43 protein-coding genes (2 of these 43 cut by a window edge) are annotated in these 57,671 nt (G+C 50.5%); 26 read left to right on the top strand and 17 right to left on the bottom strand.

Going from position 1 to position 57,671, the window contains the following annotated elements; all coding sequences use genetic code 11:
- A protein-coding gene (locus EDF73_RS02445; RefSeq protein WP_132725340.1) for a carbonic anhydrase crosses the window boundary here: on the top strand, nucleotides 1–646 show its 3' portion. The gene continues 95 nt to the left of window position 1, outside the view; 646 of the gene's 741 nt are visible here — the last part of the coding sequence; its start codon lies off the left edge, out of view; it ends in the stop codon at nucleotides 644–646.
- Between the two features lie 118 nt (nucleotides 647–764).
- Here EDF73_RS02445 and EDF73_RS02440 read toward each other — a convergent pair whose 3' ends face one another.
- From EDF73_RS02440 to EDF73_RS02405, 8 genes are all read right to left on the bottom strand, one after another.
- Nucleotides 765–3,011: a TonB-dependent receptor gene (locus EDF73_RS02440; protein ID WP_132725337.1), complete on the bottom strand. Its 2,247-nt coding sequence runs from the start codon at nucleotides 3,009–3,011 to the stop codon at nucleotides 765–767.
- Nucleotides 3,012–3,564: 553 nt separating this feature from the next.
- The gene (yegQ, locus tag EDF73_RS02435; protein WP_132725335.1) at nucleotides 3,565–4,926 is read right to left on the bottom strand and encodes a tRNA 5-hydroxyuridine modification protein YegQ; all 1,362 of its coding nucleotides are present in this window, start codon (nucleotides 4,924–4,926) and stop codon (nucleotides 3,565–3,567) included.
- Between the two features lie 156 nt (nucleotides 4,927–5,082).
- Nucleotides 5,083–5,805 carry a two-component system response regulator BaeR gene (gene baeR / locus EDF73_RS02430; RefSeq protein ID WP_132725332.1) on the bottom strand — a complete coding sequence of 241 codons (723 nt, stop codon included), beginning with the start codon at nucleotides 5,803–5,805 and terminating at the stop codon, nucleotides 5,083–5,085.
- On the bottom strand, nucleotides 5,802–7,289 hold the full coding sequence (gene baeS, locus EDF73_RS02425) for a two-component system sensor histidine kinase BaeS (RefSeq protein WP_132725329.1): 1,488 nt from the start codon (nucleotides 7,287–7,289) through the stop codon (nucleotides 5,802–5,804). Before baeS ends, baeR begins: the two co-directional genes overlap by 4 nt.
- On the bottom strand, nucleotides 7,286–8,701 hold the full coding sequence (locus EDF73_RS02420; protein WP_132725326.1) for an MFS transporter: 1,416 nt from the start codon (nucleotides 8,699–8,701) through the stop codon (nucleotides 7,286–7,288). Before EDF73_RS02420 ends, baeS begins: the two co-directional genes overlap by 4 nt.
- A gap of 1 nt (nucleotide 8,702) precedes the next feature.
- Nucleotides 8,703–11,780, bottom strand: coding sequence for a multidrug efflux RND transporter permease subunit MdtC (gene mdtC / locus EDF73_RS02415; RefSeq protein WP_132725323.1), 3,078 nt, complete (start codon nucleotides 11,778–11,780; stop codon nucleotides 8,703–8,705).
- Entirely contained in the window at nucleotides 11,781–14,903 is a 3,123-nt protein-coding gene (locus tag EDF73_RS02410) for an MdtB/MuxB family multidrug efflux RND transporter permease subunit (protein WP_132725320.1), read from the bottom strand.
- Nucleotides 14,903–16,153, bottom strand: coding sequence for an MdtA/MuxA family multidrug efflux RND transporter periplasmic adaptor subunit (locus EDF73_RS02405; protein WP_132725317.1), 1,251 nt, complete (start codon nucleotides 16,151–16,153; stop codon nucleotides 14,903–14,905). The genes EDF73_RS02410 and EDF73_RS02405 overlap by 1 nt, the downstream gene beginning before the upstream one ends.
- 408 nt (nucleotides 16,154–16,561) lie before the next feature.
- On the opposite strand from EDF73_RS02405, the gene EDF73_RS02400 reads away from it, so the two are divergent.
- From EDF73_RS02400 to EDF73_RS02385, 4 genes are all read left to right on the top strand, one after another.
- Nucleotides 16,562–17,323 carry an amidinotransferase gene (locus EDF73_RS02400; protein WP_132725314.1) on the top strand — a complete coding sequence of 254 codons (762 nt, stop codon included), beginning with the start codon at nucleotides 16,562–16,564 and terminating at the stop codon, nucleotides 17,321–17,323.
- A gap of 29 nt (nucleotides 17,324–17,352) precedes the next feature.
- Nucleotides 17,353–18,126, top strand: coding sequence for an ABC transporter substrate-binding protein (locus EDF73_RS02395; RefSeq protein WP_132725311.1), 774 nt, complete (start codon nucleotides 17,353–17,355; stop codon nucleotides 18,124–18,126).
- A 64-nt stretch (nucleotides 18,127–18,190) separates the two neighbouring features.
- A complete protein-coding gene (locus tag EDF73_RS02390) occupies nucleotides 18,191–18,883 on the top strand; it encodes an ABC transporter permease subunit (RefSeq protein ID WP_132725308.1) in 693 nt (230 codons plus the stop codon).
- Complete coding sequence (locus EDF73_RS02385; protein ID WP_132725306.1) at nucleotides 18,880–19,605, top strand: ABC transporter permease subunit; 726 nt, start codon at nucleotides 18,880–18,882, stop codon at nucleotides 19,603–19,605. Before EDF73_RS02390 ends, EDF73_RS02385 begins: the two co-directional genes overlap by 4 nt.
- Here EDF73_RS02385 and EDF73_RS02380 read toward each other — a convergent pair whose 3' ends face one another.
- The gene (locus EDF73_RS02380) at nucleotides 19,606–20,061 is read right to left on the bottom strand and encodes an Lrp/AsnC family transcriptional regulator (protein ID WP_132725303.1); all 456 of its coding nucleotides are present in this window, start codon (nucleotides 20,059–20,061) and stop codon (nucleotides 19,606–19,608) included.
- Nucleotides 20,062–20,075: 14 nt separating this feature from the next.
- Between EDF73_RS02380 and EDF73_RS02375 the strand changes: the two genes are divergently transcribed.
- Together EDF73_RS02375 and EDF73_RS02370 are read left to right on the top strand one after the other, a co-directional pair.
- A complete protein-coding gene (locus tag EDF73_RS02375) occupies nucleotides 20,076–21,194 on the top strand; it encodes a succinylglutamate desuccinylase/aspartoacylase family protein (RefSeq protein ID WP_132725300.1) in 1,119 nt (372 codons plus the stop codon).
- Between the two features lie 415 nt (nucleotides 21,195–21,609).
- Nucleotides 21,610–22,878 (top strand): dicarboxylate/amino acid:cation symporter, encoded by a 1,269-nt coding sequence (locus EDF73_RS02370; RefSeq protein WP_132725297.1) that lies wholly within the window; start codon nucleotides 21,610–21,612, stop codon nucleotides 22,876–22,878.
- Nucleotides 22,879–23,174: 296 nt separating this feature from the next.
- Here the strand turns inward: EDF73_RS02370 and EDF73_RS02365 are convergent, their stop codons facing one another.
- From EDF73_RS02365 to yegD, 5 genes are all read right to left on the bottom strand, one after another.
- A complete protein-coding gene (locus EDF73_RS02365; RefSeq protein ID WP_132726267.1) occupies nucleotides 23,175–23,792 on the bottom strand; it encodes a transcriptional regulator in 618 nt (205 codons plus the stop codon).
- A 154-nt stretch (nucleotides 23,793–23,946) separates the two neighbouring features.
- A complete protein-coding gene (locus tag EDF73_RS27390; protein ID WP_165905625.1) occupies nucleotides 23,947–24,087 on the bottom strand; it encodes a small membrane protein in 141 nt (46 codons plus the stop codon).
- A 430-nt stretch (nucleotides 24,088–24,517) separates the two neighbouring features.
- Entirely contained in the window at nucleotides 24,518–25,213 is a 696-nt protein-coding gene (locus EDF73_RS02360) for a response regulator transcription factor (RefSeq protein ID WP_132725294.1), read from the bottom strand.
- Nucleotides 25,210–27,186, bottom strand: a complete 1,977-nt coding sequence (locus EDF73_RS02355; RefSeq protein ID WP_132725291.1) for an ATP-binding protein — start codon at nucleotides 27,184–27,186, stop codon at nucleotides 25,210–25,212. The genes EDF73_RS02360 and EDF73_RS02355 overlap by 4 nt, the downstream gene beginning before the upstream one ends.
- 497 nt (nucleotides 27,187–27,683) lie before the next feature.
- Nucleotides 27,684–29,036, bottom strand: a complete 1,353-nt coding sequence (gene yegD, locus EDF73_RS02350) for a molecular chaperone (RefSeq protein ID WP_132725288.1) — start codon at nucleotides 29,034–29,036, stop codon at nucleotides 27,684–27,686.
- 135 nt (nucleotides 29,037–29,171) lie between these two features.
- Between yegD and alkA the strand changes: the two genes are divergently transcribed.
- The 4 genes from alkA to asmA all read left to right on the top strand — a co-directional run bounded on the left by alkA (nucleotide 29,172) and on the right by asmA (nucleotide 33,324).
- The gene (alkA, locus tag EDF73_RS02345) at nucleotides 29,172–30,020 is read left to right on the top strand and encodes a DNA-3-methyladenine glycosylase 2 (protein WP_132725286.1); all 849 of its coding nucleotides are present in this window, start codon (nucleotides 29,172–29,174) and stop codon (nucleotides 30,018–30,020) included.
- 115 nt (nucleotides 30,021–30,135) lie between these two features.
- Nucleotides 30,136–30,777: a uridine kinase gene (gene udk / locus EDF73_RS02340; RefSeq protein WP_004864593.1), complete on the top strand. Its 642-nt coding sequence runs from the start codon at nucleotides 30,136–30,138 to the stop codon at nucleotides 30,775–30,777.
- 90 nt (nucleotides 30,778–30,867) lie between these two features.
- Entirely contained in the window at nucleotides 30,868–31,449 is a 582-nt protein-coding gene (dcd, locus tag EDF73_RS02335) for a dCTP deaminase (protein WP_045855745.1), read from the top strand.
- A gap of 27 nt (nucleotides 31,450–31,476) precedes the next feature.
- Entirely contained in the window at nucleotides 31,477–33,324 is a 1,848-nt protein-coding gene (gene asmA / locus EDF73_RS02330; RefSeq protein ID WP_132725283.1) for an outer membrane assembly protein AsmA, read from the top strand.
- A 320-nt stretch (nucleotides 33,325–33,644) separates the two neighbouring features.
- On the opposite strand, the gene EDF73_RS27385 is transcribed toward asmA, so the two are convergent.
- The 3 genes from EDF73_RS27385 to EDF73_RS02315 form a co-directional block, all read right to left on the bottom strand.
- Nucleotides 33,645–33,836 (bottom strand): hypothetical protein, encoded by a 192-nt coding sequence (locus tag EDF73_RS27385; RefSeq protein WP_165905624.1) that lies wholly within the window; start codon nucleotides 33,834–33,836, stop codon nucleotides 33,645–33,647.
- A gap of 133 nt (nucleotides 33,837–33,969) precedes the next feature.
- Nucleotides 33,970–34,458 carry a transposase gene (locus tag EDF73_RS02320; protein ID WP_087849480.1) on the bottom strand — a complete coding sequence of 163 codons (489 nt, stop codon included), beginning with the start codon at nucleotides 34,456–34,458 and terminating at the stop codon, nucleotides 33,970–33,972.
- Nucleotides 34,459–35,140: 682 nt separating this feature from the next.
- Nucleotides 35,141–36,727, bottom strand: a complete 1,587-nt coding sequence (locus EDF73_RS02315) for a TerC family protein (protein ID WP_132726264.1) — start codon at nucleotides 36,725–36,727, stop codon at nucleotides 35,141–35,143.
- A 1,077-nt stretch (nucleotides 36,728–37,804) separates the two neighbouring features.
- Here EDF73_RS02315 and galF point away from each other — a divergent pair.
- The 15 genes from galF to EDF73_RS02240 form a co-directional block, all read left to right on the top strand.
- Entirely contained in the window at nucleotides 37,805–38,695 is an 891-nt protein-coding gene (gene galF / locus EDF73_RS02310) for a GalU regulator GalF (RefSeq protein WP_132725280.1), read from the top strand.
- A 470-nt stretch (nucleotides 38,696–39,165) separates the two neighbouring features.
- Nucleotides 39,166–39,795 carry a phosphatase PAP2 family protein gene (locus tag EDF73_RS02305; RefSeq protein ID WP_132725277.1) on the top strand — a complete coding sequence of 210 codons (630 nt, stop codon included), beginning with the start codon at nucleotides 39,166–39,168 and terminating at the stop codon, nucleotides 39,793–39,795.
- A gap of 965 nt (nucleotides 39,796–40,760) precedes the next feature.
- The gene (locus tag EDF73_RS02300) at nucleotides 40,761–42,194 is read left to right on the top strand and encodes a capsule assembly Wzi family protein (RefSeq protein WP_132725274.1); all 1,434 of its coding nucleotides are present in this window, start codon (nucleotides 40,761–40,763) and stop codon (nucleotides 42,192–42,194) included.
- 135 nt (nucleotides 42,195–42,329) lie between these two features.
- The gene (locus tag EDF73_RS02295) at nucleotides 42,330–43,469 is read left to right on the top strand and encodes a polysaccharide export protein (RefSeq protein WP_132725271.1); all 1,140 of its coding nucleotides are present in this window, start codon (nucleotides 42,330–42,332) and stop codon (nucleotides 43,467–43,469) included.
- Complete coding sequence (locus EDF73_RS02290) at nucleotides 43,469–43,903, top strand: protein tyrosine phosphatase (protein ID WP_277629098.1); 435 nt, start codon at nucleotides 43,469–43,471, stop codon at nucleotides 43,901–43,903. The genes EDF73_RS02295 and EDF73_RS02290 overlap by 1 nt, the downstream gene beginning before the upstream one ends.
- Nucleotides 43,904–43,920: 17 nt before the next feature.
- A complete protein-coding gene (locus EDF73_RS02285; RefSeq protein ID WP_132725265.1) occupies nucleotides 43,921–46,077 on the top strand; it encodes a polysaccharide biosynthesis tyrosine autokinase in 2,157 nt (718 codons plus the stop codon).
- Nucleotides 46,078–46,141: 64 nt separating this feature from the next.
- Nucleotides 46,142–47,422, top strand: a complete 1,281-nt coding sequence (locus EDF73_RS27380; RefSeq protein WP_165905623.1) for a hypothetical protein — start codon at nucleotides 46,142–46,144, stop codon at nucleotides 47,420–47,422.
- A gap of 97 nt (nucleotides 47,423–47,519) precedes the next feature.
- Complete coding sequence (locus EDF73_RS02275) at nucleotides 47,520–48,593, top strand: glycosyltransferase (RefSeq protein ID WP_165905622.1); 1,074 nt, start codon at nucleotides 47,520–47,522, stop codon at nucleotides 48,591–48,593.
- A 148-nt stretch (nucleotides 48,594–48,741) separates the two neighbouring features.
- Nucleotides 48,742–50,202 carry a hypothetical protein gene (locus EDF73_RS02270; protein ID WP_132725256.1) on the top strand — a complete coding sequence of 487 codons (1,461 nt, stop codon included), beginning with the start codon at nucleotides 48,742–48,744 and terminating at the stop codon, nucleotides 50,200–50,202.
- A 19-nt stretch (nucleotides 50,203–50,221) separates the two neighbouring features.
- Entirely contained in the window at nucleotides 50,222–51,214 is a 993-nt protein-coding gene (locus EDF73_RS02265) for a polysaccharide pyruvyl transferase family protein (RefSeq protein ID WP_132725253.1), read from the top strand.
- A 72-nt stretch (nucleotides 51,215–51,286) separates the two neighbouring features.
- Nucleotides 51,287–52,702 carry a mannose-1-phosphate guanylyltransferase/mannose-6-phosphate isomerase gene (locus EDF73_RS02260; RefSeq protein ID WP_132725250.1) on the top strand — a complete coding sequence of 472 codons (1,416 nt, stop codon included), beginning with the start codon at nucleotides 51,287–51,289 and terminating at the stop codon, nucleotides 52,700–52,702.
- A 15-nt stretch (nucleotides 52,703–52,717) separates the two neighbouring features.
- Complete coding sequence (gene cpsG, locus EDF73_RS02255; protein WP_132725247.1) at nucleotides 52,718–54,094, top strand: phosphomannomutase CpsG; 1,377 nt, start codon at nucleotides 52,718–52,720, stop codon at nucleotides 54,092–54,094.
- A gap of 66 nt (nucleotides 54,095–54,160) precedes the next feature.
- Nucleotides 54,161–55,312: a glycosyltransferase family 4 protein gene (locus EDF73_RS02250; RefSeq protein WP_132725244.1), complete on the top strand. Its 1,152-nt coding sequence runs from the start codon at nucleotides 54,161–54,163 to the stop codon at nucleotides 55,310–55,312.
- Between the two features lie 103 nt (nucleotides 55,313–55,415).
- Nucleotides 55,416–56,843: an undecaprenyl-phosphate galactose phosphotransferase WbaP gene (gene wbaP, locus EDF73_RS02245; RefSeq protein WP_132725242.1), complete on the top strand. Its 1,428-nt coding sequence runs from the start codon at nucleotides 55,416–55,418 to the stop codon at nucleotides 56,841–56,843.
- Between the two features lie 156 nt (nucleotides 56,844–56,999).
- On the top strand, nucleotides 57,000–57,671 hold the 5' portion of the coding sequence (locus EDF73_RS02240) for a glycosyltransferase family 1 protein (protein WP_132725240.1). It continues 384 nt past the right edge of the window; 672 of the gene's 1,056 nt are visible here — the first part of the coding sequence; its start codon is at nucleotides 57,000–57,002; the stop codon falls past the right edge of the window.

Raw genomic sequence — 57,671 nt, 5'->3', positions numbered from 1 at the left:
ATCGGTACCGACGATCTCTTTTGCCGCCTCTTTGAGCAAAGAGGAACGCGACGGTATGACGCCGGATGCGGTAATTGAACATTTTAAACAGGGTAATCTGCGCTTCCGGGAAAACCGCCCGCTTAAGCACGATTATCTGCAGCAAAAGCGCAGCAGCCTGGCGGGGCAGTTCCCGGCGGCGGTGATCCTCAGCTGTATCGACTCGCGCGCGCCGGCAGAAATTATTCTGGATGCGGGGATCGGTGAAACCTTTAACTCTCGGGTAGCGGGTAATATCAGCAACCGCGATATGTTAGGTAGCATGGAGTTTGCCTGTGCCGTCGCCGGCGCGAAACTGGTGCTGGTGATGGGGCATACCCGCTGCGGCGCCGTCCGCGGGGCCATCGATAATGCCGAATTAGGTAACCTGACCGGCTTACTCGATGAAATTAAACCGGCCATCGCCAAAACCGAGTACAGCGGTGAACGTCAAGGCAGTAATGATGAATTTGTTGATGCCGTGGCGCGGAAAAACGTCGAGCTGACAATCGAAAATATTCGAAAAAATAGTCCGGTGCTGAGAAAGCTGGAAGAACAAAGGAAAATCAAAATTGTTGGCAGCATGTATCATCTTGCTGGCGGGGAGGTCGACTTCTTCGAGGTATGAGCCGGGTAACAAAGCCGGCGCGCATGCCACCTGAAGATAAATATTCATAGCGCATCATCGGCAGGCAAGAGGGCGCAAAATCGCCCTCTTGCCGAATAACGCCTCTGGCGGGGAACGATCAGAAGCGGAGATCAACGCCGAGCATCACTGTTCTGCCGGGATCTGGCATGCTGATAACCGCTCCGGGCTGGATATCATACCGATCTGTGACATTATTAACCGCGGCAAAAAAGGTCGCATTTTTATTTAAAATATATTCTCCATACAAATCAATCTGGTACCCGGAAGGTATTTCGATAACCGGGTTAGCTGCTGTTCCTTCAAGCCATCCTGCAGGGTTTGTTTTCGCGGAGTGATATCTGTATCTGATGCCAGCATCGACGGTTTCATTGCGGAATTTTTTCCCCAGATTCACAGAGATATTTTGTTTGGCGGGAATTCTTGTGGGCGTTAATCCCCAGGCGAAGCCCATGGTATTACAGTTGCTGGTGTTATATTTTTGCGCATAGTAGTTTGAGCACACCGCTGTTTTGCTATACAACGTTGCGGAAATGGCAGAGTAGAACAGTTCGCTGTTGTATTTAAGCGAAAAGTCAATTCCGGATAAATCGAGCTGATCATAATTCATAAACGTGAAGTTATCCTGCCATGCTGGCATTCCCGCGGTTTTATCCTTTAATCCGGGAGAGATAAAGTTATTGGTCGTGCTGTTAAACCAGGAGAGGGAGAGGTCAAGAGCATCCTCCGCGGATAATAAAGCCGGGTGATGGATCTTAACCCCAACTTCTTTTTGCAGGGAGACTTCTGGCGCGATCGGGTCCGCCGGGTTATAGCTGAAAATCTCATTTGATACCGTGGTTTCATACAGGCTCGGCATTCTGTAGTTTCTGGCTGCTTTCACAAACACGGTTGTGTCTGGAGTCAGCGCATAGCTTATTTCGGAGCTCAGGTCTGCTTTAGCCTGATATTTTACGCTTTGATGGGTCTGAAAATCGTGGGCTGCGGAATTATGATAATTAATACCCAGATTGACCTGGAGCGGACCACTCTCAATCATCCCGTTGACGAAAAGGGCATTTTCCCTTCTCTCACCATGCCGCGAGGTGGGGTAGGCGGTAAACCGGGTCAGACCGTCAGATTTTGGCGCCAGCTTTTCTTTTTGCGTTGACGACCCGTAGCGGAGCGTGAGCATGTTGAACTGGCTTTCATTGACAATGGCTATACCATTTTTATTGTTACTATAGGCGTGGAGATATTGTTGCGCATTGGTTCCCAATGCCCACAGGCCGTTATATTGCTTTAAGTTTGTATCGGTTATCCAGTAGTTCAGATTTAAGTTAATCAGCCTGTTGTCAACGGGGGTATAGGTATATCCGGCACTGTAGGCATTCACAATCGCGCTGCCAGGTTTCCATTGCGGCATGGATTCCACGCCCGCGGGCAGGGGCTCGAAATCACGGTCATTGGCATTTTTATACCAGTAGGCCGCCAACGTTTCACCGGCCTGCTGACGATGGTTGCGGTACGCAAGGTTGAAGTGATGATCATCATTCGCGTTGATCGCAAGCTTATAAATAAATGACTCGCTTTCAAAGTAAGTGTTGACGACCTCTTCATTTTTAAATACCAGCGGATCGTGGAATTTATTAAAGCCATTTTTCCCTGAAAAATAGTTCCCGGTGGATCTTTTACTATAGGCCAGCACGGTATCAACCGTATCATCTCTGAAGCCAAAGGCAAGCGTGGCGGAGCCATTTCTAAAATCATACCCGCGGGGCTTATCCGTCAGCCGATAATAGCTCTGCTCCGCGTAATCATCAGGGATATCAGGTTTTTTGTTATTGTTGAACGTTCTTAGCTTAAGAAGTAAGCCGTAGTTATTGCCGGGATTGATAATATCCTCCGTGGAGAGGGTTTTTATATTTATTACCCCACCGATGGCGCCGGATGAAAAGGCATTGTTATTCTGTGAGGCCCCTTTGCTGATGGTGATATTGCTGATTAAATCAGGATCGATATACGTTCTGTCGCTGGTTCCCTGATAGCCTCTTGACGTGTGGGTCGACTGCAGCGAGCCGTCAATAAACACAGGAACACGGCCTTCTCCCTGCAGTCCCCTGATTCCTGGGTCAATCGAACCCGCCTCATTTCTCATATTATTTGACTGGATATATGTTTCAGAGGAAAAAATATCTGCATTCGCAATCCCTCTGAATCGGTTTAACGCAGATCCGGAGAGAGTATTTTCAGCGGTCCCTGTAGATGACACAACCATAATTTCTTCATTGTCATTTTTTCCCTCTGCAAGCGTCGAACCGGTAAAAACCGACGTAGATAAGGTGAGGATTAAGGCGCGTTTTCCCATGAAATTTCCTTATTTTTTAAAAAGATATCGAAAATAAAACAATGTTAGTGATGAAAAACCAGTGGTTGGTTAATTACCGGTTTAAAACACTAAAAAAATAAAGAGTGGCAGTTTATGCCTCTAATTAAACAAATGCAAATGGTTATCATTATCATTTAATTGAGGTGATTATAATTATCTGTCTAATGAATGATGGATAAAAAGCATGTCATGCCGCGCCTGAACGGAGGTTTTGTCGCGCAGGAGGAAGCAAAAGCAGCGGGAAAGGCGGTTAATATCAGGGTAACGATCGCGGATGCGTCTCCGCTGTAAAGAGGGCGCCCGGTAAAGCAAAACCGGTATCCAGGCATGGACAGTAGGTGGACGTAGATAGGTTAATAATAAAAAAATAAGCCCGCGTAAGGGAGATTACGCAGGCTAAGGAGGTGGTTCCTGGTACAGCTAGCATTTATGGGTTATGTTTTTCAGCAGGATGGATGATACCCGCTCCAAACGAAGCGGTGTGTGATCCGTTTCTAATATCCGTGAATCCTGAAAAAATAACCCTGATAAACTAATTGCCGTGTGGGTTTCGCATGCTCTGACCGGCAAAGTTGCGCATCAGCAGGGCGTACTCCAGCGCCATCTCTTCCGGCACCGGCAGCCATACCGTGTAACCATCCCCGGGAGCCACCGGCATCACCTCGCCTTTGGCGTTTTCCATATGCTCAAGGGTGAAGTTGACGTTGCCCTGCGGAGTCATCAGCTCGAGGCTGTCGCCGAGGGAGAACTTATTTTTCACCGCGACCGCGGCCAGGGTGCCGTTGCGCTCGCCGGTGAACTCGCCGACAAACTGCTGGCGTTCGGACAGCGAGTAGCCGTACTCGTAGTTCTGGTAGTCATCGTGGGTATGACGGCGCAGGAAACCTTCGGTATAGCCGCGGTGGGCCAGGCCCTCCAGGGTTTGCAGCAGGCTTTCGTCAAACGGTTTGCCCGCCGCGGCGTCATCGATCGCTTTGCGGTAAACCTGGGCGGTGCGCGCGCAGTAGTAGAATGACTTGGTGCGGCCTTCGATTTTCAGGGAATGCACGCCCATCTGGGTCAACCGCTCGACGTGGGCAATGGCGCGCAGATCTTTGGAGTTCATGATGTAGGTGCCGTGCTCATCTTCGAAGGCGGTCATGTATTCGCCAGGCCGTTTGGCTTCTTCGAGCATAAACACCCGGTCGGTCGGCGCGCCGATACCCAGCGTGGGTTCGATGGTCCTGAGCGGAATCGGCTCATGCTGGTGGACGATATTGCCGACGTCATCTTCTTTGCCTTCCTGGACGTTATATTCCCAGCGGCAGGCGTTGGTGCAGGTCCCCTGGTTCGGGTCGCGTTTGTTGATATAGCCCGACAGCAGGCAGCGGCCGGAATAGGCCATGCACAGCGCGCCGTGGACGAAAATCTCGAGCTCCATCTCCGGGACCTGGCTGCGGATTTCGCCAATTTCGTCCAGCGACAGTTCGCGGGAGAGAATCACCCGGCTCAGGCCCATCTGCTGCCAGAATTTGACCGTTGCCCAGTTGACGGCGTTGGCCTGTACCGACAGGTGAATCTGCATCTCCGGGAAGTTTTCCCGCACCAGCATAATTAAACCCGGATCGGACATAATCAGCGCGTCCGGCCCCATATCCACCACCGGCTTGAGATCGCGAATGAAGGTTTTCAGCTTGGCGTTATGCGGCGCGATATTCACAACCACGTAGAACTTTTTCCCCAGCTGATGGGCTTCATTGATGCCCAGCTGCAGGTTTTCGTGGTTGAATTCATTGTTGCGCACGCGCAGAGAATAGCGCGGCTGGCCAGCATAAACGGCGTCTGCGCCATAGGCGAAAGCGTAACGCATATTTTTCAGCGTTCCCGCCGGGGAAAGGAGTTCCGGTTTAAACATGATGTTCTCGTTCTGATGACAGGTCAGATTCGCCACACCTGATGGGGCGAGTTGGGGGAGTGTCCCCACTTTAAGGGCGGGCATTGTAGCGCTGTGGCGAAGGGGAGTAAACCTTTCCCCTTCGGCCAGTTTGTTGCGCCTGGAGGCGCAGGAGGGTTAAGCCAGCCGGCAGGCGTCTGCTTCCCAGCGATAGCCGACGCCGTACACGGCGCGGATAAAGGACTGCTCGGCGTCCAGCGACTCCAGCTTGCGCCGCAGGTTTTTGATATGGCTATCGATAGTCCGGTCGGTGACCACACGGTAATCATCGTAGAGATGATTAAGCAGCTGTTCGCGCGAGAAAACCTTACCCGGCTCCTGCGAGAGGGTCTTCAGCAGGCGAAACTCGGCGGGGGTCAGATCCAACAGCTTATCGCGCCATGAGGCCTGAAAACGACCTTCATCGACGATCAGCGGGCTTTCCGCATCCAGCGCCAGCAGATCGCGGCGCGGCTTACAGCGGCGGAGGATCGTTTTCACCCGCGCGACGACTTCACGTGGGCTGTAGGGCTTGCAGATATAATCGTCGGCGCCAATCTCCAGCCCGAGCAGCCGGTCGATTTCCTCTATCTTCGCTGTCACCATCACCACCGGTACCTCGGAGAAACGACGGATCTCCCGGCACAGCGTCAGGCCATCGGTACCCGGCAGCATCAGATCCAACAGAATCAGATGCGGCGGAGTTTGCCGGACGTAAGGCAGGACCCGATCGCCGTGATCAATCAGCGTTGGCGCATAACCTGCCGCGGACAAATAATCGAGCAGCAGCTGACCCAGCTTGGGTTCATCTTCCACCACCAGAATGCGTGGCGTATTTTCATCAACAGGTAATTCACTCATACGTCTCTCGGTGTATCACGTTCCAGAGGTAACTCTACTTTAATGCTAACCCCGCCAAAAGGCGAATGGTCGGCCCGTAAGATGCCGCCGTGGGCGGCGACGATGTTGACGCAGATCGCCAGCCCCAGCCCGGAGCCGCCGCTGGCGCGGTTGCGCGAGCCTTCGGCGCGGTAAAAACGTTCACACAGGCGTGCCAGCTGCTCGTCGCTCACCCCCGGGCCGCTGTCGGCGAAATCGATGATTAAGCGGCGGGCGTTGTGGCTGGCGCTAATCAGCAGCCGGCCGCCGCTGTCGGTATAGCGCAGGCTGTTTTCCAGCAGATTGTTAAAGAGCTGCATCAGGCGATCGGCGTCGCCAAAAATAGTGGCGTTTTCCGGTAGCGAAACGCCGATCGTCAACCCGCGGTTGGCGAAGCGCTCGCGGAAGGCGCCCGCCGCCACTTCCAGCAGCGGGATGATATCCACCGAAGTTTTCTGATAGGCCAGCGCCCCTTCATCGGACATCGACAGCTGATGCAGATCGTCCACCAGCTTGGTCAGGGTCGCCACCTCCGCCTGTAGCGAGGTGATGGAGTCCGGGGTGAATTGACGTACGCCGTCCTGGATGGCTTCCAGCTCACCGCGCAGCACCGCCAGCGGCGTACGCAGCTCATGGGAAATATCGGCCATCAGATCGCGGCGCATCTGCTGGTTGCGTTCCAGGGTGCTGGCAAGCTGGTTAAAATCCTGTGCCAGGCGGCCTAGCTCATCGCTGCTGCTGGCGGTAACCCGGGTACTGAAGTCTCCCGCCGCCAGGCGATGGGTCCCTTCCACCAGCCGTTTCACCGGCGCCAGCAGGCCGCGGGCCAGCGGGAACGTGGCCAGCGCGGCGAGGAGGGTCGCGAGGGCGACAATCAGCCAGCTGGTACGCTTCTGCTGACGGTCGAAATTAATATCGGTATTGCGCGTCAGCCGCTCGACGGGCGAAGCGATAACCGCCCCGACCTGCACGCCGTTGACCACAATATTGCGCCGGCTACCGTCTTCAGGTACCCGCTCACGCGGCCCCACCAGCACGCGTCCTTTCTGGTCGACGACCCAGAACAACGTACGCCAGCCGTGCGGCGGCATATCCGGCCCCGGGCCACGCGGACCGTCCGGCGGAGGGCCATCGGGACCAGGCCCGCCGTTATACATGCCTCCGCCGGCGGTTCTATGTCCGGCGGGGGAGCGATCGTCGTTATCACGTTCGAAGGTTTTTAATAGCTGGAAGATAAAGCGGTCGTTGTTACGCAGGAATGTCCAGCTGCCGTGCAGGGCGTACTGTTCGCTCAGCGCATCGCCGAGCATGGTCAGCCGCTGTTCGTTGCCGCGTTTGATATAGTCGATAAACCCGCGTTCAAAACTGACGCGCACCGCCCAGTGCATGCTGATTAACAGCACGATGCAGGTGGCGAAAATCGCCAGGAACAGCTTGCCGGTAATACCGGGACGCCAAAACTTCACGGCTCACTCCTTTTATGCCGGGCGATCGCGGTATTGCTGTCGGTATCATCCGGAACGCGGGAAAAAATGAAGGCCGGCAGCGCAATAATCACCGCCATGCTCAGGTAGGTATAGAGGAACACCTGATGGGTGGCGGCGGCATCGGCGCTGATATGCTGCTGGCCAAACATGCCGAGCAGCATACCGGCAATAGTGACCCCGATACTCATCGACAGCTGCATGACCATCGACAGCATGCTGTTGCCGCTGCTGGCCAGATCGTCCGGCAAATCTTTCAGCGTCAGGGTATTCATCGACGAGAAGCGGCTGGAGTTGACCATACCCTGCAGAAACAGCACCACCGGCAGCAGCCAGTACCAGCCCGCCAGCGCGACGACCATAAACAGCAGACTGACCACCGCCAGGCCGAGCGTCGCCACAATCAGTACCCGGCGGTAGCCAAAGCGGTTCACCACCTGCACCACAATGCGCTTCATCCCCATGCTGCCGAGCACCATCGGGATCATCATCAGGCCGGCGTGAAACGGCGTGAAGCCGAGACCAATCTGCAGGAAGACCGGGGTCATAAAGGGCAGCATGCCGCTGCCGATGCGCCCGGCGAAGCTGCCGCCCAGCCCGAGGGAGAAGGTGCGGTTGCGGAACAGGTGCAGGCTGAACAGCGCGTTGTCATTATCCCGGGCGTACCACAGATACAGCAGAATGGAGGCGACGCCTGTCGCGACCAGAACCGCAAGCAGCGAGGGTGAAATACCCAGCCCTTTTTTGCCGTCGAGCGCGAGGGTTAACGTCGCCATCCCCGCCGCCAGCAGGATAAAACCCAGCATATCGAAGCGCCGGGTTTGCAGGGTGTAGTTCGGCATCAGCCACAGCGTGGCGATGGCGCCGACAATCCCCACCGGAATGTTGATCAAAAAGATCCAGTGCCACGAGGCGTATTCCACCAGCACGCCGCCAAGCGCCGGCCCCAGCAGCGGGCCGACCTGGCCGGGAAGGGTGACGAAAGTCATCGCCGCCATGTACTGCGAGCGCGGGACGATTTTCATCACCGTCAGACGGCCGACCGGCACCATCATCGCGCCGCCGACCCCTTGTAACACCCGGGAGAGGACCAGCTGATCGAGCGTGCTGGCCTGGGCACAAAACAGCGAGCCGAGGGTAAACAGGATGATGGCGCTAAAAAAGATATTGCGCACTCCCACCCGATCCGCCAGCCAGCCGCTGGCGGGCAGCATGATCGCAACCGTCAGCACATAGGAGACGATCACCATATGCATATGCAGAGGACTCTCCCCGAGGCTTTTGGCCATCGAGGGGAGGGCGGTATTGACGATGGTGGTATCCAGCGACTGCATAAAGAAGCCGAAAGCCACTATCCATAATTGCCAGCGGACGCTGGAGGGCAGTTCTGTCATTTTATTCGCTTACCGGTTGGTTGAGTTTTCGCGAAAAACGCAACCGCAGACGGTCGAAGAACAGATAGACCACCGGCGTGGTGTAGAGCGTCAACAGCTGACTCATCACCAGTCCACCGACGATGGTGATGCCCAGCGGCTGACGCAGTTCCGAGCCGTCGCCGCCGGATAACACCAGCGGCAGCGCGCCAAACAGCGCCGCGAGGGTGGTCATCATAATCGGCCGGAAACGCAGCAGGCAGGCCTGGAAGATCGCCTCTTCCGGCGGGAGGTTGCCGTTACGCTGCGCCTCAAGGGCAAAGTCGACCATCATGATGGCGTTTTTCTTCACTATGCCAATTAATAGCATGATTCCGATGAGCGCGATGAGGCTAAACGGGGCACCGAAGAGTTCCAGCGCCAGCAGCGCACCGACCCCTGCCGAGGGAAGGGTGGAGAGAATGGTCAGCGGATGGACGTAGCTTTCGTACAGGATCCCGAGCACGATATAGACCGTCGCAATAGCGGCGATAATCAGAATCACCTGCGAATTCATGGTCTGCTGGAAGACCTGAGCGGTTCCGGCAAACGAGCCCCGGACGCTGGACGGCACGCCGAGCTGGGTCATCGCGCGGTCGATCGCATCGCTGGCTTCCGACAGCGATTTACCGGTCGGCAGGTTAAAGGAGATCGTCGACGCCGCCGAAAGCCCCTGATGGTTGACCGACAGCGGCGCGTTGGCCGGCTGCCATTTGGCGAAATAGGCGAGCGGGATCGGTTTGCCTTCGCTGTTGATAACAAACATCTTATCCAGCGCGCTGACGTCCTGGGTATAAACCGGGTCGACCTCCATCACCACCTTATACTGGTTCAGCGGTTGATAAATCGTCGAGATCTGCCGCTGGCCGAAGGCGTTATTCAGCAGGTTGTTCGCATCCTGGATGCTGATCCCGAGGCGCGACATGGTATCGCGATCGTAGATAAGATCCATTTCCGCACCGTTATCCTGCTGGTCTGAGTTGACGTCAGCCAGCTCCGGCAGCGCGGCCAGCGCTTTACGAATCTTCGGTTCCCATTCGCGCAGCGCCGAAAGATCGTCTGATAGCAGGGTGTACTGATAGCTGGCGTTGGCCTGGCGGCCGCCGACGCGAATATCCTGCACCGCCATCAGGAACAGATTGGCGCCCGGCTCTTTCGCCAGCTTTTTACGCAGCCTGTCGATGATCTGCTGCGCCGTTTCATGCCGCTGGTCGCGGGACTTGAGGGTGATAAACATCATCCCGCTGTTCACCCGTGAGCCGCCGGTAAAGCCGGTGACATTATCCACCGCAGGATCTTCGCGGATGATTTGCATAAAATCCTGCAGTTTGCCGCGCATCGCCTGGAAGGAGATGCTCTGGTCAGCCTGAATGCCGCCCATCAGCACGCCGGTATCCTGCTCCGGGAAGAAGGTCTTCGGGATGGTGATATAGAGCCAGACGCTCAGCGCCATGGTCGCCAGCAGCACCAGGCCGGTGATGCGGCTATGTTTGAGCACCCACTTCAGCGACTTGCCATAGCCGCCCTGAATCGTCACCAGCAGGCGGCCAAAGCCGCGGTTGCGGGTCGGCGCATGCGGTTTGCCGCTCTTGAGCAGCCAGCCGCACATCATCGGCGTCAGGGTGAGCGAAACCGCCAGCGAGATGCCGATGGCCACCGATAAGGTGACGGCGAATTCACGCAGCAAGCGCCCCGGCAGCCCGCCCATCAGCAGCAGCGGTAAAAACACCGCCACCAGCGACAGGCTCATCGACAGGACGGTAAAACCGACTTCGCGGCTGCCCTGGAGCGCCGCCTGCAGCGGTTTCATCCCGGCCTCAAGGTGGCGGGAGATATTTTCCAGCACCACGATAGCGTCATCCACCACGAAACCGGTAGCGATCGTCAGCGCCATCAGCGACAGGTTGTTGAGGCTAAAGTCGCACAAATACATCGCCGCAAAGGTACCGATAAGCGACACCGGCACGGCAACCGCGGGAATCAGCGTGGCTCGGCCGGAGCGCAGGAACAGGAACACCACGAGGATCACCAGCGCCACGGCGATCGCCAGCGTTTGTTCCACCTCTTCCAGCGAGGCGCGGATCGTCGGCGAACGATCCTGGGCGATTTGCAGGTCGATAGAGGCCGGAATCGTCTTCTGCAGCTCCGGCAGGCGGGCGCGAATGCTGTCGACCGTCTGGATGATATTGGCTTCCGGCAGTTTGCGGATCATCAGCAGAATCGCCGGCCTGGCGTTGGTCATCCCGGCGTTGCGCACATCCTGTACCGAATCGCTGACGTTCGCCACGTCGCCAAGGCGCACCGCCGCGCTGTTGTTGTAGTGAATGATCAGCGGCTGATATTCGGCGGCGGTTTTTAACTCGTCGTTGGTTTGTACCTGCCAGCGCTTGCCTGGGTCTTCCAGCGCCCCCTGCGGCCTGCGCACGTTGGCGTTATCGATCGCCGTCCGTACGGCGTCCAGCGAGACGCCCTGGTTAAACAGCGCCTGCGGGTTGAGGTCGACCCGCACCGCGGGCAGCGAGCTGCCGCCGACGTCCACGTCCCCGACGCCGTCGATCTGGGCGATAGTTTGCGCCAGCTGGGTAGAAGCGAAATCATACAGCTCGCCCTGGGAATAGGTGTCCGAGGTGAGGGTGAGGATCATGATCGGCGAGTCGGACGGGTTGGCCTTACGGTAGGTTGGCCGGCCCGGCATGCCGCTCGGCAGCAGGCTTTGCGCCGCGTTGATCGCCGCCTGCACATCGCGGGCGGCGCCGTTGATATCGCGGTCGAAATCGAACTGCATAATAATGCGCGTGCTGCCAAGCGAACTGGAGGAGGTCATTTCAGAGACGCCGGCAATACGCCCCAGCGAACGCTCAAGCGGCGTAGCCACCGATGAAGCCATGGTTTCCGGCGAGGCGCCGGGCAACGAGGCGCTGATCATAATCACCGGAAAATCCACCTGCGGCAGCGGGGCCACCGGCAGCAGGCGGAAACCGAGAATGCCGCACAGGGTGATGGCGAGCGACAGTAAAATCGTCGCCACCGGGCGGTAAATGAAGAGGGCGAAAAACTTCATTTACGCCTCCTCCTCGTGCCGCGGGAAGCGGCTTCGGATGTACAGCGACAGGCGGTCGAAGAGCAGATAGATAACCGGGGTGGTAAACAGCGTCAGCACCTGGCTTAACATCAGACCGCCCACCATACCGATCCCCAGCGGACGGCGCAGCTCGGCGCCGACGCCGGTACTCAGCATCAGCGGCAGCGCGCCGAGCAGGGCGGCGAGGGTGGTCATCAGAATCGGGCGAAAACGCAGCAGACAGGCCTGATAAATCGCTTCACGCGGCGGCATGCCCTGTTCGCGTTCGGCGGCGAGGGCAAAGTCGATCATCATGATGGCGTTTTTCTTGACGATACCAATCAGCAGGATAATCCCGATGATGGCGATGACATCCAGCTCGCTGCCTGCCAGCCACAGGGCCAGCAGCGCCCCGACGCCGGCGGTCGGTAAGGTCGAGAGAATGGTGATCGGGTGAATGAAGCTTTCATACAGGATGCCAAGCACGATATACATCGCCACCACCGCCGCGATCACCAGCCAGACGGTATTGCCGAGCGCCGACTGGAAGGCGAGGGTGCTGCCCTGGAACTGGGTGCGGATATCGGTCGGTAAATCCAGCGCCTGTTCGGCGGCCTGAATCGCCGCTACCGCATCGCCCAGCGAATAGCTAGCCGGCACGTTAAACGAGATGGTGGTGACCGGGAACTGATCGAGATGGTTAATCGATAGCGGTGTGAAACGCTGCTCGACGCTGGCGATGGATTTCAGCGGCACAATGCCGCCATCGCTGCTGGTGAGACGAATATTGTCCAGCGCGGCCAGCCCCGGCGTGGCGCGGGTGTCATGCTCCAGCACCACGCGATACTGGTTGGCCTGAGTGTAAATGGTCGAGATCAGCCGTTGACCAAAGGCGTTGTACAACGCGTTATCGACATCCGCCATGCTGATGCCAAGGCGGCTGGCGCTGTCGCGATCGACGTTGATATACGCCGCCAGCCCCCGGTCCTGCCAGTCGCTGCTCACGTCTGAGAGCTGCGGTAATGCCTGAAGCCGGGTCAACAGCTGCGGTACCCAGTTACTGAGGGCATCCAGCGAGTTCGCCTGCAGGGTGAACTGGTACTGGGTGCGGCTGACGGTGGTATCGATGGTCAGGTCCTGCGTCGGCTGTAAATAGAGTTCGATGCCGGGAATACCGTCCACCGACTTTTGCAGGCGGGCGATAACGGTTTGTACCCGGTCGTCGCGTTCATCCAGCGGTTTGAGGTTGATCTGCAGCCGGGCGCTGTTCAGCGCCGGGTTGGTGCCGTCAACCCCGACGAACGAGGTCAGGCTTTCCACCGCCGGGTCTTTGAGGATCGCCGCGGAAACCTGCTGCTGGCGCTGCGCCATATTGACGAAAGAGGTCGACTGCGGCGCCTGGAGCGTGCCCTGAATAATGCCGTTGTCCTGGATCGGGAAGAAGCCTTTGGGGATAAACACCCACAGCATAATTGACAGCGCCAGCGTGCCTAAGGCGACGCTCAGAGTCAGCCACGGGTGGTTCAGCACCCGGCTGAGCATCCGCCCGTAAGCGGCGATCACCCGCTCGAAGAAGCGCTCGCTGGCCTGGGAAAAGCGGTTTTGTTTACGCAGCGATTCATGGCTGAGCATGCGGGCGCACATCATCGGCGTCAGGGTCAGCGACACCACGGCGGAAATCAGGATCGCCACCGCCAGGGTAATTGCAAATTCGCGGAACAGCCGGCCGACGATATCGCCCATAAACAGCAATGGGATCAGCACCGCAATCAGCGAGAAGGTTAATGAGATAATGGTAAAGCCGATCTCACCGGCGCCTTTGAGCGCGGCGGCGAGCGGTTTTTCGCCTTTTTCGATATAGCGCGAAATGTTTTCGATAACCACGATGGCGTCATCGACCACGAAGCCGGTGGCGATGGTGAGCGCCATTAGCGTCAGGTTGTTAATCGAGAAGTCGAGGAATACCATCACCGCGAAAGTGCCCACCAGCGAAAGCGGTACGGCGACGCCGGGGATAATGGTCGCCGGCACGTTGCGCAGGAACAGATAGATGATCATCACCACCAGCGCAATCGCCAGCATCAGCTCAAACTGGGTATCGCTGACCGAGGCGCGGATATTGGTGGTCCGGTCAGAGAGCACCTGCACCTTGACCGATTTCGGCAGGCTCTCCGTCAGCTGCGGCAGCATCTGGCGCACGCTGTCGGCGGTGGCGATGATGTTTGCGCCCGGCTGGCGCTGGACGTTCATCACGATCGCCTGCTGGTTATTGGCCCATGCGCCGAGCCAGCTGTTTTCCGCCCCCTGCTCAATGGTGGCCACATCGCCAAGACGGATCGGCGCACCGTTCTGCCAGGCGATAATCAGGCGGCGATAATCTTCCGCCGACTGCATCTGGTCGTTGGCGGAAAGGGTTACGGCGCGGGAAGGGCCGTCAAGGCTGCCTTTCGCCGAGTTGACGTTAGCGCTGGTGATGGCGGTACGAATCGTTTCGCTGGTCAGCCCGAGGGCGGCAATCGCCTGGGCATTGAGCTTCACCCGCACCGCCGGGCGCTGGCCGCCGGCGAGGGTCACCAGACCGACGCCGGAAACCTGGGAGATCTTCTGCGCCACGCGGGTTTCCACCATATCTTCCACCTGGGTCATCGGAATGGCGGAAGAGGTGACCGCGAGGGTCATGATCGGCGGATCCGCCGGGTTCACTTTGCTGTAAACCGGCGGGTTCGGCAGGTCGGAGGGCAGCAGGTTAGTGGCGGCGTTGATCGCCGCCTGCACTTCCTGCTCGGCCACGTCCAGCGGCAGCGTCAGCTGGAACTGCAGGGTCACCACCGACGCGCCGCCGGAGCTTTGCGACGACATCTGTTTCAGCCCGGACATCTGGCCGAACTGGCGTTCCAGCGGGGCGGTAATCGCCGAGGTGACCACGTCCGGGCTGGCGCCAGGGTAGAGGGTCACCACCTGAATCGTCGGGTAATCGACCTCCGGCAGGGCGGAAACCGGCAGGAAGCGATAGCCGATGATCCCGGCCAGCATAATCGCCATCATCAGCAGGGTGGTGGCGACCGGGCGCATAATAAACAGTCGGGAGGGGCCGCCCGTGCTGCTCGGGGGTAATACTTGCATCAGGAGCGCGCTCCTTTTTTCCCGTATTCACGACTGGTGGCCTTCTCCGCAGCGGCGGCTGGCGCGCTGTGCGGGTCCACTACTTCCACTTTTGCCCCTTCGGTCAGACGATCGATACCGTCGGTGACCACCCGATCGCCGGCCGACAACCCGGCGCTAATCACCACTTTCAGGCTGTCCTGAATCCCCGGGGTGACGGTATGTTTGCTGACTTTGTTATCGCTGTTGAGTACCCAGACGAAATGACCTTCGTTGCCCATTTGCAGCGCGGCGGTCGGAATGACCACGGCATTCTGCTGGGTATCCACCAGCATGCGGGCATTGACGAACTGATTCGGGAACAGCGCATCGTCCTGGTTAGTGAAGCGCGCTTTCAGTTTGATGGTCCCGGTCGTGACGTCTATCTGGTTATCGAGGCTCAGCAGGGTGCCTTCGCTGATTTTCTGTTTGTTGGTCCGGTCCCACGCCTCAACCTGCAGCGTTTTCCCGGCTTTCTGCGCCTGGACGACGGTGGCGATATCGTTTTCCGGCAGAGTGAAGACTAAATCAATCGGATGGGTTTGGGTTAATACCACGATGCCGGTGGTATCGCCGCTGGAGATCTGATTGCCGATATCCACCTGTTTTAAGCCGACTCGCCCGTCAATCGGCGCGGTGATGCGGCTCCAGTTCAGCTGCAGCTGCGCGCTGGCGACGGCGGCTTCATCGGCTTTAATGGTGCCTTCCGTTTCGCTGACCAGAGACTGCTGGGTGTCCAGCTCCTGGCGGGAAACCAGGTTCGTTTTGACCAGCTGCTGATAGCGGGCGAGGTCGCGGCGGGCGTTGGCGAGCGTGGCTTTGTCTTTCGCTAACTGGCCCTGGGCCTGCGCCAGCGCTACCTTAAACTGGCTGGGATCGATCTCGGCGAGCAGATCGCCCGCTTTGACCTGCTGACCTTCCTGGAAATGGATAGCCAGCAGTTGACCATCCACCCGGCTGCGCACGGTCACCGTATTGGCTGCGGTGACGGTACCAAGACCACTGAGATAGCGCGGCACCGACTCGCTGGTGGCCGTCGCCGCCTGAACCGGCGCCAGGGCGGCGCCGAAGCGGCCGTGACGACCGCCGCCGGAGGCCTGCTGATGCTGCCCGTTCGCCGCGGAAGGCGTATCGCTCGCGGCTTCACGACCCTGCCAGTACCAGTATGCGGCGCCGGCAACGATGATGACCGCCAGTGCGGTTCCCCAACGAAGTGTATTACTGCCTTTCATTAATTTGCTATCTCATCCTGAAACGTTTCGCCGAATGATACTAGTTTAGTGACCAAACGCCCCGCAAAAATGGAGGAATTATGAAAAGACTATTGAGATATGTCCGGATAAAAGGCTTTTCAGTGAGCACGTTAGGCTTGCACATCCCGGCTGAGAAAATTTCCGCGGCACTTCCCGGTATGGCAGAGGGCGCATTTTTATGCGTTTCAGCCCCCCGGGGCGGCGCTGACCCCCTCTCTTCCTCACAGCAGAATGCGTCGTTCTCGCCACAATATACAGCGTAAATTGACAACCTTCAGCGGCTATTCAGCCAGACTGGAAATAGCATCTGTTTGATAATCAAGAAAACACGTTGCTTTACCTGCGCTTCAGGAACAACGACCGCCACTTGTCACCAGAGGGTTCTCTATGCATTTTACCCAAGCTATCGCCCGTCTGCCGGCCGCCACCTGCGGCGCCGGTCAAACCACCGCCCGGCTCGGGGCGCCGGATATTGCAGGCACCACGCGCCAGTTCCTGGCCTATGTGGAAACCTTGCTGCAGCTGGGCCTGAAAGTGACCGTGTTGCCGGCGGCGACGGATTACCCGGATGCTCATTTTGTTGAAGATACCGCCGTGGTGATGCCTGAGCTGGCGGTTATGACTCATCCGGGGGCGCCGAGTCGCCAGGGCGAAGTGGAGACCATTGCGCCGGTGCTGGCCGGTTTTCGTTCGCTGGTGCGCATGAGCGATCGCGGTCACATGGACGGCGGCGACGTTCTGCTGGTGGATAAGCAGTTTTTTGTCGGCCAGACGGCACGCACCGACGAGCAGGGGATCCGCGAATTTGCTGCCGCCGTCGAACCCTATGGCTATCAGGTTACCGCCATTGAAGTGAGCGCGGGGCTGCATCTGAAATCCATCGTCAACTATGTCGGACGCAATACGCTGCTGCTGACGGAGGGCTATGTGAACCATCCTGCCTTTGGCAGTTTCCGGACCATTGTGATCCCGGAAGAGGAGTCGTATGCCGGTAACACGTTATGGATCAACGATACCTTAATCACGCCGCAGGGTTACCCCTATACCCTGGGCGAAATCAGCAAGCTGGGCATGCCCGTCGTCCAGCTCGATACCAGCGAATTTAAGAAAATGGATGGCGGCCTGACCTGCCTTTCCCTGCGTTTTTAACCGCGCCGTTGACATCAGGGGTAACAGCTATGAAAACACGTATTGCCGCCTTACTGGCCTGGATGGCGCTCAGCGCGCCGCTGGCCGCTCAGCAGTTTGACACCATCAGCTTCGGCGTTGACGGCGGCTATCCGCCATTTGACGTCCTTGCGCCCAGCGGTGAAATTACCGGCTTTGATATCGATATCGCCAACGCGCTGTGCACGCACCTGAAAGCGAAATGCGTCTTCGTCAAGCAGCCGTTTGAGAGCATGATCGCTGCGCTGAATGCGCGCAAATTCGATGCGATTATCGCTTCGTTGAATATTACCGATGAGCGTAAGAAGGAAGTGGATTTCACCGACCGCTACTACCGCAGCGCGGCGCAGCTGGTGGCGCGTAAAGGCAGCCCGCTGTTGCCGGACGCCGCGAGCCTCAAGGGCAAAACCGTCGGGGTACAAACCGGCTCGACCCATGAAGCCTACGCCAGGACCCACTGGGCCAATCACGGTGTGAAGGTGGTGGGGTATGCCAACCAGGACAACGTCTATCTGGATCTGCTCTCCGGGCGCATCGACGCCTCCTTGCAGGATAATATTCAGGCGTCCACCAGTTTTATCGACACTCCGCGCGGGCAGAAGTTTGCCTTTGCCGGCCCGGTCATTAGCGACGGCAGCATCTCGTCTGACGTTGGCATTGCGGTTAATAAAGACAATCCGGCCCTGCGCGACGCCCTCAACGAAGCGATTAAGGCGATCCGCGCCGACGGGACTTACGCTGCGATTGAGAAAAAGTACTTTAGTTTCGATATCTATGGCAATTAAGCCGTGAAGGAGAGGGCGCGATCGCCGATCTGCGCCCCTTTACGCCACGGGTGGAAGGCAGAACATGGTTGCAGACTATTTACCGTTACTGTTACGCGGCGCAGGGCTCTCGCTGTGCGTGATGCTGGTCTCGCTGCTGGTGGCGCTGTTGCTGGGGTTGGTCAATGCGCTGATGAAGCTGTTCGGGCCGCGCTGGCTACGCTGGGTTTCCACCGGCTACACCACGCTGGTACGCGGCATCCCGGAGCTGGTCATTATGCTGCTGCTGTTTTTCGGCGGCGAAATGCTGGTCAATGCCCTGCTGGGTCTGGTGGGCGTTGGCCCGGTGCGTTTTAATACCTTTATTTCCGGCGTGCTGGCGATTGGCTTCGTGTTTGGCGCCTATTACAGCGAAACTTTTCGCGGCGCCTTCCTGACCGTCGATCGCGGGCAAACCGAAGCGGCGGAAGCGTACGGCATGCGGCCCTGGTCGGTATTCCGACGGATTATGCTGCCGCAGATGCTGAGCTTTGCCATTCCAGGCATCAACAATAACTGGCTGGGGCTGATGAAGGCGTCGGCGCTGGTCTCGATCCTCGGCCTGGAAGATATGGTGTGGCTGGCGGAGCAGGCCGGGCGCGCCACGCAAAAACCCTTTTTGTTCTATTTCCTCGTGTCGCTGATTTATATGGTGATTACCGCGCTGTCCAGCTGGCTGTTTAGCCGCCTGGCGAAGCGCTATGCGCTGCGTTCATCCACGGCGGGGGCGACGTTATGAATCTCCAGACCTTTATCGATGCGGTGCCGGGCTATCTGTGGAGCGACGGCAACGGCGAGGCGAGCGGGCTGGCGATGACGGCGAAACTGTTCCTGCTGTCTATCGTTCCCGGGATGGTGCTGGCGGTGCTGATGGCGATAGGCCAGGTCTACGGCCCGCGCGTGCTGGCATGGCCGCTCCGCGGCTTCACTTACTTTTTTCGCAGTACGCCGCTCTATCTGCAGCTGATGCTGATTTACTACGGGCTGTCGCAGTTCGATATTGTCCAGCTGGGCTGGCAAAACGATCGCCCGTTCTGGCTGTTATTTCGCGATGCCACCTTCTGCGCCACCCTGGCGCTGGTGCTCAATACCGCCGCTTACGTTGCCGAACTGCTGGCGGGGATGATGGCGACCTTTCCACGCAATGAATGGGTAGCGGGCGAAGCCTATGGGATGAGCAAAGGGCAAATTATTCGCCGTCTGGTGCTGCCCGCCACGCTGCGGCGCGGGATCCCGGCGCTGAATAATGAGATGGTGTTTTTACTCCACGCCACCTCGCTTGCCAGTACCGTGACCCTGCTCGACATCACCGGCGTGGCGCGGGCCTTTTATGCCATCACCTATTCGCCGTTTATCCCGTTCCTGATGGCCGCCGCGCTGTATTTACTCTGTACCTTTATGCTCATTTTCGCCTTTTCACGCGCGGAACGGCGCTGGCTGGCCTTTATTCGCCGCGGCTGATCAGGAGCGTTTGATCGACTGGAGCTCCGTCAGGGTCACGATTTTATCGACGCGAAACTTTTTGCTGGTCAGCCAGCTATCCGCCAGCTGGCAGTAGTGCGCCATGCTGCGACAGCCGATCCGCACCAGAAAGTCAAAGCTGCCGCTGACCAGCCAGCAGTCCAGCACCTCAGGCGTTTGCCGCATCTCCTGCTCAAACACCGGCTGCGAGCGGCCGTGATCGGCGAGGGCAATCTGCGCCTGCACCACAAAAGCATGCTGCGGATCGGGAAGTTCAATAATGGCGCTGTAGCCGCGAATGATGCCGTCGCGCTCAAGGCCACGTACGCGTTCCAGGCAAGGACGGGCGGTGAGGTTTACCTGCTCCGAGAGCTTTTGATAAGAAATGCGGCCATCCCGGCGCAGGATTTCAAGGATCTTGTGATCGATACGGTCAAGCCGGGCTTTCTTTTCCACAGATAGGACGTCCAATGAAAATTAAACACTATACCTTACCCCAACATGCCCTGAGTGGGCAGCGGCAATTAACCCATTTTCACTTTGGCGAACCCGGCAGCGGGGAGAAAGTCTATCTGCAGGCCGGGCTGCACGCCGATGAAATTCCGGGCATGTTGGTACTGCATTATCTTAAAAGATTACTCAGCCAGGCGGAACGGCGCGCGGAGCTGCGCGGGGAAATCATTCTCGTCCCGGTGGCGAACCCGCCAGGGCTGGCCCAGGTGTTGCTGAACGGCGGGATCGGCCGCTTCGATCTGGCGAGCGGTCGCAACTTCAACCGCGACTTCCCCGATCTGGCCCGGCTCGCGCAGCCCTATTTAGCCGCCGACGTAGCGCTGGCGGGCGGCGACCATCGCCACGCCGTGCGCCGGGCCATGCGCGACGCGTTAGCCGCCGAACCGCTGGGCAGCGAAGTCCAGGCGTTACGTCACCATCTCTTGTCTCTCGCCTGCGATGCTGATGTGGTGCTGGATCTGCACTGCGATGACCAGGCGATATTGCATCTCTACGCCGACCCGGCGTGGCAGGCGGAAGCCGGCGTTGTGGCCGCCTTTTTGGGGATTGGTACGGTACTGCTGTCGCAGGAGAGCGGCGGCAACTCGTTTGACGAGGCCTGCGGGCTGCCGTGGCACCGTCTGGCCCGGCGCTATCCCGCCTGGCAGCAGCAGCGCCCCGGCTGCATGGCGGTGACCGTGGAACTGCGCGGCCAGCAGGATGTGAACCCTGCGCTGGCCCGGGAGGACGCCGGGCGTCTGTACCGGTACCTGCAATTTCGCGGCGTGGTGGCGGGGGAGGTCCCTGCGGTGCCGCAACAGCAGACGGTAATGCTGCCGTTTGCCGGCGGAGAAATTGTCACTGCCCCGGCGAGCGGGATCTTATTGCTGCTGAAACGGCCGGGAGAGTGGGTGAGCGCCGATGATGTGGTCGCCGAAATTGTCGATCCGTTGACCGATATGGTCCAGTCGGTCCGCCCGCAGGCCGGGGGGCTGATTTATGCCAGCCGCCGGGCGCCGTTCGTGACCTGCGGGGCCGAGGTGATGAAAATTGCCGGCGAGCGCGAGTTTGCCGGAGGCGGCGGTCTGGCGATGTGAGAAAGGTGGCGAGGGTAAAGGGCTCACCGCTTGCCAGCATCCCCGGCGGGACGTCGTCAGGCGTGGTAGCGGATGGCACCATCTACCACGACCGGGCATGGCTTGATGTATATCAACTGTTGTATCAACAGCTGCGGTAAGAAACTAAAAAAGAGTTGTAACCCCTGCGGCTTTTATTCAATTTATGCGGTGAATATTTAGAGCCTATCCAGTCGACGTTATTGTCGCAGACAGTTTGAACACGGACAGCGCGGAGAAACCGAAGCGTACACGTAGTACGTGAGGGTTTCGAGCACTGCCCCGCTTCAAAATGGCAAGTAACATAGCCCTATGGGATAGGCTCTTAATGCACGCCAATAAAAAGAATATATGTGCATTGCGATCAATATGTTAAATAAATCAGGGGTTCATTGTTGTGGCAAGTGCAAACAAACTCACGCTGTTCATCGTTATTTTCATGCTGCTGGGGATCCTCTCCGGCGCGGCAATCCATGCTTATGCCTCGTCAGCGGCGATTGCCGCCTGGTCTGACAATATTACGCTCTTTACCGATATGTTCTTACGGCTGATTAAGATGGTGATCGCGCCGCTAGTGTTCAGTACGTTAACGGTAGGGATTATGCGGCTCGGTGAAACCGCGACGATCGGTCGGGTCGGCGGTAAGGCGATGGTGTGGTTTATCACCTCTTCCGTGCTCTCCATTCTGGTGGGGCTGGTGATTGTGACCCTTCAGCATCCGGGGGCGGGCTTAAATCTGGCGATTCCGCAAGGATCCATTGATACCGGCCTGGCGGTCAGCGGGATGAGTTTAAAAGGGTTTTTATCGCATACGATCCCGACCAGCATTGCCGAGGCGATGGCCAATAACGAGATTCTGCAAATCGTGGTGTTCTCCATGTTTTTCGGTATTGCCGGCGCATCGCTGGGGGAAAAATTCAATGCGCCGCTGGTGGCCGCGCTGAACGTCGTCTCGCACATTATGCTGAAGGTGACGGGGTATGTGATGTACGTGGCTCCGCTGGCCATTTTCGCCGCCATCTCTTCGGTTATCGCCTCTCAGGGGCTGGGGATTTTGCTGAACTACGCTTCTTTTATCGGCGGCTACTACCTCGCCGTGCTGCTGACCAGCGTAGTGCTGCTGGCCGTAGGTTACATGGTGCTGAAAAAAGAGGTCTTCCGCCTGCTCAACATGCTGAAAGACCCGGTGCTGGTCGCCTTTACCACCAGCAGCTCGGAGGCCGCCTACCCGAAGACGCTGGAGCGCCTGGTCAGCTTTGGCTGCTCGCGGAGCATTGTTTCATTCGTGCTGCCGATCGGCTACTCCTTTAACCTGGTGGGCTCGATGGTTTACTGCTCCTTTGCGGCGCTGTTTATCGCTCAGGCCTATAACATCCACCTGAGCTTCAGCGAAATCACCGTCATGATGTTAACCCTGATGCTGGCGTCGAAAGGGATTGCCGGGGTGCCGCGTTCCGCGCTGGTGGTGCTGGCCGCCACCATCCCGGGCTTCAATATTCCGGTCGCCGGGATCCTGCTGCTGATGGGCATCGACCATTTCCTCGATATGGGCCGCTCGGCGATTAACGTGCTGGGCAACGGGATCGCCACCGCGATGCTGTCGAAGAATGAAGGCTTACTGCAGGAAGAGGCGCCAGAAGCTGAACCTCAGCAGGTGCAAGCCTGATTGCCATACGCCCCTTTTACAGGGGCGTATTTCCCTGCGGGTACGGAAAAAAAAGCCCCCGACAGGCACGCAAGGGGCAATGTGACGAAATAACCGCACCGGTGATAAAGGACGTTATTCTTATTGTATAAAAATACTCGCGGTATCTTCATACCCGGGGGAGGTGATAATGTTACCGGTGAGTGGTTGCCTGGATGTAGTTATTTTTCCGCAACCGGTTCTCTTTTCGGAATGCGATCCCTGCGCAACCCACGAAATTCCTAATTTTCAGCTATCCGTCAATGACGCCATTCCGCTTATCCGCGTTCTTTTAACAAATTGATGAACTGAAAGAAGTCATGATGGTTATTCAGCGCATATTTTTCCATAATCTGGTTTTTGTGATAGAGGATAGTTTTGGGGCTCACCTTGTTGAGGGCGGATATTTTACCAATATCAAACCCTTTAATCAGTCCGTGGGCGACAGTCACCTGCGAACGCGACAGGGTCCTGTGCGGGCAGTTTGCGCATATTAACCCGGAACCGGCGGCCTGTTTGACGGCCGGGTCTGCATGTTTTTTCAGTTCTTTGTCAATAATGGCGCGCATTTTATCAATCCTGACCGATTGTATTGCGACAAAGGTGACTTCTTTCAGGCAGTTGACGATGAGCTCCTTTTCCGGGAGCGGGTCATAACTATGCAGTATGATGACGGAACTGTTCTGCTTACGGTTTTTGATGCTGGTGTTGCACAGATGAATCTCACCCGGAAGGAGCTCAGCGATGATGATGTCCTGTTCGGATAACACACTGGTCGAACAGGAAAAGATGACCGTCACATTGTCGCTGAAGCGGGTGAGTTCATTGACCAGCGCCATCAGCGAAGCCCTGAGAAAAGTATTGCGGCTATTGATCGCGATGTTTATTTTTCTCATTTCGTTACTTTCCTGATAAATCAACATAACCGCCAGGCTGCGAGCCACCTTCCGGGTGTATACGGCAATAGCTTTGTCAGCGAGAAAATAATATTCATGAAAGGATTATCGTCCTTTTCATGGCAGATATCAGAAAGTTGCGCAGCTCTCAGGGTTATTTTCTGCGCGGCGCTTTCTTATAGGCAAAGGGGATCTTTTGTTTTCTTCGGTCTTTGATATAAGAAATAAGACTGTAAACGGAGATGCCGAGAAAAAATACGCAGAGCAACAAGGCTAACCACGTTTGCATGACCATGATAGGTTTCCCTTAACTGAATGATATGGTGTAAAAATGTACAGAAGTGCCGACGCGAATATCTTTATTCTGTTATTCCGCGTAATGCTTTAGTCGTCGTGGCTCCTGTAGCGCCAGACCGCCGGATCGTTAACCTGAAAGCTCTGTGTCGCTGCAGGCCAGGATATCCCACCGGGTAAAACAGTGGGTAAATGGCCCGTTCGGCGGGACTGAGCTCTTCAGATACTCCGTCAATATGCCAGAGAATTTTAGGTAGTACGTTCGCGGCGTCAGGTCAATGTAAGAAAATTCTTAATTTTCCGTCAGTCTCATTTCTCTCATTCCTCTCAAAAAATGAGAAAAAATTAACAATGATGGCAAAATACATAACCTGATGGTCATTAATCCGAACCGCGAGGAGGACTGCGGGTCGAAGCGGCTATGGGAAGCATCAGGGGACAAACGCCAGCCCTTTGCCAAAAATGGCGCGGATGGGTAAATGGATCCCGTGAAGACGTGCCTTGTGGCGCAGGCGACTGATGACCACGTCAATTCTGTGCAGCTCCGGCTCAGCTTCATCGGGAAAAAGAGAGGCGTGCAGATCCACCTTACGGCAGATCTCATTGTGGTTGCGCATCAGCTGCGCCATGAGCCGGTGCTCTTGCTGCGTGAGCGGCAAAATAAGCCCGGAAGGGGCAACCAGGCTCTCAGCCTGTAGTATCCAGTTGGAAGGAACGGGCAGAGAGGAAGCGGCTGTGGAAGTGGCGGGCAACGCCTGATGCTGGCCCTGACGGTTGCCCAGCGCATGAATGGTTTCTGCGAGGTCGGAAAAATTAACCGGTTTGATGAGATAGCAATCTGCCCCAAGGTTCAAGGCCCGCAGCTTGTCCTGTTCATGTCCTCTGGCCGTAATGACGATTAGTCCGTATTCGCCAAGCTCATGTAAGTACTCCAGCACGCTGAAGCCATCTTCTCCTGGCAGACCGATATCGATCAGCACCACATCCACCGGGGCGCGATGCAGCTGCCGCCAGAATGCCTCTGCGCTGTGCGCGCCCCATGCGTCGAAGCCGCGGTAGCGCAGAAAGGCTAAGAGTTCATCGAGCAGGTCGGCGCTGTCTTCAACGATCGCCACGCGTAATGTCATGATTTTTCTCTCTGCTGATGCGGATCAGGGCGGGGGAGCGTAAGTGCGAATTCGCATCCCGCCGGGCTGTTCTTCGCCAACCGCAGCTCTCCGCCGTGAGCCTGTACGATTTGCCGGGCGACGTACAGGCCAAGGCCGGTTCCTGCCGGGGTCGCGCCGTGGATTACGCCTCGCTGATAGCGCTCAAAAATAGGCTCAACCTGGTCAACGGCAATGCCAGGCCCCTGGTCACGGATCCGTATTTCACAGTGGTTCAGCTCCTGGCAAATATCGATAGCAATTTCCCCCGACGGAGAATACTTCACTGCATTATCAAGCAGGTTAGCAAGGGCAATACAGAGCAACCCGCTGTCTATAAAGAGAACCGGAGAGCGGGTTTCTGGCGTCACGCGGTGTCCTGCTAAAGTCACGGTAAGATAATGGTGCAAAGAGAGGTCGACCACCGTCGCGGCCATATTGATCAGCGATAACAGCTCCGAATCTTGCTTATCCACATGTAGCGCACGGGAAGAGAGGCGGGCATCGGCCAGGCAATTATCGGTTAACTGCACCAGGCGCGTCGTTGCCCGCTGCATGCGATCCAGGCGGGGCTCCTGCGCGGGGACCGGGGAACAGAGACGCAGATTTTCCAGCGCGGCCTGAATCACTGATAACGGCGTGCGGAATTCGTGCGCTACCATGCCCATAAACTGCCGTTGCTGAAAGTTTGCCTCGCGTTCAATTTGTAACTCTCGCGCCAACTGCTGTTTCTGTATCAACCTGCGGTTTTCGGCGCGGATGCGCAGAACCGCAATGATCAGCACGGTGATGATATGAATGATGAGCGCATACTGCCAGGTGGAGTAAATCGCGTTATGAAAGGGAATCACACCGTGGACGGACAGGAGCGCCAGCGCGGCGGAAATAACATACAGGGGAGGAAGCAACCCCAGCAGCAGGGTGTTCAGATCAATGGCTTTGCGTCGCCACAGCGCCCATGAGGTCACCAGTAGGATGGGGGCGACGACAAAGAATATCCCGGCCTCAATCTGCATGGACAACCCGTAAAAGCCCAGCGGAACGCTAGCGAGAAGCAGAATATTTAAACCAATAGCGGCGAGCAGCAGCTGATGTAATCGCGGCATATTGTTTTTGAGATCAAAAATTTCGCTATGCAGCCACAGCGCAGTGGCGTAACTGAGTAACGACAGGTAGCTGACCATCGCGTCCTGAACGGGGAGAGCGGCGTCGCCAAAAAACCATTCCGGGTAGCCGTGCAGAGCCGCCACCAGCGGATAGTTGAGGGAAAATAAGCAGATCCCCCACAGTAAGCGACGGCGCAACAAAACGGCAAGCCACAGGGCAATACCGCTGGCAATCACGGCCAGACCAAAGTAAAAGCTCCAGAATGCGCTATCCTGGGTTGCGGACTGCACAAATTCCTGCGGCGAAGAGAGCGTTGCCAGCAGGATCAGGGTGCTGCTGCTCTGGATGCGGAAAACCACCTCGTAACCTGCCGGATCCGGGGGCGGGGGCAAAATCAGCACGCTTTCACGGTAGTCGAGATCGCTCTCTCTGCTCGCTGAGCGATCGCCAAACTCCTTTTTAATCCACGGCCGGTCTTTACCCGCAGGGCGATAGAAAACGCTGAGATGATCGACAAAGGAGGGGCCAAGCTGTAGCCAGCGTGGTTCTCCGTTGAAGTAGGCTGCCGGCAACGAGGTCTTTAGCCAGTATGTTTTTGACGAATAGCCAAATGAGGGGATGTGCTGCCCCGAATTCAGGCTGTTCTCCGGTAGAGAGAGAAACGCATTCAGGGTCATTGTACCGTCGTTATCGGCGTACCACTGTACCGGAGTATCGATCCCGATCTGGCGGATTTCGGCTCCTGCGTGGGCAAGAAACTGAAGGCTAATAAGTACGGCGCAGCAGGCCCAGATCAGAAATCTGCTGCCCCAGACTGCGGGTTTCTCTGGATCAAGAATAGCGCGCATACGAGTTAAACACGCCCCCTGTGGCATGGATAAATAACGGCGAGATAAACAGGCAATAATGTCTGCTGCTGGCACGGACCATTCCCCGGAACCCGGGAAATAAATTCGTAGATTAAGACGACGAAGCATTCTGCGGGGAGCGCCGCGATTATTCCAGTATTATTTGCACCGGCCTGAACTGACCTGACCTGTCTGCCAGGTCCCGCCAGTCAAGGGGTGTAGCGACGAACGGCGGAAACAGGTTGTGATATGACTTTATGGCAGAGTTTCGGCGATATAAAAATCTGCTACCCAAGGGGTTATTACGGTGATAAAAACCGCGGCCGGGTAAACTGCATTTATTGCCTGCGCATGGCAATACCGCCGTTCCGACAGAACAGAGAGTGCGGTGATAACCGGCCCGGTGAATATTCATCGCTATTCCGGCTGTTTCTGGTTCAGCACCGTGTAGCGGTATTACCGGGCAGGACGACGGGGCAGGGGCAGCCCCGTCGTCATTATGCGAACACCACCTGCGCCCAGCGGGCCAGGCCAGCGGTGACCGAGCCAAAATCATCGCCGCCGGCAATCGGAATCCCCGGCAGGTGGGCCGCCAGCGCTTTCTTAATCAGCGGCGAGCGCGCGCTGCCGCCGGTGAGGTAGATCACATCCGGCGTTTCACGGCTGTTGTCCAGCGCCAGCTGGACCTGCTCCATGATGCGCGCCAGCGGCTGGTTTAGCGCCGTTTCCAGCCCCTGCTGGCTGATGGCGGTGGCCAGCTCGCTGCTGATAAACGGCAGCTCGGCGGTGACGCTTTCCTGTGCGGAGAGGGCGATTTTACTCTCTTCCGCGCTGCGTACCAGCCGATAGCCCAGACGCTGGCGCCAGACCTTCAGCAGCAGCGCGACTTTTTCGCTCTCGCGGGCATCGCGCAGCAAATCATTGAGCAGCCGCCCGTTGGCGCTGCTGTAGAAATCCGTTTGCGCCGGAACATCGTTGATCGCGACCGCGTTCCACCACGGCAGAACCGGTAAGGCGATCCCTTTTTCGGTTTCGCCGCCCATTCCCAGCAGCGGCATCAGGCATTTAAAGGCCAGGGCGATATCAAGGTCGTTACCGCCAACGCGGCAGCCGCTGTGGCCGAGTAAACTTTGCTGACGGTCGGCTTGCTCGCGCCACTGCGGCCCCATCAGCAGCAGCGAACAGTCGGTGGTCCCGCCGCCGATATCGACGACCAGCACGCGTTTTTCTTCGCTGAGGGTCGCTTCGAAATCCAGCCCGGCGGCCACCGGCTCAAACTGAAAGACCACGTCGCGAAAACCGGCGCGTTTTGCCGCGCGCTCGAGGATCCCTTGCGCCTGGGCGTTAGCCTCATCGCCGCCCAGTCCCTGGAAGTTAATCGGCCGGCCAATCACCGCCTGGTCGATGGTCTCCGTGAGCTGGGTTTGCGCCTGCTGTTTAATGTGCAGCATCATGGCGCAGACCAGATCCTCAAACAGCGCGACCTGCTGCGGCTTCAGGCCGCTGGCGCCGAGGAACGATTTGGGGGATTTAACGAAGTACACTTCTTCCGGGTCATCGACGTACTGATGCAACGAGGCGAGGCCAAACTGGACGCTGTTGCCGAGCACGTCGATGTCTTCCTCGCGGTTGAAGTTAATCGCGCGACGCAGCAGCGCCTGGTTTTCGTCGCCGTTGGTCGGCACGTCATGATGGCGGTAGAGCCATTCGCTGACCGCTTCGCGGGTGGGTGCCGACAACATTGATGGCAGCAGCTTGCTGCCGTTTTCCAACGTTAACAGCTGCGGACGATTATCCCGCATTACGGCAACCGAACAGTTGGCGGTTCCGTAGTCAAAACCAATAAACATGACCTGAAAAATCCCCATGCCAGTGAGAAGGGGGGCGACTTTAGCGGATTGCCGTCGCGGCGACAACTGGAATTTAAAAGCAAGGTACGGCGGACGCAGAACGTCTATCATTGAGGCAATTAATAAGGAGAAACGATGACGCTGTTACCCTGGCTTCCGCCCTTCGATCGGGAGTGGATATTTGCTTTTCTGCGTGCGCGTGCGGTTTCGGGCATCGAAACGTTCAGCGAAGATACCTACAGCCGCAGCTTTGCGCTGGCCGGCCACCGTGGGCTGATTACGGTCACGGCGGATGATGCGGCGCAAGGATTACGGGTGTCGTTATCCGACGGCCTGCTGCCGGTCGCCGATGAGTGTCTGAGGCGGGTCGCGCGGCTGTTTGATTTGTCCTGCGACCCGCGGCAGGTGGCGCAGGTTCTCGGGCCGCTAGCGCAGGCGCGGCCGGGATTGCGTCTGCCGGGCTCGCTTGATGCTTTTGAACAAGCGGTCCGGGCGGTGCTGGGGCAGTTGGTCAGCGTGGCGATGGCGGCGAAGCTGACGGCAAAGGTCGTGGCGGCTTTCGGCGAGCCGCTGGCGGCGGTGCCGGGGTATTCTCTGTTCCCGACCCCGGACAGGCTGGCGCTGGCTGACCCGGCAGCGCTGAAGGCGTGCGGTATGTCGCTGCGGCGCGCCGAGGCGCTTATCCACCTGGCGCAGGCGGCACTCAGTGGCGCTTTACCGCTGGCGGCGCCGGACGATATCGACGCCGGGATGAAGCAGCTGCAGACGCTGCCGGGGATTGGCCGCTGGACCGCGAGCTATTTTGCCCTGCGCGGCTGGCAGGCGCAGGATATTTTCCTCGCGGATGATTATCTGATTAAGCAGCGCTTCAGCGGAATGACGCCGGCGCGTATCGCCCATTACGCCAGGCGCTGGCAGCCGCTGCGTTCTTACGCATTGCTGCACATCTGGTATACCGAGGGATGGACGCCGACGGCGGAATAGCCTTTGAGGGTGCATATCACTGGTATCGCCGCGCTGAAATCCCTATAATTGCGGCGTTTGACGGTCAAACGTCACCCTTCCATATACATCCAGGTTAATCAGGTCGCAAAAATTTATGACTGATACGTCTCATCAGTGCGTCATTATAGGCATCGCCGGCGCATCGGCTTCGGGAAAAAGTCTTATCGCCAGCACGCTGTATCGCGAATTACGTGAACAGGTTGGCGATGAACATATTGGCGTTATTCCGGAAGACAGCTACTACAAAGATCAAAGTCATTTGTCGATGGAAGAGCGTGTTAAAACGAACTATGACCATCCCAGCTCGATGGACCACAGTTTACTGTTCCAGCATCTGCAGATGCTGAAAAGCGGCCAGCCGATTGAATTGCCGGTTTACAGCTACGTTGAACACACGCGCATGCCGGAAACCATCCACATTGAACCGAAGAAAGTGATTATCCTTGAAGGAATTTTATTGCTGACCGATGTTCGCCTGCGCAATGAACTGAGCTTCTCTATCTTCGTGGATACGCCGCTGGATATCTGCCTGATGCGCCGCATCAAGCGCGATGTTAATGAACGCGGGCGCTCGATGGACTCGGTGATGGCGCAGTATCAGAAAACGGTTCGCCCGATGTTCCTGCAGTTTATTGACCCCTCCAAACAGTATGCCGACATTATTGTGCCTCGCGGCGGTAAGAACCGCATCGCGATTGATATTCTGAAGGCAAAAATCAGTCAGTTCTTTGAATAACACTACCGAATTGTGTAACGTGCAAAGAGAACCCAAATTGCCCTTTGCCCCGGAAGGTGTAGGGGCGCCATGCCTTAAAGGAGAAAGCTCATGCGTCTGTGCGACCGAGATATAGAAGCCTGGTTGGATGAGGGGCGGCTATCCATCAGCCCGCGTCCACCCGTTGAGCGTATTAATGGTGCCACCGTCGATGTTCGACTGGGGAATAAATTCCGCACGTTTCGCGGCCACACCGCCCCCTTTATCGATCTGAGCGGGCCGAAGGCGGAAGTCACCGCGGCGCTGGATCGCGTGATGAGCGAAGAAATTGTGCTGCCGGAAGGCGAAGCGTTCTACCTGCATCCGGGCGAACTGGCGCTGGCGGTCACCTTTGAATCGGTGACGCTGCCTGCCGATCTCGTTGGCTGGCTCGACGGGCGCTCCTCTCTGGCGCGGCTGGGACTGATGGTGCACGTGACCGCGCACCGGATCGATCCCGGCTGGTCTGGCTGCATCGTCCTGGAGTTCTATAATTCCGGTAAGCTGCCGCTGGCGCTGCGCCCGGGGATGCCGATCGGCGCATTGAGTTTTGAACCGCTATCAGGCCCGGCGGCACGGCCTTATAACCGCCGTGAAGACGCCAAATATCGCGACCAGCAGGGCGCGGTGGCGAGCCGGATCGACAAGGATTGATAACGTACGCGGTGTGCTGAGGGTGCCATGAGACGAATTCTGACGACGCTGATGATCTTACTGGCGGTAGTTGTCGCCGGGCTAACCGCGTTGGTATTGCTGGTCAATCCCAACGATTTTCGCGCCTATATGGTGCACAAGGTGGCGGAGCGTAGCGGTTATCAGCTCGAACTCGATGGCCCACTGCGCTGGCACGTCTGGCCGCAGCTGAGCATCCTCTCAGGCCGCATGACGCTAACGGCGCCGGGGGCCGCCGAACCGGTGGTGCGAGCTGACAATATGCGTCTGGATGTCGCGCTCATGCCGCTCATTTCCCATCAGCTGCAGGTCAAGCAGGTGATGCTCAAAGGCGCAGTGATTCAGCTGACGCCGCAGACCGAAGCCGTGCGTGACCAGGATGCGCCGGTGGTGCCTCACGACAATACGCTGCCGCAGGTCCCGGAAGACCGCGGTTGGTCATATGATGTCCGGCAGTTGCAGATTGCCGACAGCGTCCTCTTTTTCCAGCATGAAAACGGCGAACAGGTGACGGTTCGCGATATTCATCTGCAGATGGATCAGGATGAAAATCATCACGCCACCCTCGACTTTTCCGGGCGGGTCAATCGTGACCAGCGTGATTTAGCCCTTTCTTTATCCGCTGAGGTTCAGGGCGGCGACTATCCCCACTCTTTGAAAGCAGATATCTCTCAACTCAACTGGCAGCTGAGCGGGGCCGAACTGCCGGCGGAGGGCGTCAGCGGCCAGGGCAGCATGCAGGCGAGCTGGCTGGAGGATGAGAAAAAAATCAGCTTCGATAATCTCAATCTGACGGCGAACGGCAGCAACATTGCCGGGAATGCCAGCGTGGTGTTAGGCGAACAGGCGGACTGGCAGCTTAATCTTCATGCCAACATGCTCAATCTGGATAGCCTGCTGGCTCAGGCCACGCCGGCAACCGACGCCTCGGTCAATCAACAGGGGCAAAGTCAGCCAAGACAGCTGCGGCCGGTGATTGCCAATAGCGACATTCAGGAAGATTACGCGAGCCTGCGCAGCTTTAACGCCCACCTGTCGCTGACCGCCGATCGGTTGCAGTGGCGCGGGATGAACTTTAGCGGGGTGAAGAGCGATATCAGCAATCAGCAGGGGCTGTTGACGGTGAACCAGCTGCAGGGCAACCTCGACGGCGGAACGTTATCGCTGCCCGGCTCGTTGGATGCCCGGGGCAAAACGGCGCAGGCCTCTTTCCAGCCGAAGCTGGACAACGTTGAGATTAGTTCTCTGCTGAAAGCGTTTAATTACTCGCTCAACCTGACCGGCAAGCTCTCATTAAGCGGAGATTTCGCCGGCGAAAGAATCGATGCCGATGATTTCCGTCGCCGCTGGCAGGGTGAGGCGCAGATTCAAATGGCCGATACCCGCACCGAAGGGCTCAACTTCCAGCAGCTGGTGCAGCAGGCCGTGCAGCGCAGCACCAATGTGCAGGCTCAGGAAAACTACGATAACGCCACTCAGCTGGACTCGATGAGCAGCGAATTGCAGCTGACTCACGGCCAGGTGACCTTAAAGAGCCTGCAGGGACAGTCTAAGATGATGGCGCTGACCGGGCAGGGCGACCTGAACCTGCTGAAAGAAGAGTGCGATATGCGCTTTAACGTGCGCGTCCTGGGCGGCTGGCGAGGCGAAAACAAGCTCATCGATAGGCTCAAACAAACCGCCATTCCGCTGCGTATCTACGGCAAGTGGAACGAGCTGAGCTATAGCCTGCAGGTCGATCAGATCCTGCGCAAACAGCTGCAGGATGAAGCAAAACAGCGACTTAACGATTGGATGGATCGCAATAAAAATACCCAGGATGGCAAAGACGTGAAGAAGCTCCTCGATAAGCATTAACCGCTTTGACCTGCTGCTGGACTCCCGGATAGCGGCGTAACCGCCTTATCCGGGCTACGCGATCGCATTCGCTCCGTAGCCCCGGTAAGCGCAGCGTGACCGGGGAAGCTGTCCCGGATAGCGGCGTAACCGCCTTATCCGGGCTACGCGATCGCATACGCTTTGTAGCCGCGGTAAGCGCAGCGCGACCGGGGGAGGTTGTCCCGGATAGCGGCGTACCGCCTTATCCGGGCTACGCGATCGCATACGCTTTGTAGCCCCGGTAAGCGCAGCGCGACCGGGGAAGCTGTCCCTGATAGCGGCGTACCGCCTTATCCGGGTTACGCGATCGCATTCGCTTCGTAGCCGCGGTAAGCGCAGCGCGACCGGGGAAAGCGGTCCCGGATAGCGGCGTACCGCCTTATCCGGGCTACGCGATCGCATTCGCTTTGTAGCCGCGGTAAGCGCAGCGCGACCGGGGAAAGCGGTCCCGGATAGCGGCGTACCGCCTTATCCGGGCTACGCGATCGCATACGCTTTGTAGCCCCGGTAAGCGCAGCGTGACCGGGGAAAGCGGTCCCGGATAGCGGCGTACCGCCTTATCCGGGCTACGCGATCGCATTCGCTCCGTAGCCGCGGTAAGCGCAGCGCGACCGGGGACGGTCATCAACGTTCGCCGCAGGTGAAATCATCCACCTCTCCGCTCCAGTTAGCGGGATATAGCCCGCGCCGGACATCCCGATGAAAGGTTGAAAATGGCCAGTCCTGTATCTGTTTTACCCAGCCATGTTTGAACGGATTCATGTAGATGTAATCGACGTGACGGCGATAATCCTGCTGATTGCGAATCGTATGTTCCCAGAAACGAGGCTGCCAGACGTTATTCTGTCTTAATGTTCTGGAAAATCCTCCTTTTATGTCCCGCCAGCGTGCCGAAAAATCACAGTCGTTGTCCGGCAAGGTCCAGATGCAATGCAGGTGCTCCGGAAGTACAACCCAGGCGTCGATATAAAAAGGTTTTTGCCGTTTAACGGTCATAATCGCGTGACGTAAGGCCGCGACCTGCTGAGTCAGAAGCGCGCTTTTCCTGTTGCGTAAATTGACGGTAAAAAACCAGGTTGCACCATGAATATAGTTGCGGCGATAGGCGACCAAAGAAGGCTCCTTATGTGAGATGTGGTCTCTGCAGCGGGAGAATAAATTGGGATAAGCGCGTAGGCCATGAACAGTGGAAAGGATTGGAAAATGGCTCGCAAAATGCCGGTAAGCGCAGCGCGACCGGGGGAGGCGGGCCAGATGCTGAACGCGGGTTTAACGGTTATCACCAGGGGCTTTCCCGGATAGCGGCGCAAGCGCCTTATTCGGGCTACGCGATTGCACTCGCCCTGTAGCCCCGGCAAGCGCAGCGCGACCGGAGGAGGCGGGCCAGATGCTGAATGCGGGTTTAACGGTTATCACCGATAGCTTCCCGGATAGCGGCGTAAGCGCATTATCCGGGCTACGCGATTGCACTCGCCCTGTAGCCCCGGTAAGCGCAGCGCGACCGGGGGAAAGCAGGCCAGATGCTGAATGCGGGTTTAACGGTTATCACCGATAGCTTCCCGGATAACGGCGCAAGCGCCTTATCCGGGCTACGCGATCGCATACGCTTCGTAGCCCCGGTAAGCGCAGCGCGACCGGGGGAGGCGGGCCAGATGCTGAATGCGGGTTTAACGGTTATCACCAGGGGCTTTCCCGGATAGTGGCGCAAGCGCCTTATCCGGGCTACGCGATCGCATACGCATCGTAGCCCCGGTAAGCGCAGCGCGACCGGGGAGTATCCGGCGGCTGCGGGCAATTACACTTCGTCACTCAATTCGTCATCCTGCGGCGGCGGCGGGATAATCTGCACTTTCTGCACCCGATGGCTTTCTACCTGCAGCGTCCGCAGAATATAGTCGCCAATTTTCACCTCTTCCCCGGCTGCAGGCACATGCTGTAGATTCTCCATCAGCAGGCCGGCAATCGTGTGATATTCGCGTTTCTCGTCCAGCGGCAGGGGAATGTACTGCACCAAATCTTCCAGCGGCATATGCCCATTTGCCGTCCAGCTGCCGTCAGGATTTTTGGTGATATCGTGGCGGGCATCGGTCTCTTCCGCTTCGTTTGGTAAGTTGCCGGCAATGGTTTCCATTACATCGCTCAACGTCACCAGCCCTTCAACGGAACCAAATTCATCCACCACGAAGGCAAAATGGGTCCGGGCATGGCGAAACTGCTCCAGCGCCGGCAGCAGAGGCAGCGTTTCCGGGAATACCAGCGGCTGACGTAGCAGAACATGCAAATCAAGCGGTTCATGGCGCAGTGACTGTTGCAGAAGGTCGATAACGTGGACGACGCCAAGCAAATCTTCATCATCTTGCCCACCGGTCACCACCAGGCGGGTATGCTGGTTTTTCTCCAGCAGCGCGCGAATTTCATCTTCCGGCGCGCTGAGATCGATATGCTCAATATCGTGACGCGACGTCATAATGCTGCTGACGGTACGTTGGTTGAGGTTCAGCACCCGCTCAATCATCCGGCGTTCCTGCGGATTGAACAGCGGCGCGTCCTCCTGATTGACGATCAGCGCAGCGGTGTCCGTATTCAGCTCGGCATTCTCCTTATGGCCGCTGAGCAGATTCATCACCGCTTCGGTTGTTCGTTGCCGCAGAGTGAGATTAGCGGAGAGGAAGCGCCTGCGGTTGAACAGCGCCAGCTGGTTTAGCGACTCAATGATCACGGAGAAGCCAATCGCCGCGTACAGATAACCTTTCGGGATCGGGAAGCCGAACCCTTCGGCGATCAGGCTAAAGCCGATCATTAACAGGAAGCTGAGACATAAGATAACGATCGTCGGGTGACTGTTAACAAAGCGGGTTAACGCCTTGCTGGCAAGCAGCATCAGACTCATGGCGATAACCACAGCCGCCATCATCACTGCCAGATGATCCACCATGCCGACCGCGGTAATCACTGAGTCGAGCGAGAAGATGGCATCCAGCACGACAATCTGCGCCACAACGCCCCAGAACTGCGCTCCTTTACGCTGAACCGGATTATCGCTGTCTTTGCCTTCGAGGCGTTCATTAAGCTCGACCGTGGCTTTAAACAGCAGAAACAGTCCGCCGAACAGCATGATCAGGTCGCGGGCGCTGAAGCTGAGGTCATGGAAGGTGAACAGCGGTTTTGTCAGGGTGACTAACCAGGAAATCGATGCCAGCAGCAGCAGGCGCATCAACATCGCCAGCAGCAGGCCGACGACGCGCGCGCGGTCGCGCTGTGCCGGTGGGAGCTTTTCGGCGAGAATGGCAATAAAAACCAGGTTATCAATACCGAGGACCAGCTCTATAACCACCAACGTTATGAGACCGGCCCAAATAGAGGGGTCGGCAATCCATTCCATCATTTGTTAAAACCTATACAACATTAGAGTGCCATCCATCGATCATGGATAAGCTACGGATAAATTGCAATATCCACGTTATCCCGCGCCTTGCGTCGGTATGGGCGCAGGCCACTCCCTCTTACGACAGATTTGTTGGTCCGGGCCACCGACTGGCATCTGTTCCGGGGGTTATGACTTGCCGCCATGACGCAGATTGAATGGCGCGCGTATCTATTCTCGTTCTGTACCCAGTCGCGAAGATAACGTTGGCGATATTCAATCGCATAAAATATAAACGCGCCGGATTATTTTTTATGCGCATAAACTTATTTATAAAGCGAATGATTCATAACGGCCGGATATAAAATATCCCGTTTTGCACAAGACAAATATTGTATGGTATCTCATCTATTTGTTGTGTTTTACTGATGCACCAGCCAGGCGACCAGATGACCTCAGCCGCCGGTTGCTAATAAAACGATTATTTTTAGTAATCAACAGCGAGGCAGGTTTTCATACTACTGAATGTCGGGGCTTGCAAAATATTTTCTGTAATCAGAGGATATCAGCAGACTTAAATGAGATGAGATAAGTGGCGCCGGTTGGCTGGCGAGGATGGAAGGGAAAGGAGCGACGGAGGGCTCAATATGTCATCTACGATGTTTCTGTCAGTCATATCAATGGCTAATGCACTTTATGTGTATTCTTGCTGCATTCCCGGGTTTAAACCACTTATTCCACTATCTTCACATGTTTATTCGATGGGTTACTCTGCCTCAATCATGGCTGAACAGGCGGATTAAGCCCTGCCGGGCGTGAGAATTCATAGGCATATCTTATGATTGATAAGCATAAACCGTCTCAGGAGCTTTGCTCAGTTGGCCTGTCATCGCGGGGCGTTGATGGCATGAGAATTTTCCTAAAGCGACCTGTCGATTCCTATACTTTGCGTGTATTCTCTCATTGAACATGTAATTTCAGAATTTGACGGGAAGTCGGATCGATCGCAACGCTGTAATATCACAGATTGATGCCAGTAGGCGTTGTAATCTGGCTGGCATTGAAAGATTTATCACTATATGGGTGGATAAGAGAATGGCAAGTTTGAAAGCAGTTATTCCGGTAGCAGGATTGGGTATGCATATGTTGCCGGCCACCAAGGCGATTCCAAAAGAGATGCTGCCAATCGTCGATAAGCCAATGATTCAGTACATTGTTGACGAGATTGTTGCCGCCGGGATCAAGGAAATTGTGCTGGTTACCCATTCTTCCAAGAATGCCGTGGAAAACCACTTCGATACTTCCTACGAGCTGGAAGCGCTGCTTGAGCAACGTGTCAAACGTCAGCTATTGGCAGAGGTGCAGTCTATCTGCCCGCCGGGGGTGACGATCATGAACGTACGTCAGGCCCAGCCGCTGGGACTGGGGCACTCGATTCTTTGCGCGCGCCCGGTCGTGGGTGATAACCCCTTTGTCGTTGTCCTGCCGGATATCATATTAGATAACGCCAGCGCCGATCCGCTGCGTTATAACCTCGCCGCGATGGTGGCGCGTTTCAATGAGACAGGGCGCAGCCAGGTGCTGGCGAAAAGAATGGCAGGGGATCTGTCTGAGTATTCGGTCATTCAGACGAAAGAACCGCTGAATGTCGAAGGGCAGGTTGCGCGCATTGTCGAATTTATCGAGAAGCCGGATGAGCCGCAGACGCTGGACTCCGATCTGATGGCCGTCGGGCGCTATGTCCTGTCCGGCGATATATGGGCTGAGCTGGAGCGCACGCAACCGGGCGCATGGGGCCGTATCCAGTTAACGGATGCTATCGCCGAACTGGCGAAGAAGCAGCCCGTCGATGCGATGCTGATGACCGGGGATAGCTACGATTGTGGTAAAAAAATGGGTTATATGCAGGCCTTTGTAAACTACGGGCTGCGTAACCATAAAGAAGGCAGCAAATTCCGCGAAAGCATTAAGAAACTGCTGGCGTAAATACTCAGCGGCGTATAGCAGAAGTGTGAAAATGTAGAGTTTACAGAAGTATGAGGCATGAAACCGAGATGTGTCATGCTTCTGTAGGCAAGCCAGTGGGTAAAATGAGTATATTTAAGATATATATTAATCATTCTATATCAATGGGTTAGTTGTTTTGTAAGGGCAAGGTTGGCGAGGAAGGGAATATCACTTCAGAGACATCCGGTTGTTCTGCCCGCAGCACCATGATGAAATGGTCGGAGTAGCTGAATTTCAGCTTTGCTAATAACCACTTAGTAAGAATTTTCTTAAAAAATATGCGTGCCGCAGGCGGTCATAAAAAAATAAAACTTGACTGAGATCATGCTTACGCATTAAACAACAGTGATGCATGCATAAAAATGTGAAGTTAACGGATGTGTATGCCCATACCGACGTCGTGGAAAAGACATTGCGGACTGGAGATATCGTCAAAGGATGAAAAATAAATGAACTGGCAGTTAGTCTCTTTTTTTGGCGATAGTACCGTGCTGTTACCCAGCGCGGCAGCATTGTTTATCGTTTTATGCCTGCGCACGCCTTCCCGGCAGCTTGCCTGGCAGTGGGGCTTGCTGTTTGGCATTACCGGCGCCATCGTCTGTGCATCCAAGCTGGCCTTTATGGGCTGGGGCCTTGGTATCCGTGAGTTAGATTTCACCGGTTTTAGCGGGCACTCCGCGTTATCTTCGGCCTTCTGGCCCATTTTCCTGTGGCTACTCTGCGCCCGCGGGACACCTTCTCTCCGTCGGGCCTCTGTTGTGGCGGGTTATTCACTGGCTGGGCTGGTTGGCTATTCCCGGCTGGTGATCCATGCGCACTCAACCTCTGAAGTGATCGCCGGGTTACTGCTTGGGGCTTGTTGCAGCGCGCTGTTTCTGTTGCTGCAAACTCGCGCGTCACGCGTTGCTGATGGCCAACTCTCCTGGGGTGGGTTACTTAGCCTGATTTTGATACCTGTAGTGCTGCTAAATACTGGTACCAAAGCACCTACTCAGTCGTTACTGGGGGAGATTGCGGTAAAGATCGGACCACTGGAAAAGCCGTTTACCCGCGCGGATCTGCATAAGGAATTTTACTAAGTTTCTGATTGCCCCAAATTAAGCCTGGTAAATAAATGGATTTGTGATGGATAAGCGTATTTTCATATTGGTGAAATAAATAGCTGATAGTCCATTGTTAACGCAAATTATGATGATGCTCTGTTGCTGAGAAGATTCCTAAATAGCGTAGCGAGCTTTTTCACCGTTTCTTCGTTATGTTTGTCAAGTATAAAAAAATGCTAAAGTCTATTAATTTTTGTAGTTGACGCCCAGGGATGTTATCGATCCAGTAGAGATGCTCGAGATCATAAAGTATATAAAAATCAATTGCTTGGCGATAATTCTTTGTTTGCTGGAATATTGGCGTGATAGTCAGTCACGATATTATTAAATAATCTTATTGACGGAAGCTGTGCTTGTCGGATGAGTGAGGATGACATGTTTTACATGTGTGAATAATTGTCATTTATGCTCCCAATTGCTGACAGAATCTCGTAAACTTGATGCTGCTGAAATTCTTAGTTGTGATTAATAATACGGCAGCATGAAGTCAGTCGAATAAAAAGAAGTACAGTGCATTGGTAGCTGTTAAGCCAAGGGCGGTAGCGTAGCTGAAATCGGCATTCTCAATTCTGTAGTCTCTTCTCCTTACGTTCGAAATTCCTAAAACTTGTTGCCAGAGATGCTTAACTGTAAGAGCCGTATATAATCGCTAATCTCTAAGGCTCAATGGTGCTGGGTGCAACTGACAAATTGTGGCAGCTAGATGTGCTTCATAACAAAACGGGCAGGCCAGTAGCGCGTGAGTTCACTGGCGCGATGAAAGACGGTTCTGAAGAGAGTGCTCAAATATTGAGTCACTTCATACGTTAAAAGATGATGGTTATTGCATCATCGCTGTCGAACAAACATACTACGACTGGCGTCAGCGTGCGCTCTCTATACTCATATTCCCCATCGACTCGCCAGCTTGCGGAAAAGGGGCTAAAAATGGATCTTGTACAATGATGAAAATCGCGCGTATTGCACTTGCTTTAGGGCTGTTGACATCGGTTAGCGCTCAGGTTTATGCCGCTGGTCTGGTGCTGAATGATAATGAACTGCGTAACGATCTCTCCTGGCTTTCCGACCGGGGGGTTATCCATCTCAGTCTTTCTACCTGGCCGCTGAGTCAGGAAGAGATTACCCGGGCGCTGAAAAAAGCTAAACCTTCCTATTCTTCTGAGCAAGTGGTGCTGGCGCGTATTAATCAGCGACTTTCATCTTTAAAAGCCGATTTCCGCGTTAGCGGCTACACCTCGACCGATAAACCAGGAACGCCGCAGGGGTTTGGGCAAAGCCAGCCCGCGGATAGCTCACTTTCTCTGGCCTTTAATAACAGCGGTGAATGGTGGGATGTTCATCTGCAAGGTAATGTCGAAGGTGATGAGCGTATCAGCAATGGTTCGCGCTTCAATGCCAATGGCGCCTACGGTGCGGTGAAATTCTGGAACCAGTGGCTGTCGTTTGGCCAGATGCCGCAGTGGTGGGGGCCTGGCTACGAGGGGAGCCTGATTCGCGGCGACGCAGCCAGACCGATGACCGGTGTTCTGATGCAGCGTGCCGAACAGACAGCGCCGGAGACTTGGTGGCTACGCTGGATTGGCCCCTGGCAGTATCAGATTTCCGCCAGCCAGATGAATCAGTATACCGCTGTACCGCATACTAAAATTATTGGCGGTCGCTTAACCTTCTCTCCGTTCCAGTCACTGGAACTGGGTGCCTCACGCATTATGCAGTGGGGAGGCGAGGGGCGCCCGCAGTCTTTCAGCAGCTTCTGGGATGGTTTTACCGGGCAGGATAATACCGGTACCGATAATGAGCCGGGCAACCAGCTGGCTGGCTTTGACTTTAAATTTAAGTTAGAACCGACTTTGGGCTGGCCGGTAAGCTTCTATGGTCAGATGATCGGTGAAGATGAAGCTGGCGGGTTGCCCTCTGCTAATATGTTTCTCGGGGGGATTGAGGGGCATCACGGCTGGGGGAAAGATGCAATTAACTGGTATATGGAAGCGCATGATACCCGCACTAATATGAGTCGCACAAACTATTCTTACAATCACCGTATTTATAAAGATGGTTACTACCAACAAGGCTATCCTCTTGGCGATAGTATGGGGGGTGATGGTCAGTTATTTGCGGGTAAGGTAGAATTGGTCACTGAAGAGAATCAACGTTGGAGCGCACACTTGGTCTACGCTAAGGTGAACCCGAAAAACCAGACAATTAATAAGGCATTCCCATATTCTGATACATTGAAAGGTGTTCAGCTGGGCTGGAGTGCGGATGTCTATAAATCAGTGCGTCTGAACACTTCACTTTGGTATACCGATGCAGAACACAACGATAGCGATGATATTGGGGCAAGTGCCGGAATTGAGATTCCATTTAATTTATAATCTGAACGTTGCAGGTAGCTGAAAGAGCAAATATTTTATCATTAAGCTCTCTCCATGAAGCCAGTTACGCAGTGACTGTCTAATAGACGGCAGTTCAGGAATAAAAAACTTTTGGTTTACTGATGATGTGACATTATGAAGAAAAAAATTGTAAGGTTTTCTGCGTTAGCTTTGGCAATAGGCTTTTTATCGGGTTGTACAATCATGCCAGGTCAAGGACTCAATAGCCTGCGGAAGAATGTCGTTGAATTACCCGATAGCGATTATGATTTAGATAAGTTGGTTAATCTTTATCCAATGACGCCAGGTCTAATCGAGCAATTACGCCCTGAGAGTGTTGTTGCTCGATCAAATTCTCAACTAGATAATCTGCTCAGAAGCTATGAATATAGAATCGGTGTGGGTGATGTACTTATGGTTACAGTATGGGACCACCCGGAACTGACGACCCCAGCTGGTCAATATCGTAGTGCGAGTGATACAGGTAACTGGGTAAACTCTGATGGTACCATTTTTTACCCATATATAGGTAAAGTGCAGGTGGCTGGTAAAACGCTTAGTCAGGTGCGCCAGGACATTACTAGTCGTCTAACCACCTATATTGAAAGTCCTCAGGTTGATGTGAGTATTGCAGCATTTCGATCGCAAAAAGTTTATGTCACAGGGGAAGTTACAACCTCAGGTAAACAGGCAATAACAAATATACCGCTGACAGTAATGGACGCAATTAATGCTGCTGGGGGATTATCCGCAGATGCAGATTGGAGAAATGTTGTTCTTACGCACAACGGTAAAGATACAAAGATTTCTTTATATGCATTAATGCAAAAGGGAGACCTTACCCAAAATCATCTTTTGTATCCTGGAGATATACTGTTTGTACCACGTAACGATGATCTAAAAGTATTTGTTATGGGAGAAGTTGGGAAGCAGACCACACTGAAGATGGATCGTAGTGGTATGACGTTGGCTGAAGCATTAGGAAATGTGGATGGCATGTCACAGAGTACGAGCGATGCGACAGGGATTTTTGTGATTCGGCAATTAAAAGATAGTAAAGATGGTAAAATTGCCAATATTTATCAGCTCAATGCGCAAGATGCTTCTGCAATGGTTCTCGGGACAGAGTTTAAACTTGAACCATATGATATAGTTTATGTAACTGCTGCTCCGCTTGTACGTTGGAACCGTGTTATTTCACAATTAGTACCAACAATATCAGGTGTACATGACATGACTGAAACTATTCGTTATATAAAGCGATGGCCGAATTAATGTTTAACTCAATCTTAGTTGTATGCACAGGGAATATTTGCCGTTCACCAATAGGTGAGCGATTTCTAATGCGGAAACTAGCAGGTAAAAATATAGCTTCGGCAGGTACAGGGGCTCTAGTTGGACATGCTGCAGATCCAAGTGCAATCAGAATAGCGGAGCAGAATGGATTATCGCTTGATGGACATTTGGGACAGCAGTTTACAGCTTCCCTTGGGCATCAATATGATCTTATTCTGGTAATGGAAAGATATCATCTTGAAAAAATAGGTCGTATCTCTCCTGAGCTGAGAGGGAAAACAATGTTGTTTGGTCATTGGATAGAGCAGCGTGAAATCCCAGATCCGTATCGAAAAAGTGATGAAGCTTTTGCGTCAGTATATCAGTTAATCGAACGAGCAGGCCAATGCTGGGTTGATAAATTAAGCTCATAGTTATCAGGAATAGTTATATGTCTTCTATAATTAATAAAAGTTCAGATAAAGGTTCAGAGGAAATAGAGCTGATAAAGCTGCTCGGTGAATTTATAGATCATCGGAAAATAATTTTTTCAATCACTGCTTTTTTTGTATTGCTATCTGTGTGCTATGTTCTATTTGCAACTCCTGTATATCAAGCAGATGCAATGATTCAAATTGAACAGAAACAAGGGAATGCAATCCTAAGCAATTTAAGCCAGATGCTACCCGATAGTCAGCCAGTCTCAGCGCCTGAAATTGCATTGTTGCAATCTAGAATGATCTTGGGCAAGACCGTTGATGATTTAAATTTGCAGGCTAAGATCACTGAAAACCATTTTCCTGTGTTTGGTAAAGGTTGGTCGAGAATCATGGGGCAAAAACCTGGTGAAATCATTCTCTCACAATTCTTTCTGCCAACCAATTTAGCTAAAGAAAATGATAATGAACTGACTTTGACAGTCGTTGATGAAAATACTTTCAATATATCGGGTAAGACAATTAAATTTACCGGTCATACTGGAACAGTCTTTGATAAAGAAGGTATACTGCTTAAGGTCGATAAAATCGATGCTACACCTGGGACTGAGTTCACAGTCACTTATCTTACAAAGTTACAAGCAATTGCTGCGTTACAGAGAAATTTTACTGTTGGCGATGTGAGTAAAGACAGTGGAATGCTTCAATTAACCTATGAAGATACTAATGAAAACTTAGCCCAAAAAATACTCCAAAGCATTAGTGATAATTATTTGGCACAAAATGTCGCTCTACAGGCTGCCCAGGATGAGAAAAGTCTTGATTTTTTGAATAAGCAGCTCCCTATTGTTCAGAATGATTTAGATCGCGCAGAAGATTTACTAAATAATTATCGGCGAAAAAAAGATTCAGTTGATCTATCTATGGAGGCTAAATCCGTCCTAGATCAAATTGTAAATGTCGATAATCAACTAAATGAGTTAACCTTTAAAGAAGCAGAAATATCGCAGCTTTTTACAAAAGAGCATCCAACGTATAAAGCTCTGATGGAAAAGAGAAAGACACTTCAGGATGAAAAAGAAAAATTAAATCAACGAGTTTCTTTAATGCCTGAAACGCAACAGCAAGTGTTGCGACTTAGTCGAGATGTTGATTCCGGTAAAGCGGTATATATGCAATTACTTACTAAGCAGCAGGAGTTAAGTATTGCAAAATCAAGTGTTATAGGCAATGTACGTATTGTTGATAATGCGATAACGCAACCAAAGCCAGTAAAACCAAACGTCATTTTGGTGGTTTTTGCAGGTTTCGTCATAGGTTTGATCATTTCTTCAGCTCTAGTATTGCTTCGTATCTTTATTAGAAAAGGTGTTGAATCTCCAGAACAGCTCGAAGAGTTAGGTGTAAATGTATACGCCAGTGTTCCTGTGTCTGAAAGTTTACTTAAAAAGACAACTCGCAATAAGAATATTACATCGTTCGATAATGGTCCATTAGCAATTGAGAACCCAGCAGATCTGGCTATTGAGGCTATCCGAGGGTTAAGAACGAGTCTCCATTTTGCTATGATGGAGGCAAAAAATAAAATTTTGATGATTTCGGGTGCAACACCAAGTGCAGGGAAAACGTTTATTAGTTCGAATCTAGCGGTTATTGTAGCAACTACTGGTAAAAAAGTGTTGTTAATAGATGCTGACATGCGGAAAGGTTATGTGCATAAGCTTTTTTCTGTGGATAATGAAAATGGATTATCAAACTATTTATCAGGTAAAACCTCATTAGCAGATGTTGTTAAAAGAACGAAATATGAAGGAATAAGCTTTATATCTAGAGGGATGGTTCCACCTAATCCAGCTGAGCTATTAATGCATTCTCGTTTTGAAGAACTAGTACGGTGGGCAAATGACAATTATGATATTGTTATAATAGACACTCCACCTGTACTAGCGGTAACCGATCCCGTTATTATTGGCAGGTATGCTGGCACTGTACTATTGGTAGCTAGATTTGAACAGAATACAATAAAAGAAATCGAAATTAGTGTCAGACGTTTTGAGCAGAATGGTATCCAAATTAAAGGAGCTATTTTGAATGGTTTGGTTAAAAGAGCAAGTAGCTATTATGGTTATGGATATAATCATTACGGCTATGAATATAAAGATAAAAAATAGATGAGGAATGGCATAGTACCTCTTTGGTGCTATGCCAGGTTTATGTATTTTTGTTGGATATAAAATGAATACTTTAAGTAAAAATAGAAAGCTAATAGCATTTTTATATGCAACATTAGTGCTTTTTGCATGCACAAGTATTTTTAGTTTATTAGCAGTAAAAATAGATTTCATGCTGCTAAGGATATGGAAGGAAATTGCTGTAATTGGTTGTTATATTGTTTGTGTGATAACATTAATATTAAAGAGGAAAATTAATAAAAAAATACTCATACTGTCAGTACTCTTACCAGTTTATGTAATGGCTATCTATATTTTAACGTCTTTAGATGATAATAGGACGCTTGTGTTCTATAAAATGAAGTCAGATATAGTGCCTTTCTTGTTTCCTTTAGCATTCTTCTGCTTAATTGATAATAATTATCAAGCCAACGTCGTATATAGAAAAATATGTAAGATTCTTGTGTGGATTGGAGTTATAAACTCTTTTTTGATATTTGTTCAAAGGATGTTTAGCTCATGGTTTCTCGTGTTCTTACAAATTGATGATATGAATAACCAAGCTGGTGCATCCGGACTTAGACTCGATAATGTAGATTCAGGGCTACGAGCCATGGGCTCTATGACGACGTTTATTAATTCCGGAACATTAATGATCTTTTGTATTTTTATTGTTATGGAGTCGGGGTTCTTTAACCGATTCCAAAAAATGATATATTTTATTTTATTTACAATTGCTGCTGTTATGACTACATACAAAACGGCAATGGTTGCTCTATCACTATACATACCAATAAAATTTATTTTGATGTTTGTTAGAGGAAATATAAATAAAAAAATATTTATTGGGATGTTTACCTTTATTGTATTTATTGTTATGACTATTTCCTTTAACTCAATGTTTGTATACAATAAAATAAAAGATACAAAATTGCGCGATGCAGCATATAACTCCATATATTTAAGGGTTGCACAGCATCAAAATATCTTTAATGATGTTCAAAGCAAATCACTTTTGACCGGGGTTGGTGTTGGCGTGAATGGAACCCAGGGGCCTCCAGAGGTAAAAAGTAAATATAGCAGTAAGCCTTTGGATAGTGGATACATTTCATTATTGAGCAATTACGGCCTTTTGGGGGTCACCGTTTATTTAATCATTTTTCTAATCGTACTAATTGTGTGTGTGTTCAGAGATTGCTTGGGAGATATGTTAGCTTGTTTTTTAATATTTTTCCATGTTGGAGTGGAGTTTTTCGCAAATAATATGCTAGCGAACTTTCCATTGAACGTGTATTTTTCGGTACTTATAGGCTTTTCATTGTTATATAGGAAAGAAAAAGAATAGAGTTTATAACATATATATTTATTCTCAAAATTAAAATGGAGGTTAAATGATATTTTATTGTGAAACAAGATTGTTCAGCGGGCAGGAAAGAATGTTTATGACTGCAGCATGTCATATATCAAAGAAAGAACAATGTTTTTTGGTGATCAATGAAAATAACAATGACGGAATTGCCTTTGCCAAAGCAGAAGGATGCTTCCATGAAATAAAAACCATATCCGACTTTAAAGAAAACTTTTCTTCTATAACCGTTTGGTTCAGATGGCTAAAAATATTTGAACTATATCGTTTTTTTTTAGAAAAACAAGATACTGTATGCGTCTCACAGGGCAGAATTGAATCTGGGAATATCGGCTTAATTGCCGCAAAATTAGCTCGACTTAAAACTATATCCTATATTCCTATGGTGCATAGTCATAGAGAGATGGGGGGAGAGAGTATAGTAAATAAAATAAAGGATTTGTTATGTAAACCTTTATATCATCTGCCAGATAGTTTTATCACTATTAGTCATTCAGTCAAAAAAGAATTAACCAAGAAGTGCAACGTACCTATTAGTGTTGTTGAGAATTTTGTGCAGCAAAAAAAAAAATCAATAATGAAGTTGGAACCACCATTTTTCACAGACCCCTCAATATACAAGATATTGATTCCTGGCCGATTACTTAATAAACAGAAAGGGCAGCTTGATTTTATTAATGTGTTTAAAGAAATAAAAAATAAAGTCAATAAAAAAGCTGTATGCTATATCGTCGGTGATGGCCCAGATTATTCTATGTTTGATAATGAAATAGGGAAGGAAAAATTAAAAGGTTCAATTTTTTTATTAGGTAATCGTGATGATCTTCTCAATATTATGGCCGGAAGTGATTTGGTAGTCTTGCCTTCTAGATTCGAAGGCGTACCATTGGTTTTACTCGAAGCCGCATCGTTAAATGCAAATGTATTAGCATCTGATATTATAGGATTTAATGATTACTTACCACAATGTAATCTATTTGTTGCCAAGAATCTGGAGTCACTTAAAACTAAAACCATTGAGAAAATAAATAATCCCGATTCAACTGGCCAATATCGTAAAGAGCTTATAGAACTGATACAAAGAAGAGAATGTGATTTCACAAATGACTATTATATTGCTATTTCATTACTTCGTTCAAATCGTAATTAAATAATTTTCTAGAAGAGTTTGTCGATATTTTATAATGCTAGTTTCTAATGTTTGGAGATCAAACAAGGTTGGGTGAAATTTGTCTAGTGATAATAATAAAAGAATAGCAAAGAACACAATAATGCTTTATATGAGAATGATCTTAATTATGATCGTTTCTTTATATACATCAAGAATATTATTGGAAGCATTAGGTGTTAGAGATTTAGGGATCTATAGTATTATCGCCGGAGTAATTATACTTTTTGGGTTTATACAAAATGTAACTACATTGGGTACACAAAGATTTCTTTCCGTGGGGCTAGGTAAAGAAGATTTTTCGTGGACAAACAAAGCATTTAATACCAGTATTATAGTCCATATACTAATTGCATTAGTTGTATTTATCTTGGGAGAAACTATAGGATTATGGTTTGTAAATACACATCTAAGTATCCCCGCAGATAGAATAGATGATGTTACATGGGTTTTCCAATTTGCACTCTTTGCATTGTTAGTCCAGCTACTACAGACCCCCTATGTTGCTGCGATGATAGCTTGTGAAAAAATGGATGTCTATGCGAAAATTGGTATTATTGATGCGTTGCAAAGATGGTTTGTAGTTTTCATATTAACTCAATTTGATTTTGCTGATAAACTAAAAAGTTATTCAGTATTTGTTTTCTTAGGATTTCTCTTCGTATTTTTTTGTTATTTCATATTTAGCATAAAAAAATTCGAGATTTGTCAGTTAAACTTAAAAATTGACAAAGAAATGTTATCAGAGATGTTTTCATTTTCAAGTTGGACATTGTTAGGTTCATTAAGTGTTGTCGCTTTATCTCAAGGAATCGCAATTTTAGTCAATATTGTAAGTGGGGTAATTGCTAATGCATCATTAGGCCTGTCTGAACAGGTTCTGATGGCTATCAATCGCCTTACAGGTAATTTTCAGACAGCATTCAACCCTCAAATTATTAAATCATATGTTGCAGGAAATACTTTATATCTACATAGCTTACTTTCACAATCAAGCAAACTTTCATTTGCGTTGGTATTGTTGGCTGTGACACCATTGTATGTCGATACGCATTATATTTTATATCTTTGGCTTGATAATGTTCCTCAATATTTAGATTCTTTAGTGAAAGTAATTTGTATATACATATTAATTGATTGCTTATCTGGACCTTTTGTTACCGTAATCTATGCGGTTGGTAATTTAAAACGCTATCAATTGACGATTAGTCTTGTGATGCTTATAAACCTCATGCTGGCTGCTATATTAGTATATATTAAAGCACCTCTGTATATGGTAGTTATGAGTAGAGTCAGTTGTGTGTTAATTCTATTGTTATATCGATTTCATGTCGTAGGACGATTGATTAATTTTGGACTTAGAGAATACCTACTGAAAATAGTATTACGTTTAATATTTGTAGGCGGAGGGGCATTTGCTATTGTTTCTTTTATAAATAAATATTTAAGAGAAGATATAATTGGATTATTATCTTTAATAGTGTTATCAACATGTATAATTTCTTTTCTTTTCTACTTTATTGCCTTCACTAAAAGTGAGAGAGCATTTTGTAAGGAAAAGGCAAAGTTTATTTGGCTAAAATTGTTTTAATTTAAACTAAGGTGAAGAAATGAGTAAGTTTGGTGTGATTGTGTATGAAGGCGGTGAGTTTGAGAAGGCAAATTTATTAAATCTTGGGGACTATGTCCAAAGTACAGCAGCGAAACAATTCCTTCCACGTGTAGATGAATATATTACGCGGGAAGGGATGCATTTATATAACAATGACACTGTTAAAATGATTATGAATGCCTGGTATATGGCAAACCCTGAAAATTTTCCACCTTCGAAAAAGATAGATCCATTATATGTATCATTGCATCTAAATTCATCCATCATTGATAAAATATTTAGGCCAGAAGTAGTAGAGCATTTCAAAGCACATCAACCAATTGGATGTCGTGATAATCATACAAGGGACCTTTTAATTTCGAAGGGAGTAGATGCATATTATTCAGGATGCATGACTTTAACTCTGGGTAATACATATAAGAGAACCGAAGTTAGCAATGAAGTCATTTTTGTCGATATTATGCATGATTCTTTGACACTTAAGAAGTTGTTGAAACAACCATTACGCTTGGGGAAAAGAATTCTAACAGGAAGAATAAAAGAACTTGTAGTGCGTCGTAATATCCTTCAAAAATATTTTGATGATGAAGTTCTTGATAATGCAACTTACATTGATCAAATGGTCCCATATATTAATGCAGATGAAGGTTTCAAAATGGCAGATGAGTACTTAAAACGTCTGGCAGCTGCTCGTTTTGTTGTAACATCAAGAATTCATACAGCCTTGCCATGCTTGGCAATGGGTACCCCAGTGATTTTTGTTAATGGTGGATTTAAAACGAAAGTTGACAAATGTCGCTTTGATGGTTTGTTTGATTTCTTCAATCGCATAGATGTTGATGGAAAAGGTGAGTCTTCAATTAATTTTTCTTTCAATGGTGATAAAATAGGAATGAATACAGAGCTGAGTAATAAAGACTTGCATGTTCCATTTGCAAATGAATTAATAGCTAAATGCAAACAATTTACAGGTATTGATGCTAAGTTATAAATACATATATCTTTTGTTATAGAATAAGTATTACCTGAGATTGAAAATATCAAAAATTTTTAGGGAGATACTATGATACTTCCAGTTATTATGGCCGGTGGAACGGGTAGTCGTCTTTGGCCATTGTCAAGAGAGCTTTTTCCAAAACAATACCTTCGTCTTAGCGGTGATGATTCAATGCTGCAGGAAACAATATTAAGGTTGGAGGGGCTAAACACATCTGCACCGATCATCATATGCAATGAACAACATCGCTTTCTTGCTGCTGAACAATTACGCCAAATCGGGCAGTTAAAAAATAATATAATTCTTGAGCCAGTAGGTAGAAATACAGCACCTGCGGTAGCTCTTGCTGCTTTAAGTGCAATTAACAAAAATGATGAAGATCCATTACTTTTGGTGCTTGCAGCAGATCATGTAATAGAAGATATAGACTCGTTTCATATGGCAATAAATAAAGCTATTAGTTATGCTGATGGTGGCAAACTAGTAACTTTTGGAATTGTAGCAACAGGTCCTGAGACTGGCTACGGATATATTCAGCGTGGTGAGCAATCCGGTTCTGATGGATATAATGTATGTCGTTTTGTTGAAAAACCAGATATTACAACAGCGCAAACATATTTAGATAGTGGTGAATATTACTGGAACAGTGGTATGTTCCTTTTTAGGGCAAAAAGATATTTGGAAGAGTTGAGAAAATATCGTCCAGATATATTGGATGTATGTATAGATGCCATACAAAACGTAAATAAAGATTCAATAGAGGATTTTGTCAGAGTTTCAGAGAGGGTATTCGCGAGCTGCCCAGATGAATCTATTGATTATGCTGTTATGGAAAAGACAACAGATGCTGTTGTTATTCCACTAAATGCGGGTTGGAACGACGTAGGCTCTTGGTCTGCTTTATGGGAAGTCAGTGAAAGAGATAAAAATAATAATTCACTCTCTGGTGATATTTTCACTCATAATGCGAGGGATTGTTATATTAAGAGTGAGGATACACTTGTAGCTGCAATTGGAGTTGATAATTTAGTTATTATAAATACTAAAGATGCAGTATTAGTAATTGATAAGTCGCAAGTTCAGGATGTAAAAAAGGTAGTAGAGTATCTTAAGACTAATTTACGCCGTGAATACAAATTGCATCGCGAATCATATCGTCCGTGGGGTAGGCATGACGAAATAGTCAATACTAAAAAATATCATATCAACAAGGTAACTGTAAAACCGGGTGGGAAGTTTTCTTTGCAACGTCATCTGCATCGAGCAGAACATTGGGTTATTTTATCCGGGACTGCAGAAGTAACATTGGATGATAAGGTTTTTTTATTGACTGAAAACCAGTCTACGTTTATTCCAGCTGGTTCAATTCATATGTTGGAAAATCCGGGAAAAATCCCTCTTGAACTATTAGAAATTGAATCCGGTTCATATTTGGGTGATGACGATATCATTCGTTTAAAAGATCATTATGGTCAAGGGTAAATTAAGGAATATTATATGTCTAGCAAATTGACTTGTTTCAAAGCCTATGATATTCGTGGCATGTTGGATACTGAGTTGAATGAAGACATCGCATATCGTATTGGTCGTGCTTATGGTGAATTTTTAAAACCCAAAAAGATGGTTTTAGGAGGGGATGTTAGATTAACCAGTGAAGCTCTAAAACTAGCCTTAGCTAGAGGGCTTCAAGATGCTGGAGCTGATGTTATTGATATTGGTTTAGTAGGAACTGAGGAAATTTATTTTGCTACCTCATTCTTAGATGTTGATGGCGGTATAGAAGTTACCGCGAGTCATAATCCAATGAATTATAATGGGATGAAACTTGTTCGAGAACAATCTAAGCCAATAAGCGGGGACACAGGCTTACGAGATATTCAGAAACTAGCTGAAGACAATAATTTTCCATCTGTAATTGATTCTATTCGTGGAACTTATACAAGGATTTCGATCCTGGATGCTTATGTCGATAAGCTTTTAACATATGTTTCTTTATCGAAATTTTCTCGGCCGCTTAAACTTGTAATTAACTCAGGTAATGGCGCTGCGGGACATGTTATTGATGCTCTAGAAAGTAAGTTTAGAAAAGCTAATGCTCCAGTAGAGTTCATTAAAATCCATCATCAGCCAGATGGGAATTTTCCTAATGGGATTCCTAATCCGTTGTTACCAGAATGCCGACAGGATACTACAGATGCGGTAATCAAATATAATGCTGATATCGGAATAGCATTCGATGGAGATTTCGATAGGTGTTTCCTATTTGATGAGAAAGGTGAATTCATTGAGGGTTATTATATTGTTGGACTATTGGCCGAAGCTTTCTTAGAAAAAAGCCCCGGCTCACGGATTATTCATGATCCCCGCTTGAGTTGGAATACAGTAGATGTAGTCCAAAAATCTGGTGGTATTCCTGTTATGTCTAAAACTGGACATGCTTTTATTAAAGAAAGAATGCGGATAGAGGACGCCATTTATGGTGGTGAAATGAGTGCACACCACTATTTTAGAGATTTCTTTTATTGCGACAGTGGTATGATACCATGGCTACTGGTGGCAGAATTACTATGCATTAAATCCAGAACATTAAGTCAGTTAGTAGGTGACCGTATGAACTCCTATCCGGCATCAGGAGAAATTAATAGTTCATTAATTGATCCACAAGCTGCAATATCGCGTGTTTTAGATAAATATAAAAATAAAGCATTAGCAGTAGATTATACTGATGGTATCAGTATTGAATTTGCTGATTGGAGATTCAATTTAAGAAGTTCAAATACTGAACCAGTAGTGCGCTTGAACGTAGAATCAAGAGCAAATAAGGCTTTAATGCAACAAAAAACTACTGAAATTCTTGAAATTTTGCGTTCGTGAAGTCGAAAAGTAGGTAGTTCTCTACCTACTCTTGATTAACTCTTTTTAGTGCTAAGGTTAAATGTAATGCGAGATGCGGATATTGGTATCGTAGCTGATTGGCTTGTAACATATGCAGGCGCGGAAAAAGTAATTAAAGAATTTATAGATCTCTATCCAGAATCTAAATTGTATTCCGTAGTTGATTTCCTCTCAGAAAATGATAGACAGTTATTTAATGGAAAGATTGCGACTACTACTTTTGTTCAAAAACTACCGGGCGCTAAGACTAAGTATCAAAAATATCTTCCGTTGATGCCATTAGCTGTTGAGCAATTAGATGTTTCTAAACATGACATTATACTCTCAAGCAGCCATGCAGTGTCAAAAGGTATTCTAACTGGTCCTGATCAAATGCACATTTCATATGTACATTCTCCAATAAGATATGCTTGGGATCTTCAGCATCAATACTTAAAAGAAGCTAATCTTGATAAAGGTATAAAAGGGTTACTTGCTAAATGGCTATTGCATAAAATAAGACTATGGGATTACCGTACAGCAAATGGTGTCGATCATTTTATCGCAAATTCCCATTTTATTGCAAGACGTATAAATAAGGTATATGGGCGTCATGCTGATGTTATATACCCACCTGTTGATGTCGGTAGGTTTACTCTTCATGAAAATAAAGATGACTATTACTTCACTGCATCTCGCATGGTACCATATAAGCGTATAGATCTTATTGTTGAAGCATTCAGTCATATGCCAGATAAAAAGTTAGTAGTAATTGGTGATGGTTCTGAAATGTCAAAGATAAAATCAAAAGCGACTAAAAATATAAATATTTTAGGATATCAAGATAACACTGTTATGCAAGAACACATGCAAAAAGCTAAAGCATTTGTTTTTGCGGCAGAGGAAGATTTTGGCATTACGCCTGTAGAGGCTCAGGCATGTGGTACTCCAGTAATTGCTTTTGGTAAAGGTGGGGCCCTAGAAACGGTGCGACCGCATGATGTTATTGCACCTACGGGAGTTTTTTTTCATAATCAAGATGTACAATCACTTGTAGATGCAGTAAAAGAATTCGAAAACATGCAGCACATTTTTGAACCTAATGTATGTAGAAAAAATGCGATGCAATTTTCTGTAGAAAGATTTAAAAATGAAATGGATACCTATATTAATAATAGGTGGCTACAATTCCAAGAAATCAAAAGAATAAAATACTAGCAAATCGTCCCTATTCAGCTAATTGTAGTGTTTTCTATTAAACGCTACTAGTCAATATAAGTGAGCTCTCCATTTTATTGGATTCAACAGTTAGTGAGGATATATGACTCATCCGGGTAGAAACTTAAGTGCTAGTATACTACTGGCACTATCTGATTTTCTCAGTTTTACATTATCTATATACCTTGGGGTATTTACTACTTATGTGTTAGTGACTGATAGTGCATCATTGATTCAAGATAAACATATAAATGACTGGACTGCTTTACATTTTTGTCTTGGTTTATTTTGTGTTGCCTGGTATTCAATCAGATTGCGCCATTATTTTTATCGTAAAACTTTTTGGTTTGAACTCAAAGAAATATTGCGAACTCTAATTATAGTTTCGGCAATTGAAATAGCTGTTTTGGCCTTTGCCAATTGGTATTTATCATGGTACATCTGGGTTTTTACATGGCTGTATATTTTGCTATTTGTTCCCATATGTAGAATGTTGACTAAAAAGATTCTAAATACTTTTGGTTTTTGGAAACGCGATACTGTAATTATTGGTAATGGTAGAAATGCAATTGAAGCATGGAAGGCTATCAATGGTGAGAGCAACTTAGGTTTTAAAGTAGTAAAATTTATTGCGGCTGATGATGAAAAAAAACATTCATCAATTGAGGGAGTTCCTGTTGAATATTACTCCCCCACAGAATTATGTAAACATTTTGATCAGCAAACTCAGTTCATAGTTGCTCTAGAATCTACTCAGGGGAATTTACGAAATGATTGGTTGAGACTATTCATGATTAATGGGTATCGATATGTTTCAGTAATACCAACTTTGCGAGGGATTCCACTTGATAGTACTGATATGTCCTTTATCTTTAGTCATGAAGTAATGATATTCAGGGTTCATCAGAATTTGGCAAAGCTATCATCGAGAATGCTTAAAAGAACGTTTGATATATTAGGCTCATTAGCAATTATTTTAGTTAGTTCTCCACTTTTACTTTATATTGCCTTCAAAGTAAAAAAAGATAATGGACCAGCTATATACGGTCATGAACGTATAGGTAAGGGCGGTAGACCTTTTAAATGCTTGAAGTTTCGCTCCATGGTAACCAATTCTAAAGAGGTTCTTGATGAGCTTTTAAAATCTAATCCAGAAGCAAAAGAAGAATGGTATGCTACTTTTAAGTTAAAGGATGATCCTCGTATTACGGATATAGGTAAATTTTTGAGAAAAACAAGTCTCGATGAGTTACCTCAGTTGTTTAATGTGCTAAGAGGCGAAATGAGCCTTGTTGGTCCGCGGCCTATAATTACAGCTGAACTAGAAAGGTATTCAGATGAAGTGGATTACTATCTGCTGAGTAAACCTGGAATGACTGGGTTATGGCAGGTTAGCGGACGTAGTGATGTTGATTATGAAACTCGCGTTTATCTAGATGCTTGGTATGTGAAAAACTGGTCGATGTGGAATGATATAGCTATACTTTTTAAAACTATTGGGGTTGTATTAAAAAAAGATGGTGCTTACTAGTTATTATGATCTGCCAATTAGTGCAAATATACATTTATCATATTAAACAATTGCAAAGATGGCTTATATATAATCGTAATTTTGACGGTTTAGTGTACTATCTTTAGTTTGACATTTCACTCTATAATTTCATTTTTGTATAAGGAAAAATTCCTTGTGATTTATATAAATGCCAGATTTTTGTCACAAAAAATCACTGGTGTGCAGCGCTTTGCCAGAGAAATTTCGAAACAGCTTAACAAAATAAGGAATGATATCACTTTTTTAGTTCCATCAGTTAATGATGTAATTAATTTTGATGACTTAGAGGGAGGGGATATTTTAGAAGTGAAAGGGGGGAGTGGGCATTATTGGGAGCAAATAACTTTACCATTTTTTCTTCGCCAAAAACAATCTCCACTTTTGCTGAACTTATGTAATGCTGCACCAGCATTTTATCATAATCAAATTAGTACTATACATGATATAACATATTTAAAATATCCACAAAGTTATTCTTTAAAATTTCGAACCCTTTATGGTTTATTGACACCGTTATTGTTGCGTAATAGCAGGGCAATCCTTACAGTAAGTGATTTCTCGAAAAAGGACATTTCTGAACATTATAACTGTGATGAAGATAAAATATCAGTAATCTATAATTCTGTAAGTGATGTGTTTACGGGTAAGGATATAAAAAAAGATTCTTTTGGCATGCCTTATATTCTAGCAGTTTCTTCACAAAACTATCATAAGAATTTTCATGGTCTTATAAGGGCTTTCAGTAAGTATGATGGGGCGTTACAACTTAAAATAATTGGCGGAAAAACAAAAGCATTTAATGGCATC

The organism is Klebsiella sp. BIGb0138, from assembly GCF_004342285.1.
Taxonomy (GTDB): domain Bacteria; phylum Pseudomonadota; class Gammaproteobacteria; order Enterobacterales; family Enterobacteriaceae; genus Klebsiella.
This window is presented reverse-complemented; position numbering and strand designations above follow the sequence as displayed.

Coding starts and splice junctions, on each gene's coding strand:
- cpsG (WP_132725247.1), top strand. CDS start 52,718: ATGTCTAGCAAATTGACTTGTTTCAAAGCCTATGATATTCGTGGCATG.
- EDF73_RS02305 (WP_132725277.1), top strand. CDS start 39,166: ATGAACTGGCAGTTAGTCTCTTTTTTTGGCGATAGTACCGTGCTGTTA.
- EDF73_RS02265 (WP_132725253.1), top strand. CDS start 50,222: ATGAGTAAGTTTGGTGTGATTGTGTATGAAGGCGGTGAGTTTGAGAAG.
- EDF73_RS02405 (WP_132725317.1), bottom strand. CDS start 16,153: ATGAAAGGCAGTAATACACTTCGTTGGGGAACCGCACTGGCGGTCATC.
- EDF73_RS02395 (WP_132725311.1), top strand. CDS start 17,353: ATGAAAACACGTATTGCCGCCTTACTGGCCTGGATGGCGCTCAGCGCG.
- EDF73_RS02275 (WP_165905622.1), top strand. CDS start 47,520: ATGACTGCAGCATGTCATATATCAAAGAAAGAACAATGTTTTTTGGTG.
- EDF73_RS02270 (WP_132725256.1), top strand. CDS start 48,742: ATGATCGTTTCTTTATATACATCAAGAATATTATTGGAAGCATTAGGT.
- EDF73_RS02355 (WP_132725291.1), bottom strand. CDS start 27,186: ATGCGCGCTATTCTTGATCCAGAGAAACCCGCAGTCTGGGGCAGCAGA.
- baeR (WP_132725332.1), bottom strand. CDS start 5,805: ATGAGTGAATTACCTGTTGATGAAAATACGCCACGCATTCTGGTGGTG.
- udk (WP_004864593.1), top strand. CDS start 30,136: ATGACTGATACGTCTCATCAGTGCGTCATTATAGGCATCGCCGGCGCA.
- EDF73_RS27390 (WP_165905625.1), bottom strand. CDS start 24,087: ATGGTCATGCAAACGTGGTTAGCCTTGTTGCTCTGCGTATTTTTTCTC.
- dcd (WP_045855745.1), top strand. CDS start 30,868: ATGCGTCTGTGCGACCGAGATATAGAAGCCTGGTTGGATGAGGGGCGG.
- mdtC (WP_132725323.1), bottom strand. CDS start 11,780: ATGAAGTTTTTCGCCCTCTTCATTTACCGCCCGGTGGCGACGATTTTA.
- EDF73_RS02375 (WP_132725300.1), top strand. CDS start 20,076: ATGAAAATTAAACACTATACCTTACCCCAACATGCCCTGAGTGGGCAG.
- alkA (WP_132725286.1), top strand. CDS start 29,172: ATGACGCTGTTACCCTGGCTTCCGCCCTTCGATCGGGAGTGGATATTT.
- EDF73_RS02315 (WP_132726264.1), bottom strand. CDS start 36,727: ATGGAATGGATTGCCGACCCCTCTATTTGGGCCGGTCTCATAACGTTG.
- EDF73_RS02385 (WP_132725306.1), top strand. CDS start 18,880: ATGAATCTCCAGACCTTTATCGATGCGGTGCCGGGCTATCTGTGGAGC.
- EDF73_RS02400 (WP_132725314.1), top strand. CDS start 16,562: ATGCATTTTACCCAAGCTATCGCCCGTCTGCCGGCCGCCACCTGCGGC.
- EDF73_RS02290 (WP_277629098.1), top strand. CDS start 43,469: ATGTTTAACTCAATCTTAGTTGTATGCACAGGGAATATTTGCCGTTCA.
- EDF73_RS02260 (WP_132725250.1), top strand. CDS start 51,287: ATGATACTTCCAGTTATTATGGCCGGTGGAACGGGTAGTCGTCTTTGG.
- EDF73_RS27385 (WP_165905624.1), bottom strand. CDS start 33,836: ATGCGATCGCGTAGCCCGGATAAGGCGGTACGCCGCTATCCGGGACCG.
- asmA (WP_132725283.1), top strand. CDS start 31,477: ATGAGACGAATTCTGACGACGCTGATGATCTTACTGGCGGTAGTTGTC.
- galF (WP_132725280.1), top strand. CDS start 37,805: ATGGCAAGTTTGAAAGCAGTTATTCCGGTAGCAGGATTGGGTATGCAT.
- EDF73_RS02365 (WP_132726267.1), bottom strand. CDS start 23,792: ATGAGAAAAATAAACATCGCGATCAATAGCCGCAATACTTTTCTCAGG.
- EDF73_RS02295 (WP_132725271.1), top strand. CDS start 42,330: ATGAAGAAAAAAATTGTAAGGTTTTCTGCGTTAGCTTTGGCAATAGGC.
- EDF73_RS02285 (WP_132725265.1), top strand. CDS start 43,921: ATGTCTTCTATAATTAATAAAAGTTCAGATAAAGGTTCAGAGGAAATA.
- EDF73_RS02420 (WP_132725326.1), bottom strand. CDS start 8,701: ATGACAGAACTGCCCTCCAGCGTCCGCTGGCAATTATGGATAGTGGCT.
- EDF73_RS02300 (WP_132725274.1), top strand. CDS start 40,761: ATGATGAAAATCGCGCGTATTGCACTTGCTTTAGGGCTGTTGACATCG.
- EDF73_RS02390 (WP_132725308.1), top strand. CDS start 18,191: ATGGTTGCAGACTATTTACCGTTACTGTTACGCGGCGCAGGGCTCTCG.
- EDF73_RS02410 (WP_132725320.1), bottom strand. CDS start 14,903: ATGCAAGTATTACCCCCGAGCAGCACGGGCGGCCCCTCCCGACTGTTT.
- EDF73_RS02360 (WP_132725294.1), bottom strand. CDS start 25,213: ATGACATTACGCGTGGCGATCGTTGAAGACAGCGCCGACCTGCTCGAT.
- yegD (WP_132725288.1), bottom strand. CDS start 29,036: ATGTTTATTGGTTTTGACTACGGAACCGCCAACTGTTCGGTTGCCGTA.
- EDF73_RS27380 (WP_165905623.1), top strand. CDS start 46,142: ATGAATACTTTAAGTAAAAATAGAAAGCTAATAGCATTTTTATATGCA.
- wbaP (WP_132725242.1), top strand. CDS start 55,416: ATGACTCATCCGGGTAGAAACTTAAGTGCTAGTATACTACTGGCACTA.
- yegQ (WP_132725335.1), bottom strand. CDS start 4,926: ATGTTTAAACCGGAACTCCTTTCCCCGGCGGGAACGCTGAAAAATATG.
- EDF73_RS02250 (WP_132725244.1), top strand. CDS start 54,161: ATGCGAGATGCGGATATTGGTATCGTAGCTGATTGGCTTGTAACATAT.
- EDF73_RS02440 (WP_132725337.1), bottom strand. CDS start 3,011: ATGGGAAAACGCGCCTTAATCCTCACCTTATCTACGTCGGTTTTTACC.